Genomic DNA, 57,671 nt, shown 5'->3' with positions numbered 1-57,671 from the left:
TTTCAAATGTGTCCAGGTGCGATATTGTACGATCACCAATCAACTCCGGGAATTTGGAAGCTGCATTGCTACTGATTTACCAGGAGAGAAGTCGTGTGTTTCAGGTTCGTACGAGGCTCGGAAGACGCTCTGGGATGGCAGAAAAATCACAACAGCGACTGCTTTTTTGCGTCTGTTTTATAAGAAGACACGCAACTACATTGAACCTTTGAAGCAATGAGTATATGGCGAGTAACAATAACGATCTGCTAAATCGTGCGAATTTAGGCCTTCTTCCCGAACCACAAGGTCGTTTCGGCTCTTTCGGGGTCAGTACCGCAGTCAACGTCCTGGCCGGAGCCATCCTGATCCTGCTCACTATGGCTCAGGTGCATCAGCAAAAGGCACACCAATATCAGACGACGCAGCTGGTCTTCCCCGTTGAGCAGCCTAAGCCATATGTCCCGCCCGTTCCCAAGGTAAAGGTCATTCCGCCGCCGCCCAAGGTGCAACCGCAGCAGGCGAAAATTATCCCGCCGAAACCTCAGCCGGAACCGCCAAAGCCTCAAGTAGTAAAGCTCCCAACTCCAGAGACACCACATCTGGTCGCGGCGCCCCCAAAGGCTGTTGCGCCTCCCCCGCAGCCCAAGGTTGGGCTCTTTAAGAGCGCTGCGCCAACGCAGGTAGCCAACAACACTGCGGCCCCGACCATAAAGACTGGCGGATTTGGTGACCCGGTTGGAGTCACGCCGAATCCCAATGCATCGAAGCCCGCGAACATAGCCGCCGTAGGATCTTTCAGTGCCGCACCCGGATTAGGACAGGGCGCAGGAGCGGCCCGTCAGGGTAGCGTGCACGGTACAGCGTTTGGCTCCGGTGTCGCTAATGGCGTTCCCGGCGGAAAGGACCGTGGCACGGTTGCATCGGCTGGCTTCAGCAACGGCGTAGTAGGAGGTACTGGTACTCCGGGAAGCCACGGAACAGTCGCGGTAGGCAACTTTGGCACTCCCGCCAGCGCCGCATCCAGCGATACGCACACCGCCAAGGTCCAGGAGCCTGCAACGACTCCTCTGGTGGTCGTTGCGAAACCGCTTCCTCAGTACACTGCTGAAGCGAAACAATTGAAGATTGAAGGCGATGTGACACTTGAAGTCCGCTTTACCGCCTCCGGACAGGTCCAGGTTATACGTGTTGTAAACGGGCTTGGACACGGACTCGATCAACAGGCGATGCTGGCGGCCGAGCATATTCGCTTCAAGCCAGCCACCAAGAATGGCGCGCCCGTTGATCAGGTGAGCGTGATACACATCAGCTTCCAGCTTGCCTAAAAACATTGCCAATGGTTGTTTTTGGAGAGTATTGCTGTCATTGCTGGGTTCTATACAAATGAGAGAAGAAAAATGCATGAGTAGTGAAATGTCCTTTCGCAGGTTGTCACTGACCGGGCTCGCGGTCTTTTCGGTGGTGCTCACAGTCCAGGCCAAAACAGCCAAGGTCGCCCCTCCAACTCCTTTAACTCCAGCCCAGACCGAGCTCGTTCAAAAGGCGATCGCGCAGGAAAAGACAACAGTAAAGGCCATTCAGGAGCGCACTCCCGTAGTGCAGACTTACATCCAGAACATGCGGCCCGATCCTCAGCTTTACCTGATACCTGAATCGGACCAATACATGCTCGGCCGTGTCGATTTCGGCAAGACTTTCAACAACAAGGGCTATGAAACCAAGGCGAGTTCGCACGGATTTTTCAAGGGCTCATTCAAGTACGTCAGCGGCCTGACCAAGGCGTTCAATATCAGTTACTCATCGACCGGTTTCATGGACATGATGTTCCTCGATCCGGTCAGCTTTGATCAGCAGCACTACGACTTTGCCTTTGTTCGGCGCGAATTCCTCGGCAGCATCCGCACCTCTGTCTTCGACGTACGCCCCAAGCCGAAAACCGGGGCCGGGCGCTTCTCGGGCCGTATCTGGATTGAGGATCAGGATGGCAACATCGTCCGCTTCAACGGAACTTACACCAGCAACGCCAATGATGAAGTAACGCGCTATTACCACTTCGATAGCTGGCGGCAGAACCTCCAGCCCAACGTCTGGCTGCCTGCCGCCATCTATGCCGAAGAGTCGCAGGGCGGCACCGGCAAAAAAGGAACTGGTTTCCGCGCTCAGTCTCACTTCTGGGGCTACTCGCTCAAGCTTCCTACCCGTGAGTCAGACGCTGAATCGATGACCATCGAGAACGCTCAGGACCAGAGCGAGAACTCGCAGGACGTAAGCCCGCTCTCCGCGAGTCGCCAGTGGGTAACGACGGCAGAGAATAACGTATTGGATCGCCTGGTACAGGCTGGTCTGATCGCCCCGCCAAGCGACTTTGACAAGACCCTTGAGCAGGTCACCAACAATATCGTGATCGGCAACAAGCTCAGTCTTCCCGGAGATATTCATTGCCGCGTCATGCTCACCACTCCTCTTGAGTCGTTGGCCGTCGGTGACACCATCCTCGTCAGTAAGGGACTGCTGGACGTACTGCCGCAGGAAGAAGATCTTGCTGCGATCCTGAGCTTCCAGCTGGCGCACATCGTGCTCGGCCACCACATCGACACGCGCTACGCCTTTAACGACCGTCTGCTCTTCCCGGATGAGGCAACCTTCCAGCGCATCAACATGAACCACACCGCTGCCGACGATGCGGACGCAGCGAAGAAGGCGATGGATCTCTTCAACGGCTCGATCTATCACGACAAGAGTGGCAGCGTGAGCCTCTTCTATCAGCAACTGGTCGCGCGCTCAAAGTCGTTGCCCGCGTTGGTAACACCGCGCCTCGGTGATTCGCTCCTGAAGGCGGACGGCACACCCTGGATGTCTGGTTTCCTCAATCAGGGACCCAAGCTGAACCTTGCGGATATGAGTCAGGATCGCGCCGCGTTGCCTCTCGGCAGCCGTCTGAGAACGGATGCCTGGGATGACAAGGTATACGCCCTCAACCTCAAGGGAGATCAAATCCTGAACCCGCGCGACAAGATGCCTCTCGAACTCACGCCTGTATATTTCCGCCTGCAGCGGTACCAGACCGCCGCTCCGGCATCGGCATCTGCGCCCGCGCCCGCACAGCAGATGCAATCTCAGGCGCCCACAGCCGAGAACACCAACAACGCCCAGCCGCAACAAAATCCCCAGTAGGCCCGCTCAGCGGGCCTGCGGGTCAGGCCTGATACGCATCCAATCCTCTATCAGGCCTAATCTCGCTTTACAATTGATTGATTCTATTCCTTGGCCGATCACACTTTTGGAGATCGCTGCGTGTTTCAGAAACTCTTTGCTTTTGCACTTCTTCTACTTCCCCTGTCTACGTCAGCTCAAGTTGCACCAGCCGTAAGCGGGCATGGCTGGTCGTTATCCGCCGGCGCTGAATACTCGAACTTCCAGCCGGACTGGGGTCCCGACCGCCTGCAAGGAATTGCCGTTTTCGCGGATGTCGATCACATTTTGCTGCGAAATCTTGGCGCAGAGGGCGAGGCTCGCTGGCTGCGCTTTAGTCCACCCCAGGGCGAGACGGAAGACAACTACCTGCTCGGACCCCGCTACAGAGTTTGGCGCCATCACGCGCTTTCTTTATATGGAAAATTCCTCCTGGGTGGAGGATGGATCACGTATTATCCCTCGACCATCGGCAGCGGAAGCTACTTCGCCTATGCTCCGGGCGGAACAGCCGAATTCCGTGTCGCTCGTCGCTGGAGCGTCCGCGGAGACTATGAATACCAGTTCTGGCCCTCGGCTCCTGGCCTTGCTTTCACCTTTCCGAACCCCAGCCACGGACTGAGTCCCAACGGCTTCAGCGTGGGTGCTTCCTACAAAATCTTCTAGGACAAATTCACATCAAGCAAAAGCCCCGGAATTCTCCGGGGCTTTTGCTTCTCTTCTCAGAAAAACTAGAAGTGGTAGGCTACGCCGATCGTCGGATTGCTGATGTTGTAGTAGCGGTTCGTCCGATACTGTTCCAATCCAAAGTTCGGAGCCTTGACGACAATGCCGCGGTACTCCGCGCGAATGTCCCAGCTTGGGCTCAGCTCATACGCAATGCCGGCGCCATACAACGCACCAATGTTGGTGCTCTGCTTGGCGTCTAGATCTGTCGTCTTCTGGTCCTTGATCGGCCCAAAAATGTAACCGCCAATACCGGCTTCCACAAAAGGGTTGAAGTTCTTGAACGTGAAGTTGTAGACATATGCGCCGGAAATTTCCTGCATGCGCGTGTGCACGCGGATCGAGTTAAAGCTCGTCACAAACTTCTGGATGTCCTGGTTGTACTGGTAATTCAGTTCAAGTGCGCTGCGTGGTGTAAGCATGTACCGGTAGCTGGCCACAACGCCGTATACGCCGATCGTTCCATCCTGCTGTACCGTATTGCCAACCACGTGAGGGGGAATCAACGCTGCCCAGCTTAAGCTCGCGTCCTGCCTGCTCTCCTGTGCAAATCCAGCCGCTGCCGAAAATGACAGCAACGCCAAAGACAACAAAATTTTCTTCATCCGTTTTCGTGAACCTCTCGCCTGCTAAAAGCACCGCAGGCACAACGCCTCTCGGGCTCGTCGATTTTTAAGTGTGGTGGACCGAATAGCCCACCTCGCCATTGTACCTGCCAGAGGCCATTTGCACAGCTACCGCTGACTCTGTTTAGACGCATCCGGCTTTTTCTCGTCGCCATGCTTTTTCTCAACATAGAGAAATGGCGTGCCCCGGTCTTCGGCCAGCGTTCGCACCACGCGCAAAAAGGCCAGTGCCGCGTACGACAAAGTACCCTGCTTACGATACACAAGCCACAGCTGCCGCGAACAATCGAGCTCCGGAACCGCCACCGACACCAACTCGCCGCGCACGATCTCCGTCTGCACCGACAATGCCGGAACCAGCGCGACACCATTTCCGGTGGCGACAAAACGTTTGATCGCCTCCAGACTCGGCAATTCCACACCAATATTTAGAGGAGTCCTGTGTTTCGCAAATGATTCTTCCACCAGCTTCCGCCTTGGCGATGCGACATTGTGCGCGACAAAATTCTCCGCGCCCAGATCACGAATCTGGACCTGCTCCTCGCGCGCCAGCACATGCTTCGGCGGCACGACAAACACAAGGTCATCCGCATACACAGCGATCGCCGCCAGCTGATCTTCGTCCGGCTGAAAAGAGACAATGCCAATCTCGGCCGTGCGCCGCAGCACCTCGTCCGGAATGCGGCTCGCCAACGATCGCTGGACCATAATCGATATCTGCGGACACAGACGGCGAAACTCATCCAGCACCGGAAGCAGATACAGGCAGGTGTACTCATTAGCGGCCAGCGTCAGGCGCCCGCGCTCCAGCGCTCGTACTTCCTCAAGCGCGCTTGCAGCTTCATTGCGCAAGCGCAGCAACCGTTCCGCATAGTCGCGCAGCACCTCGCCCGCCGTCGTCAGCGTACCGTCGCGCGATGCCCGCTCAAAGAGTGGTTCACCAATTTCTTCCTCAAGTTTCCGGATTACCTGGCTCACCGCTGGCTGCGTTCTATGCAGCCGTATAGCCGCACGCGAGAAGCTGCGCTCGGCGACGACCGTAAGAAAGGTTTCCAGTTGGGATAATTCCATAAGGTTTTTACGAGTTAAGAAGCACTCACTGAGCTATCATAATCATAAGTTATGGTAATTCAAGAAATTAAAGATTTGAATTATGCTGCAGATTTTGCGAAACTTACTTTAGTCGAGGCTTCCCCGATATGATCCTAGACGCCACACCAGACAGGCTTCTTTTCTTCGATACGACCCTTCGCGATGGCGAACAATCCCCTGGCTGCAGCATGACCCAGCACGAGAAGCTGGCCATGGCCCACGCGCTTGAGGACCTCGGCGTCGATATTCTGGAAGCCGGTTTTGCCATCTCATCGGAGGGGGATTTCGCCGGCATTCAGGCAGTCGCCAAAGAGATTCGCCAGCCGCGCATCACTTCGCTCGCCCGCGCCAAGCGCGAGGACATTGAGCGCGCCGCAGCAGCCCTTGAACACGCCGAGCGCTCGCGCATTCATATCTTCCTTGCTAGCTCCGACATTCACCTTCAGTACAAGCTGAAGATGAGCCGCGAAGAAGCGCTCGAACAGGTGGCAAAATCCGTCAGACTGGCCCGCACCTACGTCGACGATGTGGAATTCTCCCCGGAGGATTCCACCCGTACCGAAATCGATTTCCTCTGCAAAATGGTTCAGGTCGCGATTGAAGCCGGAGCGACCACCATCAACATGCCCGATACTGTCGGCTACTCCGTCCCCAATGAATACGGCGCGATGTTCCGCACCGTTCGCGAGCGGGTTCCCGGCGCAGACAAGGTCATATTCTCCTCGCACTGTCACAACGATCTAGGCCTCGCCGTCGCCAACTCCCTCGCCGCCATCGATGGTGGAGCGCGCCAGGTTGAGTGCACCATTAACGGCATCGGCGAGCGCGCCGGCAACGCAGCCCTTGAAGAAATCGCCGCAGCCCTTATTGTTCGCGCCGATCAGTATCCCGTCGAGCATGGCCTCAAGGCGGACCAGCTCTTCCCCGCGAGCCAGCAACTCGCTAAGGTCATCAGCTTCGCGCCCTCCCCAAACAAAGCCGTCGTCGGCAGCAACGCCTTCGCGCACGAGGCCGGCATCCATCAGCATGGCGTGCTCTCGAATCCTCTGACTTACGAGATCATGACGCCCGCGTCGGTCGGCGTTCCGACCAACAGGATGGTCCTTGGCAAGCACTCAGGGCGCCACGCGCTGCGCTCGCGCCTCCATGATCTCGGCTACCAGCTCGCAGCTCCGGATCTCGACGCAGCCTACCGCGCCTTTACCGAACTCGCCGATAAGAAGAAAGCCATCTACGATCAGGACCTCATCAATCTCGTCGCGCATCATAAGCGCCACGAAGACCTGATCTCGACTGAACCGATCAGCGAAGCCAGCTGACCGGCAGGTGTGGGCTGCTAGGTGCGGGCTTTTAGCCCGCACAACAAGATCATGCGAAAGGGGGCGTTAGCCCCTGAGGTATTGCAGATAGTAACACCGGCTTTAGCCCGGTGAATAAGAACGAAAGAGCGAGGGGCTTTAGCCCCGGGGTTTTCGGAGAACATGCAAAGATGAAGCTGAAGGTTCTTATCGTCGCCGGAGACGGCATCGGCCCGGAAGTCACCGCAGAAGCGGCGCGCATCCTGCGCTCCGTAGCCGAGTGGGGTGGGCACGACTTCGAATTCCACGAAGCCCTCATCGGCGGCGCCGCCATCAAAGCACACGGAACTCCTCTCCCCACGTCCACGCTCGATATCGCTCTCGAAAGCGATGCCGTCCTGCTCGGAGCCGTCGGCGGCAATGAATTCAATTCCCTCCCCCCCGACCGCCGCCCCGAAGCTGGCCTTCTGCAAATCCGCCAGGCACTCGGAGGATTCGCCAATCTCCGCCCAGCGTTTGCCCATCCTGCACTCGCTGCCAACTCGCCGCTCAAACCCGAAGTCATCGACGGAGCCGACATCATCTTCGTTCGCGAGCTTCTTGGCGGCCTTTACTTCGGAGAGCCGCGCCAGTGGGATCGCGAAGCCGGCTCAGCATGGAACACGATGCGCTATACCCGCGACGAAGTCGTTCGCGTCGCCCGCGTGGCCTTCAATCTCGCTCAGAATCGGCGGAAAAAAGTCACCTCGGTCGACAAGGCAAATGTCCTTGAAGTCTCGCAGCTATGGCGCGCAACCGTATCCGAAGTCGCAAAGGATTTTCCCGACGTCACCCTTGAGCACCAATACGTCGACGCCATGTCCATGCACCTGATGAATACGCCGCGCACCTACGACGTGGTGCTTACCGAAAACCTCTTCGGCGACATCCTCTCCGACGAGTCCGCCGTTATCACCGGATCGCTCGGCATGCTGCCCTCGGCGACCATCGGCGGACAGGTTAATTTATATGAGCCCGTTCACGGCTCCGCGCCGGACATTGCAGGCAAGGGCCTCGCCAATCCGCTGGGCGCAATTCTGACCGCGGCCATGCTGCTGCGCCACTCGGCAAATCTCGAACAGGATGCGCTGGCCATTGAAACCGCAGTCCGCAAAGTTCTGGAGCAGGGCTATCGCACCGCCGACCTCGCCCGCAGCGAGAAGGACAAGAAGATGATCCTCTCCACACAAGCAATGGGCAAGCAGGTGCATGAAGCATTGAACGAAATCATCGACAAACGGCAAGCCATGCACGCCGTGTAATTGATTTTTTTTGAAGGCCGTCACTCTGAGGAGCGAAGCGACGAAGAATCTCAGCGATGTCAGTTAGAACACAATCGTCAGATTCTGCACTCCACACAGAAGGACAAGAATAAAACCGCCATCGGAGACGGCGCACAAAATTAAGGGTAAAAGCACCGGCCTTTAGGCCGGTGAATTAAGGACAGGAAGAAAGGGGCTTTAGCCCCGTGCAACAACAGAGGTCCAATTCAAGATGTCGCATCAAAAAACACTCTTCGAAAAAGTCTGGGAACAGCACCTTGTCGCCGAACCCGCAAACGAGCCCACGCTGCTCTACATCGACCTCCATCTCGTCCACGAAGTCACCTCGCCGCAGGCATTCGACGGTCTCCGCATGGCTGGACGCAAGCTCCGCCGCCCCGACCGCACTGTGGCCACCGTCGATCACAATGTTCCGACAACACCGAATCGGCTCATCATCGAAGACGCCATCGCCGCCAAGCAAATCGACACGCTGCGCAAGAACTGCAAGGAATTCGGCGTCGAGCTATACGACATTCAATCCCCGAACCAGGGCATCGTCCACGTCATCGGCCCCGAACTCGGACTCACCAAGCCGGGCATGACCATCGTCTGCGGCGACTCGCACACCTCGACCCACGGAGCCTTCGGAGCTCTGGCCTTCGGCATCGGCACATCCGAAGTCGAGCACGTCATGGCGACGCAGTGCCTGCAGCAATCAAAGCCGAAGACATTCCGCATCTCCGTTGAAGGTGAACTGTCGCAAGGCGTTACCGCAAAAGACATCGTCCTCGGCATCATCGGCCGCATCGGCACCGACGGGGCCACCGGCCACGTCGTCGAATACGCCGGCTCTGCCATCCGCGCGCTCTCGATGGAAGGCCGCATGACCATTTGCAACATGAGCATCGAAGCTGGCGCGCGCGCCGGCATGATCGCTCCCGACGATACGACCTTCGCGTATCTCAAGGGTCGCCGCTCCGCTCCGCAAGGTGCAAAGTGGGAAGAAGCCGTTGCCGAGTGGCGCGAGCTGAAATCTGATCCGGGCGCAAAGTTCGACCGCGAACTTGTCATTAAGGCTGAGGGCCTCACACCCTATGTCACATGGGGAACCAACCCCGGCATGGTTGTCCCAATCACCGGCAGCGTACCTGATCCATTGAAAGCATCTGAGTCGGATAAAAGGGCTTTCCAGCGCGCGCTCGAATACATGGACCTGAAACCCGGCACGGCCATCGAAGAGATCCCCATCGACCGTGTCTTCATCGGCTCCTGTACCAACTCGCGCATTGAAGACCTGCGTGCCGCCGCCAAAGTCGTCACCGGATATCACGTGAACTCCCATGTGCGCGCCATGGTTGTTCCCGGCTCGCATCAGGTGAAAGAGCAAGCAGAAAAAGAAGGTCTCAACAAAATCTTCCTCGAAGCAGGCTTCGAATGGCGCGAGCCCGGCTGCTCCATGTGTTTGGGAATGAACCCCGACATCCTGCAGCCCGGCGAGCGCTGCGCCTCGACCAGCAACCGCAACTTCGAAGGCCGCCAGGGGCGCGGCGGACGCACTCACCTCGTCAGCCCGGAGATGGCCGCAGCCGCAGCCGTCACCGGCCACTTCACTGATATCCGCCAATGGGAATACAAAGGCGAGGAGGTGCTGGCATAATGCAGCCATTCCGCAAACTCACATCCGTTGTTACGCCGCTCGACCGCGTGAACGTCGACACTGATCAGATCATTCCCAAGCAATTCCTTAAGCGCATCGAGCGCACCGGCTACGGCGAGTTTCTCTTCTTCGACTGGCGGCAGGACCCAAACTTCGAAATCAACCAGCCGCGCTATAAAGACTCGCAGATTCTCGTCACCGCCAAAAACTTTGGCTGCGGATCATCGCGCGAGCACGCCGCATGGGCGCTGTCCGACTACGGCTTCCGCTGTGTTATCGCGCCGTCCTTCGCTGACATCTTTCACTCAAACGCCGGTAAGAACGGCATTCTGCTGATTACGCTGCCGGAAGAACAGGTGCAGACGCTGCTCGACCGCGCCGCAAAAACTGAGAATTATAAGCTCCACGTCTCGCTGGAAGACGAAACCATCCATGACGACCACGGCTTCGAAGCAAAATTTTCCATCGATCCCTTTCGCCGCTATTGCCTGCTCGAAGGGCTCGACGACATCGGCCTGACCCTGCGCCACGCCGCCGCACTCGACGCTTTTGAAACGCAGCACAACGAAAAGTTCTGGCTCACCCCCAGAGCATAACCACACGGAGAGATGATTTGAGCCAGAACGGCAAAACTCAAGACCCGAAATGGAAGAGCGGAGCACTCACCGAAGGCCCCAGCCGCGCCGGAGCGCGCGCCATGTTTCGCAGCGTCGGCTTCACTCCTGAAGACCTGCACAAGCCCATCATCGGCATCGCCAACACCTGGACGGAAATCGGCCCCTGCAACTTCCATCTCCGGACAATAGCCGAAGCGGTAAAACAAGGCGTGCGCGACGCAGGCGGCACTCCGATGGAATTCAACACCGTTACCATCTCCGACGGCATCACCATGGGCACGGAAGGCATGAAGGCCTCGCTGATCAGCCGCGAGGTCATCGCCGACTCCATTGAGCTCGTCTCGCGCGGCAATCTCTTCGACGGCCTGATCTGCATCGCCGGATGCGACAAGAACATGCCCGGCACCGTCATGGCGCTCGCACGCCTCAACATCCCCGGCCTCATGCTCTACGGCGGCTCCATCGCCCCCGGTCATCTCGATGGCAAAGTCATCACCATTCAGGATGTCTACGAAGCCATCGGCGCGCACTCTGCCGGAAAACTCAGCGACGCCGGGCTCGAAGCTGTCGAAGCCAACGCTTGCCCCGGCGTCGGAGCCTGTGGCGGCCAGTTCACCGCCAACACCATGGCTATGGCCTGCGAATTCCTCGGCATCTCGCCTATCGGCTTGTCAGGGGTGCCCGCCTTTGTTCCGGAAAAGCACGCCGCCGCACGCAAGGCCGGAGCGATGGTCATGGAACTCGCCCGCCGCGACCTGCGCCCCAGCCAGATCATCACGCGTGAGTCGCTAGAAAACGCCATCACCGCCGTCGCCGCCTCCGGTGGATCCACCAACGCCGTGCTCCACCTGATCGCCATCGCCAATGAAGTCGGCGTCAAGCTCACCGTCGATGACTTCGACCGCATCAGCCGCAATACGCCGCTGCTCTGCGACCTCAAGCCCGGCGGCAAGTATGTCGCACCCGACTATCACAACGCAGGCGGCAGCCGTCTGCTTGCAGCGCGCCTCATCGAAGCCGCCCTGCTCCACAAGGGCTCGATCCACGTCACCGGTCGCACCATTGCCGAAGAAGCAGCCGACGCCGTCGAAGCGCCCGATCAGGATGTGATCCATCCCGTCTCGTCGCCGATCAAACCTACGGGTGGCCTCGTCATCCTCAAAGGCAATCTCGCACCCGAAGGCTGCGTCATCAAGGTCGCAGGTCACAATCGCCTTGAGCACCGCGGTCCCGCGCGCGTCTTCGACTGCGAAGAAGATGCCTTCCGCGCCGTCGATACAGAAAGCATCAAGCCGAATGAAGTCCTCGTCATCCGCTACGAAGGCCCCAAGGGAGGCCCCGGCATGCGCGAAATGCTTCAGATCACCGCCGCGCTCGTCGCCATTCCCGAATTGTCGGAAACCGTCGCCCTGCTCACCGATGGCCGCTTCTCCGGAGCCACCCGCGGCCTCATGGTCGGGCACGTTGCGCCGGAAGCCGCAGTCGGCGGCCCCATCGCAGCCATTCAAGAAGGCGACATCATCCACTTCGATATCCCCAACCGCAAGCTCGATGTCGAGATCTCCGAGAAAGAGTTACAGTCACGGTTACAGAACTGGAGGGCTCCCGAGCCGAAGTTCAAGCGCGGCGTCTTCCGCAAGTACGCCGACACCGTCTCCTCAGCATCAAGAGGCGCAGTCACTAACTAATTTCAGAGCCGTCATTCTGACGACCAAAGGGAGGAAGAATCTGAACGATGAAAGATAAATCAATATCGTCGGATTCTGTACTCAACCGGCAGGAAGAAAAATAAAGGAGTCCGCCAACAATGAGCAACAGCTCACAAAACGACTCACCATCGCCCAACACCACTCGCCTCACCGGCTCAGAAATCACCTGGGCCACGCTCGTCGGCGAGGGTGTAAGCGATGTCTTCGGCTACCCCGGCGGGGCCATTCTGCCTATCTATGACGCGATGCGCAAATTCCCCATCCGCCACATTCTCGTGCGGCATGAGCAGGGCGCAACGCACATGGCCGACGGCTACGCGCGCGCTTCAGGCCGCGTTGGCGTGGCCATCGCAACCTCCGGCCCCGGAGCCACCAACATGGTCACCGGCCTCGCCACCGCCATGATGGATTCCGTGCCCATCGTCTGCATCACCGGACAGGTTTCAAGCAAAGTGCTCGGCAGTGATGCCTTCCAGGAAGTAGACATCACCGGCATCACCCTGCCCATCACCAAGCACAATTATCTCGTCACGCGTGCGGAGGACATCGCGCCCGCTTTGCGCGAAGCCTTCCTCATCGCGCGCTCCGGACGCCCCGGCCCAGTCCTCGTCGACATCACCAAAGACGCGCAGCAGGGCTCCGCTGACTACAGTTTCGAAGCCGCCGCGCCCAAAGCATATCGCCCGCACCCGATGCGCGGCCACAACGCCGACTCCATCGCCGACGCAGCCCGCCTTATTCGCGAAGCGAAGCGCCCCGTTATCCTAGCCGGACACGGCGTCATCCAGTCCGAAGCCTACGAGCAGGTTCGCACGCTCGCCGAGCGCATGCAGATTCCCATAGCCTGCACGCTCCTCGGCCTCGGCTGCTTCCCTGCATCCCACGCACTCTCCCTTGGCATGATGGGCATGCACGGCGAAGCCTGGGTCAACGAAGCAATTCAGAAAGCCGACCTGCTCATCGCATGCGGCATGCGTTTCGACGACCGCGTTACCGGCACCCTCGTCACCTATGCGCCCAAGGCGAAGAAGATTCACATCGAGATCGACCCCGCCGAAATCAATAAGAACGTAAAGGTCGATGTCGCCCTTATCGGCGATCTCAAGCAGATTCTCGAAATTCTCCTGCCGCATCTCTCCGCGCGCACAAGCTCACCGTGGCTGCGCGAAGTCAACGCGAGCAAGGGCGAGTGCGCTGTACGCGACATCAAGAACCTGCCCGACAACGGCCATCTCTATGCCGCGCACGTAATCAACGACCTCTGGAACGCGACCGACGGCAAAGCCATCGTCGTCACCGACGTGGGCCAGCACCAGATGTGGGAAGCGCAGTACTACAAGCACGACCAGCCGCGCACGCTCATCACCTCCGGTGGCCTCGGCACCATGGGCTATGCTCTACCCGCAGCCATCGGCGCGAAAATCGCCTGCCCTGAGAAAGAAGTCTGGGTCATTGCCGGCGACGGCGGCTTTCAGATGACCTCCCCTGAACTCTCGACTATCGCGCAGGAGAACCTCGACATTAACATCGCCGTCATCAACAACGGCTTCCTCGGCATGGTGCGTCAGTGGCAGGAGTTCATCTACGAGAAGAACTATGCCTCTTCGCCTATCCTCAGCCCTGACTATGTAAAGCTGGCCGACGCGCACGGCATCCCCGGCGCTACCGTCCGTACACGTTCAGAAGTTGAGTCAGCCGTCAAAAGCGCGCGTGCATCCAACGCGCCGTTTCTCATAAACTTTCTGGTGGAAAAAGAAGATTCCGTTTACCCGATGGTGGCCGCAGGATCGGCACTGCATGAAATGATCCGCCGGCCTGACAACCCCATGATTGAAACAGCAGAAGACGCATAAGGACCAATTTGTAACCATGCTGCATACATTCGTCGCACTCGTAGAAGACAAGCCCGGCGTGCTCACGCGCGTTTCCTCGCTCTTTCGCCGTCTCAACGTCAACATCGTCTCGTTGACGGTCGGCCGATCCGAGCGACCAGGAATCTCGCGCATGACAATCGTCGCTCATTCCTCCACTTCGGCCGGTCACCGCATCATGGCCAGCCTGTACAAGCTCGAAAACGTCCTCGAAGTCGACGACATGGATCAGGTCGCGAACGTCAGTCGCGAGCTCGCGCTCATCAAGGTCGGAGCCACGCCCAAGACGCGCTCGCACATTTTCGAACTCGTCGAAGTCTTCCGCGCGCGTATCGTCGACCTCGCGCCCGAATCGCTGATGATCGAAATCACAGGCGTCGAAAGCAAGATCGAAGGGCTCATCCAGGTCCTGATTGAAAGCGGCGACCCGATCCTCGAAGTCTCGCGCACCGGACGCATGGTCATGCGCCGCGGCCATCACACCAGCCGCGTCCTTGAAGCCATGCGCGTTGCCACCGAGCCGGAGAACGAAACAAAGAACACCGCCGTCTTCGACCTGGTAGAAGAAGAGTCGAATTTTCAGAAGTAGGCTGTACGAAGCAGAATACAAACCGAACGCTGTATTCGGCTCAATCACATTTCTCATCCAGCCCGTCATTCTGACGACCAACGGGAGGAAGAATCTGAAAAGATGAGCGCTGAATCGGAATCATGGATACCTCGCAAAGCTCAGAGAAGGTAGAAGCACCGGGCTGATCGGGGTCCCCGAACGTGCGATGTTCGCGTTCTGGGGTGATTTAGCCCGGCGAATAAGAGATTTCACAAGAGAGGGGCTTCAGCCCCGGTCTATTCAAACGAAGGGAAAAAGAATGGCAAAGACGTATCACGACCACGACGCGGATCTCTCCATCATTCAGGGGAAGAAAGTCGCCATCATCGGCTACGGCTCACAAGGACACGCGCACGCCCTCAATCTCAAGGACTCCGGCGTTCAGGTGCGCGTCGGCCTGCCAACCAACAGCAAGTCCGTCGACAAGGCAAAGAAGGCCGGCCTCGAAGTCACCTCCATCGCCGACGCAGCCAAGTGGGGCGATGTCATCATGATCCTCACGCCCGACGAAACCCAGGCCGAGGTCTATGCAAAGGAAGTCGAGCCGTACCTCACACCCGGCAAGGCCCTCGTCTTCGCGCACGGATTCAACATCCGCTACGGCACCATCAAGCCTCCCGCCGGCGTCGATGTCTTCCTCGTGGCGCCCAAGGCCCCCGGCCATCGGGTGCGCGAAGTCTTCACCGAGGGCGGAGGCACACCGGGCCTCGTCGCCGTCGAGCAGAACGCCAGCGGCAACGCGCTCGCTCTCGCGCTCTCCTACGCCAAAGGCATCGGCTGCACCCGCGCCGGCGTGCTCGAAACCACTTTCAAGGAAGAGACCGAAACCGACCTCTTTGGCGAGCAGGCCGTTCTCTGCGGGGGCACAGCTGCTCTCGTCAAGGCGGGATTCGAGACCCTTGTCGAAGCTGGCTACCAGCCCGAGCTCGCTTACTTTGAGTGCCTGCATGAGCTGAAGCTCATCGTAGACCTCATGTATCGTGGCGGCCTCGCCTACATGCGCTACTCCATCTCAAACACAGCCGAATACGGCGACTACACCGCTGGCCCGCAAATTGTCACCAGCGAGACCCGCGCCGCGATGAAGAAGCTGCTCGCCGAAATTCAAGATGGAACCTTCGCGAAGAACTTCATCGAAGAAAACAAGACTGGCCGCAAGAAATTCGACGCGATCCGTAAAGAAGAAGCCAAGCACCTGATCGAAACCGTGGGCGCCGAGCTGCGCTCCGCCATGCCTTTCCTCGATCCTGTCGTCGTAAAGGATGGCGCGCCGCAGGCCGCACAACCCGAACCCGTCCAGGCGTGAAACCGGGTGCCCCATCCTGACGAAAATCAAGATGGGGTATTTTTTTTAACGATTGTCATGAGCGAAGCGGAGTCGAAAGACCTGCGGTGGACATCAAGTAGCACGAACAATGGCTCCTCCGACATTTCAGTGAGATGCGGGACTCTGCATACCGCCACCTGACAAGCTGTCATCCTGAGCAACGCGAAGGATCTGCTTTTTGCATCCATTGCCGCGTATTGCGTGTAGTTTGAACTTAGTGGATACAAAGCCACACAAATTTCATCTAATAAAATAATCAATAAGAGTTAAAGCGTATGACGAAGCATCTCTTTCCTCTCGCCATACTTCTTCTCGCTCCTGCGTTCACACAAGCACAGGCCCGTCCAGACTGCGTACTTAAGCCAACCACCCTCACGCAGATGCGTCGATGTTATCGCCCGCTGCTCGTCTTCAGCCCCAGTGCAACCGACTCGCGCCTCATCCAGCAGCAGTCCACGCTCGACGAAGCAGCCGACGATATGCTGGATCGCTTCGTACTCTTCGTCCCGGTCTTTGCGAAATCCACAGGCTACCAGCCGCCGCTCGATACCCCCTACGCGCTCCTCAGCGAAAAAGAACTCACATCCATCCGCAGCCGTTTCCAGATCGCAGAAAATCAATTTACAGTCTTGCTCCTGGGCGAAGACGGCGCGATCAAACTGCGCAGTCCAAACACTGTAACCATTAGCCGCCTCAATAGTCTTATAGATGCCATGCCCGATCGAAAGCTTGAAATGCAACGTCCGCACGCCAATTAGCGCGATTCAACGGTTTCTTGACGCCGATTCAATGAATCCTGGGCTAACATGTAGCATCGAGATAGGTAACGTCTATGAATATCGCTAGCACCGTAACTGCCCCCGAGAGTCTTGCACCCAGAAATCCGACTCCTATCAGCGAGATCGTCGCCGCGCTCAAGCGCGTCCAACAGCTGCAAGGCATGGAGGAGTTCGAATACGAGTGGCTGGCAACTCACGGCATTGAGCGTTTCGTGGAACCGGGCGAGACCATCTTCCGCGAAGGTGACCCCGCAAACGAAATGACCATCATGCTCAAAGGCGAAGTCCACGTTCGCCGCGAGCACGGCGGCCCGGCTGCGTTCTGGATCGGGCGTTCAGGCCAGATCACCGGCCTTATGCCGTACTCGCGCATGAAGACCTACGGAGGCCACGGCTACGCTGTTGCCAAGACCTGGGGTCTGCGCTATCCAAAATCCATTTTCCCCGAGATGATCGCAGCCCTCCCGTCCATGACCCAGCGCTGTGTCTCCGTGCTCCTTGATCGGGTGCGCGAAATCACCCGCATGGAGCAGCAGACGGAAAAGCTCAACGCGCTCGGCAAGCTCGCCGGGAACCTCGCGCACGAACTCAACAATCCAGCGTCAGCCGCGCAACGTGCCGCATCCGGTCTGCTCGATGAGCTCCATGTCTACGGACACGAAAAGTTTCGCCTCGGCGGTCTTTGCCTCTCTGAGTCGCATCTGCTCGTCGTACGCAAGTGGCAGGACGCCGTGCACGCGCACGCTAAGGAAGTCCGCGGCAAGACCGAAGACATCGCTACGCGCGAAGATCAACTCTCCACGTGGCTGCGCGATCACAAAGTAGAAGATTCGTGGAGAATCGCACCCGAGCTTGCCGAAGCAGGCGTCACGCCGGATGCCCTCGAGTGCCTCACCGGCTTTCTTGACGCTGATGCCATCACCGTAGTCCTCACGCAGCTCGCCTCCTCGCTGCGCGCGCGTGGCATGGCCGAAGCCATGCTCGACTCCACCAACCGCATCTTCGATCTCATCCGCGCCGTCAAAGATTACTCCTACATGGACCAGGCGCCCATCCAGGAGATCGACATCCCGACGGGTCTCGAAAATACGCTGACCATGTTGCAGTCGCGTTTGCAGCACGTCGAGATCGAACGCCGCTACGCGCCCGACCTCCCGCACATCAGCGCCTACGCCAGCGAACTCAACCAGGTCTGGATGGCGCTCCTCGAAAACGCGCTCGACGCCATCGCCGACCGCGGCAAGATCACGCTCAGCGTCCACGTCTCCGGCGACATGCTGCTCATCGAAGTGTGGGACGACGGCCCCGGCATCCCGCCCGAGTTGCAGGACCGCATCTTCGAGCCGTTCTTCACCACGAAAGCACCGGGCCTCGGCCTGGGCCTCGGGCTCGACTCCGTGCAGCGCACGATCCGCAAACACCGCGGCTACGTGCGCGTCCAATCCGAGCCCGGAGCTACCTGCTTCCAGATCCGCCTGCCCATCGAACAACTGCAGGCGTATTAAGCAATACACCGGGTGCCCCATCCTGACAAGGTCAGGGTGGGGCCTTTCGTCCGCGTCAGCACATGCCTGAAACGCCGTCATCCTGAGCGAATCGTAGTGGAGTCGAAGAGCCTGCCCTGAGCTCGCCGAAGGGACCCGCAAGAACAGTGTTCGTGCGAATCGTTGCTACGCAACGACCGCTTTTTACTCCTCCTGAACAGAGCAAGAAAGCCGGGTGCCCCATCCTTTCGCGCAATTTGCGAAAGGGTGGGAAAGCACGAACCCTCACTCAGCCCTGAGCGCCTCAGTAACGCTCTTCCTCGTCAGCACGCACTTAAAACGATGTCATCCTGTGCGCAGCGAAGGACCTGCACTTTCCTCTCCGCGGTAGCACGAATACGGGTACCCCATCCTTTCGCCCACTTTGCGAAAGGGTGGAAAAGCACGAACTTCACTCAGCCCGAAGCGCCTCCATAGGGTTCACCATAGCCGCCCGTCGCGCCGGCAAATAGGCCGCAAGTAACCCAATCGACATCAAAGTCAAAGCCACAAACCCAAGCGTCCAACCATCCCGAGCACTCACCCCATACAGATAACTCCGCACCACCCGCCCCGAAGCGAGAGCCAGCCCCAGCCCAATCACCACACCAGAAACAAGCATCACCGAAGCCTGCCGCAACACCAGCCACAGCAGATCGCCGCGCTGCGCCCCCAGCGCGAGACGCACGCCAAGCTCGCGCGTCCGCTGCGAAACAACATAAGCCAGCAACCCATACAATCCCGCCACGCACAACAGCAGCGCCGACCCGCCAAAAATCTCCAGCAGATGCGCCGCCAGCCGCTGGCTGCCAAACGAATCCTCGACCACCTGGTTCATAGTCGTAAAGTTGCTCCCAGCAAGCGCCGGATCAGCCTGCCTTAACACCTCGCGCAACTCGGGAATCATCACCTTCGGATCGCGATCCGTACGCACCGCCAGATCCATCGCAATCCCCTCCAGCGTCTTATAAACTCCGCTCTCAGGGGTGATCTGCGAAATCGAGGCCTCAATCTCCGGCGTCGATGGCTCAGCGACCGCACTTTGCCGCATGTCGTCAAGCACGCCTACAATCTCTGCATCTTTCCCCTCAGTAATGTGCCACAGCTTCATTCCGATTACCTTGCTCAAGTCCTGCTGGTCTGGTGAATACTCTCGAGCAAAGGCGCGATTGACGACGAATACCGGCTGCGACGATGGCGTATCCTGCTGATTGAAAAAACGCCCTGCCAACATCTTGAAACCAAATACCTGTTGCAAATCCGGTGTCGCAGCTTTCAGCAGACTGACTACTTTCCACGATTTTCTGTTCGGAGACTGCGAAGCGTCCATCTTCAATTCAAGATGAATATTGAATGTCCCTCCCAGCGGCACCTCCGTCATCAGCCCCGCGGATTGCACGCCCGGCAAGTGCTTCGCTCGCTCCAGCAGCGGTAGATAAAGACTATGCGTCATGTTCTGGCCCCCGAATTTGTAACCGGGGATATGCAAATTCGCCACAATGATACGGTCGGTACGAAATCCAAGCGGCACATGCCGCAGCGCATAGATCGTCCTCAGCAACAACCCGCAACCGACCAGCAACGTCAGCGACAAAGCAATCTCAACCACCACCAACACACCGCGCATACGATGTTGTCCGCGCGCGTTCCCTGCCTGCAGTCCACCCTGCTTCAACGCCGGTTCAATCGGAGCATGTGCCGCCATCCATGCTGGCCAGATCGACGAAACCAGCGCAGAAACAACCGTCAGCAACAACAGCCCGGCAATCATCCGCCAGTCCGGAGCAATTGCCACCGGAAACGGCAGATGATGCTTGATTCCGCCAGCAAACAATTTGACCGCTATCAGCGCCAGCCCAATCCCGATCAGTGCGCCGCATCCGCTCAGCAGCAATCCCTCCGCCATAAACTGCTGCATGATGCGCCACCGTCCCGCGCCCAGAGCGCCACGCACGGCAACTTCGCGCTGGCGCACCATCGCGCGCGCCAGCAGAAGATTCGTCACATTCACGCAGGCAATCAGCCAGAGCACGCCTGAAGCAGCCAGCAACATTTCCAACGCGCGCTTCGTGTCTTTCTCAACTAACGATCCGGAATAGCTTCCAATCCATACTCCGGAACGCTCTTGCCGTATCTCAGGATCTACATATCCAACCGCAATCTGCTTCTGCAGCGTCGTCAGCTCCGCTTCCCCCTGCGCGGCCCTCACGCCGGAATTCAACCGTCCAAGCACGGTGTACAGTGGCGTTCCATCCGTGCGACCATTGTCCGTATCACCCAACTGCGCCAGGCTCCACACCTCCGGAGTCTCCGGATCGAAGGGAAAAGAAAATCCGCGCGGCATGACACCCACCACCACATAAGGCTCGCCGCTGATCTTTACCGACTGACCCAGAACGTTCGGCTCGCCGCCAAACATCGACCGCCAAAGAGCATCACTGATGACCACGCTCCTTTCATCGGCGTTCTTTGCAAACCCATCCGGATCGTTGCGGAAATCACGCCCCAGCGCCGGAGCAGTTCCGAGCACGCCGAATAAATTCGCGCTCACCTTGTAGAAGGCCACGCCTTCTGTCACCGTTTTTCCTTCGAGAAAATTCCGCCCGTTCGCCTGCACAAAAAATCCGATGCTCTCGAAGCTCCTGCTCCACTTCCGCCACTCCTCCAGATCGAGATACGGCGCGCCGGCTCTGTAATCGTGCTCATTTCTCTGGCTCGCATCGTTGATATAAACAAGTCTGCCCGCATCTCTATAAGGCAGCGGCCGCAACATCACCCGGTCGACAACCGTAAACATGGCCGCGGGAGCAGCAATCCCCAGCGCCAGCGTCGCAATCACTGTCACCGCAAACGCAGGCGATTTCCGCAGCTGCCGAACCGCATAGCGCACATCCTGCAGCAGCCGCTCCAGCCACACCCATCCCCACGCCTCACGAGCCACATCCTTAACGAGAGCGACATTCCCTATCTCGCGCTCCACTGCACGGCGTGCAGCCGCTTCATCTTCCCCGCGCATCACCCGCTCCGCCACGGCCATGCGGAAATGCGCCTCAATCTCCGCATCCAGTTCGTTCCTCTTCCGCCGCCACCTCATCACTCTCTATCTCCCACTCTCACCGCTGTCATCCTGAGCGAAGCGCCGTAGGCGCCTAGCCGAAGGACCCGCACGAACAAAGTTTGTGCGAATCGTTGCGTAGCAACGACCGCTTTTGCCCTCCTAAATGGCAGCCCAGACAAGGGTGCCCCACATCTTGAAAAGATGTGGGATCACACCACACCGGGAGCAACAATGGGTGCCCCATCCTTTCGCGCATTTTGCGAAAGGGTGGGAAAGCAATCCACACAATCAGCCGCAGTCCGTGCCCAGCACTCCGCCAATCGCCGCCACCATCTGCTCCCATCGATCACGGTTCTCCGCCAGCTGCTCCTTCCCCGCCGCCGTAATCCGGTAATACTTCGCCTTCTGCTTGCTCTCCGTAACCCGCCACTCCGACTCGACCCACTTCTGCCGCTCCAGCCGATGCAGCGCCGGATACAGTGACCCCGTCTCCACCTGCAGCACCTCACCCGAGCTCGCCCGAATCGCCTGGCTGATGCCGTACCCATGCTGTGGCCCCCACTGCAGCGTCTGCAGAATCAGCATGTCCAGCGTCCCCTGCAACAGCTCGATCCTGTTCTTGTAAATTTCCTTCGCCATAAGATGTAGACACTCTACAACCGCAGCAGTAGCCTGTCTACATCCAAGTCTCGCAGTCTCAAATATGCCGTCAGTCTGGCGACCATCGGGAGGAAGAATCCCAACGATCCAATTGAAGCTGTCAAGTACTCAGCGAGTAAACAGCTCGCTCAAATCAATGAAAAATAATGCCTTACGGCGATAGCGGCTTTGGCGTGTTATTTCGTTGAAGCTGCTATTCTGGATATAGGGGCACAGAAATCCCAAAGGGATCAAGCTCATCTGGCCGCCAGCAAGCGGGAATCCGGCTGAAGTGCAGCAGGGCATAAACGCAGCTTCCGGAAAATCGAAGGCCTTGCGAAGCAAGGTGGGGTAGAAGCACTGGCCTTCAGGCCGGTGAATAAGATCAGTGGAGCTAAGGTGGCTTTAGCGCTGGGTTTTCCTGGGACCCCCAGCTAAAGCATTGAAAACACTAGAAACACCCTAATCCCATTCGAATCAAACGGATAGCGGGGGATGATCCCCCGCTAAAGTATTGAAAAATAAAGGAAGCCTGAAAATAGGAGGGGAGGGGGATACCCGGGTCAATACCCGTTCGCAATCAAGTAATCGAGCGTCAACTCGAACTCAGGAGCAGACTTCTGCCGCTGCTCGAAGAACTTTATCATCACATCCGCTTCCAGATTCACCGGATCGCCAGCCTTGAGCGTGTGCAGATTGGTATGCGCGTAAGTGTGCGGAATGACCGCAATAGTGACGCTTAAACCGTCGAATTTGGCCACAGTCAGGCTGATTCCCTCAATGGCAATCGACCCCTTTTCGACCACATAGCGCGCCACGCTCTCCGGAACCGCCACGCGCAACCACCAGTCGGTCTTTGAGGGATCGGCATCGGGCGAAACCGGCTCAAGCCCCAGCAACGTCCCGGTCGCATCCACATGCCCTTGGACGACATGCCCGCCCAGCGGCGTCCCCGCAGGTGTCGGCAACTCCAGGTTCACCACTGTTCCCGGCCTGAGCCCCGCCAGCGACGTCCGGGCCACCGTCTCCGCCGCCAGATCGGCATGAAACATCGGAGGATCGACCGAAATATCCAGAGCAGTGAGGCAAGTCCCACTCACGGCAACCGAATCGCCCGTCCGCAGCCGCTCCGCCAGGCCGGGAGCCGACACGGCAACCCGCCGCGTCCCGGCCCGTTCCACAACGCTCAAAATTTTTCCCGTCGCCTCAATCAGTCCAGTAAACATCGATTAATTCCAAGGGTTATGAAGATAGCCTTCAAAGCAGACATCATCGCCAATAGCCTTCCATGAGATGCGCTTCATCGCCGGTTCGATTCGCCCGCCATCAGCCAGCAGCGGAACAGCATCTGAGCCAAGAAACCGAGGCGCATAGAACAGACACAGCTTATCCACGATCCCCTGCGCCAGAGCCGCGCTGTTGAGGCGCGAACCAGCCTCGAGCATCGCGCTCAGCACCTGCATCTCGCCGAGCCGCTTCAAGACGTGCGGAAGCGAAACATGACCATCAACCGCCTCGAGGCGCTCCAATCGAACCCCAGCATCTTCGAGGCCCCAAACACGATCGGAAGCAGGCGATGCATGAAAGATCAGCAAGTCGCCCTGCGCCGACTTGACCAGCTTCGAGCTGACAGGCAATCGCAATGAGGAATCCAGCACCACCCGCAGCAACGGCCTGCGCCGTGGCAATCCGCTGCGATCCGTCAGCAGCGGATCGTCGGCAATCACAGTATCAACGCCGGTAATCACCGCATCGGAAGCGTGCCGCATCCGCTGCGCCGCCGCGCGCGACGCTTCGCTCGTAATGTAATGCGTCTGCCCCATCGGAACATGACCTGGAGCAATCCGACCATCCAACGACACACCCGCCTTCAACGTCACGAAAGGCAAACGATGTTGGATGTACTTCGCAAACCCATCATTCAGAGCGCGCGCCTCATCCCGCAGAACATCCGTCGTGACAAAGATACCGCCTGCCCACAGCTTCGCAACACCCTGCCCATTCACCTGAGGATTCGGATCGCCAATCGCAATCACAACCCGGCTCACCTGGGCAGCGATCAGCGCATCAGCACAAGGCCCAGTCCGCCCCTGATGCGAACAAGGCTCGAGCGTCACATACGCCGTTGCTCCGCGAGCCTTCTCTCCCGCCTGTTTGAGCGCCACAATCTCAGCATGATCGAGCTTGTCGTACTCATGATAGCCCTCGCCGACAAGGCTTCCATCGCGCTGCACGAGAACGCAGCCAACCGCGGGATTCGGCGACGACACCCCAACTGAACGCTCCGCGAGTTCCAGCGCGCGAGCCATCCATTGCAGATCGGCAGGGAAAGCAGCTTCGTTGGGCAACGCTAAGCTCCAAGCAGCGAATCGACGAATGCCGCACTGTCGAACGGCAGTAGGTCCTCGATCTTCTCGCCAACGCCAACAAAGCGCACAGGCAGCTCCAACTCCCGCGCAATCGCGACAACGATGCCACCCTTCGCCGTGCCATCCAGCTTGGTAAGCACAATGCCCGTAACGCCGGCCGACTCGGTAAACAACCGCGCCTGCTGCAGACCATTCTGACCCGTCGTCGCATCCATCACCAGCAGCACCTCATGCGGAGCGTCGGGAACGATGCGCTGCGTCGTTCGCCGCATCTTGTCGAGTTCTGCCATCAGGCTGTTCTTGGTGTGCAAGCGTCCCGCAGTATCGACAATCAGCACATCATTGCTGCGCGCCTTTGCCGCCTGCAGCGCATCGAAGAGCGCCGCCGAAGGATCACCACCCTGACGCGTCTTGATAATCTCGACTCCGCTCCGCTGTCCCCAAACCTCAAGCTGTTCAATGGCGGCGGCACGGAAAGTATCCGCGGCACACATCAGCACGCTCTTGCCCTGTGCTCGAAAATAAGCCGCGAGTTTTCCTGTAGTCGTCGTCTTGCCGGTGCCGTTCACTCCGACCATCATGATCACTTCTGGAGGCGAGTTCACAACATGCGGAGGACGCTGCTGATCATCAAGAATGCCTTTGATCTGCGCCTTCAATAGCTCTTTCAGCTCCGCACCATCGCGAATCTGCTGACGTTTCGCACGCTCGCGCAGCGCGTCGATGATCTCAGTGGTCGTCGTCACACCAAGATCGGAGGCAAGCAGACTCATCTCCAACTCTTCGAGCGCTCCTTCGTCCACTTCGCGCGTAAGCGCGATAACGCTCTCGATCCGCTCGCCAAGGCTGTCGCGCGTGCGCGTGACCGCCTCTTTCATCCGGTCGAATATGCTCTTCTTTTCTGGTTCGTTCAGGCTGCCAAACAGCGTTTGAATCATGCTGTCTTGAGTGTAACAAGCTACTCGACGCGTCCCGGACGCGACATCAGCTCGCGCATGGCCTCAAGCGGAGATTTGTCTTCCTGCAGAATCGCGGCTACCTGCTCGGTGATCGGCATCTCGACCTGATGGCGACGCGCCAACCCAAGAGCCGCCGAGGTCGTTCGCACGCCCTCAGCAACCTTGCCATGCAGCCCGGCAAGAATCGCCGCCAGCTTGCGCCCCTTGCCCAACTCGATCCCAACCGTGCGATTACGCGAAAGCGAACCTGTACACGTCAGCACCAGATCGCCAATTCCCGAGAGTCCAGACAGCGTCTCGCTATGGCCACCACATGCGATAGCAAGGCGCGTTGTCTCCGCAATACCGCGCGTAATCAGTGCAGCCGCGCTATTATGTCCAAGCCCCAGCCCAGAAACAATGCCCGCAGCAATCGCAATCACATTCTTAACCGCGCCGCCCAGCTCCACGCCAACAACATCATCATTTGTATAGAGCCGCAAAGACTGGCTCCCGAATTCCCGCTGTATGCGTACAGCTAACGCGGCATCGTACGAGGCGATCGTAACGGCAGTGGGCGAACCTCCTGCAACTTCCTGCGCGAACGATGGCCCGCTGAGCACACCTACCGGCAGACTGAGATCGAATTGGCCAAGCACCTGCGCAATCACTTCGCTCATGCGCAGCAACGTTTCATCTTCGATACCTTTCGTTGCACTTACCAGCATCTGGCCGGAACGCAGAAGGGGTGCGAACTGCTCGTAGCTAGCGCGAACATGATGCGACGGCATCGCGCTCACAACAATTTCAGCGGCGCGCAGCGCTTCCTCAATTTTCGAGGTCACGCAAATCGTCTTTGGAATCGGAAAGCCCGCAAGAAACGCCGCGTTCTCGCCACGCTCCGCAATCGTCTCGCTCACCTCAGACGAGTGCGACCACAAGGTCAGATCATGGTCGCCGCAGCGCGCAAGACTCAGCGCAATCGCGGTACCCCACGCACCGGTCCCCATCACCGCAATGCGGCTCATGCCTCGCTTGCCTTAGTCTTGCCGAAGCGATATTCCGTGCCGCGCAGGAGACGATGAATGTTCTGGTGGTGTTTGGCAATGATGATCGCCGGAACAATCAAGATCACCGCAATCATCAATCCTGAATAGGGGAAGTGCGGCGTGAGAAAGGCAAAGACAGGAAACGAAGCTGCTCCTAGAATCGAAGCTAGCGAAACATAGCGTGTGAGCGCGAAGATAATCAGAAACATCACGAGCGCGGCAACTGCAGCAAGCCATGCCACGGCCACAAATACTCCAAATGCCGTGGCCACTCCCTTACCGCCTCTAAAACTGAGCCACACTGGAAAAATGTGGCCTGTGATAGCTGCCATAGCCGCAACGGCCATAGCGTCTTGCAAAGGAACCAGTTGCAGCACATGCAGATTCAGCAACCATCCCGCGGCCATCACGGCAACATAGCCCTTCAGTGCATCAAGCAGAAATGTAAGCGCGCCTAACCCCTTCGCGCCCGAGCGAATGACATTCGTCGCTCCGATATTCCCGCTTCCAGTCTCACGAATATCTTCCTTGCGAAAAAGACGCACCAGCACATAGCCGAACGGGATCGAACCCAGCAGATATGCTACTAGCGCAATTACTAAGTAGGTGACAACGAACATTGCGAGTATGAGTGTAGCAGCCGAAGATGCCTACATGAGTTGGCGACGCACCATGTCGAGCGCCTGCTGGCTTGCATAGAAGCGGATGCGCTCTCGATCGCCGGAGAAGTTCTTCTGAACAACTTCGGTCTGCACTCCGTCACTGATCGCGATGTAGACCAGCCCCACTGGCTTTTCTTCGTTTCCACCGCCAGGGCCGGCAATTCCAGTCACTCCGACGCCATAGGTGCTCCGGCAGCGGCGGCGAATGCCTTCTGCCAGCGCGGTCGCGACTTCCCGGCTCACCGCGCCTTTCTCTTCGATCAACTCCTCCGGAACGCCGGCAAACTCCGTCTTCAATTCGTTGCTGTAGACAACGGCACCGCCAAGAAACGATCGAGAGCTGCCGGCGATGCTCGTCAGCCGCTCCGCGATTAATCCCCCCGTGCAGCTCTCCGCCACCGAAAGCGTCGCGCCGCGCATCTCCAGGTAATAAAGAACAATTTGCTCCAGCGATTCGCTCTGTTTGGCCGAAGAATAAACCAGATCATCCAACTCTTCTTCGATCAGGCTTGCCAATTCGTTCACGCGCGCTTCGGCTTCTTCCATCGTCGACTTCGTAGAGATCAGTGTCAGCTGAATATCACCGAGATGCGCTAGGATCGTCGTCTCCACATCCGTGAACTGTGAATAGATCGGCGCAATGCGCGCATCGGCGTGCGATTCGCCGATCATCGCCGCCTTCAGAGTGCGCGTAGCGATGAATCGTTGCGGCACGATCTCGCGCAGCCGCGGAATGCACTGTTCATCGAACATCGGCTTAATTTCGCTCGGAGGTCCAGGCAGTAGCATTCCCAGCTTGCGATGCGCACCGAAAACCGTATCGACCCACTGTCCCGGCGCGGTGCCATGCGGATTCTCAAGCATCTGCGCGCCATCCAGCATATCTGCCTGCTTCAGATTATTTTCTGTCAGCTGCCAGCGGCGTTGTGCCGCGCGCACATAAAGCTGTCCCACGATGTCCGCATCGCGTTTGAGTTCGGTACCGAGGGCATCCGCCCACGCTTCGCGCGTCAGGTCATCTTCCGTCGGTCCCAGACCACCCATTGTAATAATGATGTCCACTCGTCCAAGTGCCGTGCGAATCGCATTCGTCAGGTCTTTTCTGCGATCCCCAACGATGGTCTTGAACGCAACAACGACGCCCAACTCATTCAACCGCTCCGTGAGGTAGAGCGAGTTCGTGTCCTGACGAAAGGGCGTCAGTAGCTCAGACCCGATGGCGATAATTTCACATTTCATGCGTGCGGAGGGCAGAAGCGAGAGTCAGAAAGAGCGCAGTCCTTCCACTCCCAAAGTTAAATGATACATGGCGGCATTCGTCGCGAGAATCACATCGCCACCGGGAACAAAAGTCAGTCTTACGATCCCCGAACTTTATGAGACTCAGCTTATGGACGAGAAGATTCATTGAGAAGCTTGATCATCCTCGTCAGACAGCGATTGTAAGCAGCCGAACCCTCTCGAATCTTTGTACTCCTGCACGCTGATTCTATCCCGGCTCGATCATCCGCGCTGAGGGACGACATGTCAGGGGCTAACGCCCCCAACTGAGCCCGGACGCAGTCCTGATAGGCAGTAGGATCCCGCATCTCCTTTTCTCTCGGGCAGGTCGACTCCAGTTCTGCTGCCTCCGTATCCGACAGCTGACGGACTCGGAACCGCGCCGCCGTATGATTTGAGCCGTTCGCGTTCTTCAGCGGTACCTTTGGCGGCTTCTGCGGTGAAGTCTCGATATGGTTTTCCGCGCCGGTTGACCCCTGCGGCTGTGCCTGCGGGGCGACTGGAACTTGAGCCCGCGGCGAGTCATGCACGAGTGTAAGCATCGCGGCTATAACGACAACAGTGATCCCTAAGCCGCTACAAATCCAACCGACTATCCTTCTGCTTGATCTTGCACCACCCTTGTTCGAGCCCGCAGACGATCCGGTATCGCGACGACCTACTACGTCTACACGCATGGAATCCGGCTTTGGAGGAGACTGTAAAACCCGATACGCGTCGTTGATTTGCCGGAGTTTCTCCTCGGCCTTCTGGCGCAGTCGCGGATCGCTTCCTAAGCGATCCGGATGCCACACTTTCACTAGATCGCGGTAAGACTCCTTGATCTCTGTGGTTGTCGCGCCGGGACCTAACCCCAGAACATTGAGCGCTTCATCACGCAGCAAACAATACCCCGTCCGTCAATCTGCCTTCCCTCGTCTGCAACCTCCACCGACGTCGCGAATATGACCCTCTCAGAACGACCGTGTCCTGAGGAGATGGCGTCAGACCCGGTGGCGATGCTTTCACATTTCATGCAGGGGGGAGCCGAAACAAATGTCAGAAGGAGCGCAGTCCTTCCACTCCCAAAGCTAAATGATACATGGCGGTATTCGTCGCGAGAATCACATCGCCACCGGGAACAAAAGCCAGTCCTACGATGCCCGAACCAGCCACAGCCAGCGACGCTTCTCCCGAGGGCGTAATCCGTACAACCCCGCGGCGTCCATGCCATGACGCGGCAACATAAACGTTCCCGGCAATATCTAAAGCCAAACCCTGCGGCCGGCCAAGTCCGCGATAAAACACACGTGAGTTGCCGTCGCGATCAATGGCGTGGACGCAGTCATAGCTCGATGTCGTCGGACCGGTGACAAACAGCGTGCCATCACGGTCAAATGCCAGATGATACGCAGCCACGCTCGGCTCGAGCGTGGCAAAAACAAAAATCTGGCGGTCGGGAGCGATCTTAAAGATCGTGCCGCTGCGGTCACCTACGTAAAGGTTCTGATCCGCATCGAAAGCCAGCCCCGTGGCTATCCCCATGCCTTCAGCAAATTGCGTATAAATGCCATTCGGTGAGACCCGATAGACCGTACCATCGTTGCGCGAGGAAACGTAAAGAAAGCCCTCCGGATCAAGCGCGAGTCCGGTGGCGTTCATGATGCCGGTTACAAAGGGCCGCAGTTCTCCATCCGAAGCAATGCGGAATACGGAGACCGGCGTACTCTGCCCGCGTTGCCCGGATAGCGTGGCGTAGATGTTCCCCTCGCTATCCACCGCCGGATTCGCGACCACATGCACATCCGTCGCAATCATCCCCGCCACCAGCAGCCTTACCGAATTGCTCTGTGCGCCGTTCTGCAGAATTTGCAGCGTCCCGCTCTCCGCCTCGTCGGGAACTCGCAGCTTCAGGCGTTTGGGACGGCTCAATAGAACTGACGCCGCCAGTTGCCCAAGCATGGCTACCGGTTGCCGCATCGCGAGGGGGCCGAGATTCGAGCCAGCCAGTTCGACTTCCCCGCCCGGCAGTGCCGCTCCTGGCACGACTGCATCGATTTTCGGTGTATCTGACGGGTTCGGCTTTGTCGTTCGGGCCATATCTCGAAACCAGCGACTCATTTCCTATTCTCTTAGAAGCAGAACCTTACCACCAGCGGTGTATCACAAGAAAGACCAACAATGCATAGAAACCCGCAGCCACATCGTCGAGCATGATACCAGCGCCGCCATGCAGCCGTTCCAGTTGCCGGGCTGGCCACGGTTTTATGATGTCGAAGACGCGGAAAAGGAGCAATGCCAGTAGCGCATGGAGCCAGTCCGCAGGAGCGGCAGCAAGCGCAATCCATTGACCGCAAACCTCATCCAGCACAACATGGCCCGGATCTTCACGTCCACTTTCCCGCTCGACAATCGTTGCCGCAGGAATACCGATCAACAGGGCAAGCGACGCAAGGAGTCCGGATACGACTCCAGTTTGAATGGCTGAGAGGTGCGCGGAACTAACAATAAGGAGCCAGAGCAGCGCCGCCGCCACCGATCCCCAGGTTCCCGGGCCCGGCTTTCCAAACCCTGCTCCGAAAAAGGTGGCTGCAATCCAGGCCCAGAGTGTCTTACTCCTCGTCGTCATGCTCGCGGCCAGGCTTCAATCCTTTCAAGTCTTCCAAGACTTCCGGATCGAGCACCGGCGAGGAAATCCGATAGGCGCCACTCGCCCACTTTCCCAAATCGATCTGCCTGCAGCGATCGCTACAGAAAGGAAAATCCTCACCGCTCGTCATCACCAGCGTTCTGCACGTGGGACACCGCAAGATAGGATCTTTTTGGGCAGCCTTTTTGCTCATGCTTCTGATATGACGCGCGCAACCACATCATAGTCATGCGCCTCGGTGATCTCGCATTCGTAAAAACGTCCCGGCACAATCGATTCCAGTGGGCCGAAGTCATTGATGTAGACAGTACCGTCGATCTCCGGCGCGTGAAGCTGCGAGCGTCCTTCCCACAACAGCGGCGTCTCAGCAGATTCGCCTTCCACAAGCACGTGCATCGTCCGCCCTACCCACTGCTGCTTCGCCTTCTTGCTCAGGCCCTTCTGCAAACGCATCAGAGCGCGCTTGCGCTGCTCAATCGCCTTTGCCGGAAGCTTCTCGCCCAATGAAAATGCGCCGGAGCCCTCTTCATCCGAGTAGCCGAACACACCAAGCCAGTCGAATTTTGCCTCACGAACAAAATTTGAGAGCGTCTCAAAATCGGCCTCAGTCTCTCCCGGAAATCCAACGATAAACGACGTGCGCAACGCAATCCCAGGCACTGCCGCGCGAACCTTCTCAATCGTCTTCAGAAAAATATCCGCATTTGCGCCGCGCTTCATGCTCTTCAGCACTGGCCCGGAAGCATGTTGCAGGGGAACATCGAGGTACTTGCAGATGTTGCCGTGCCTCGCAATCGTCTCCAGCAACCGCCCGGTAATCTTGTTGGGATACGCGTAGAGAAAGCGCAGCCAGCGCAATCCATCAATGTTCGCGAGCTTATCGAGCAACATGGCAAGGCCATCTTTCAGCCCGAGATCTTCGCCGTAGCAGGTTGTATCCTGCCCGATGAGCGTAATTTCCTGTATGCCCTGTGCAACAAGACGCTCGGCTTCGGCCACCACCGATTCAAAGTGCCGGGAGCGAAACTTCCCGCGCAGGTTTGGAATCACGCAAAAGCTGCACGGATGATCGCAACCTTCCGCAATCTTGATATATGCCGAAGGCCCGCGCGTCGCGAGCAAGCGTGGCGTGGTGTGATCGTAGAGATACTGCGGCAGGGCAGCATTCGCGCCGTCCCATTCCTTACGCGCAAATCGCCCTTGCGATTCGCGATGATCGCCTTCGGCCCGCGCCGTAACGCCGGTGAGAATGTTGAAAGGCGATGCGGGCTGCAAAGCCGGAGCAACCGGAGCATTCAAACCCGCAGCCTCAAGAATCTTCTCAAGCTCGCCGGTCCCCACAACCGCATCCACTTCCGGAATATTCTTCCGGATCTCGTCGCGATATCGCTCAACGAGGCACCCGGCAACGATCAACTTCTGCGCTCGGCCAGAACTCTTGTGCTGCGCCATTTCGAGAATCGTATCCACTGATTCCTGCTTGGCCGTATCGATGAAAGAGCAGGTATTCACCACCAGCACATCGGCCGCTTCCGGAGACGTGGTCATCTGCGCGCCTGCCCGGTCAAGCAAGCCCATCATCACTTCGCTGTCCACAAGGTTCTTAGGACAGCCAAGACTCACAAAGCCTACCTTGAGGCGAGGAGTCTCAGTTACGGTTTTTGGGGTATCGACGACACTCACAGCGGCGTCATCGAGAAGAGATTGAGTCACCTATCCATTTTACCGGAAGATTTCCTCCGCTCCGACTTTGCACCGTCGCGTCGAGCACCTTCCGAGGTGGTATCATTAGGAATGTGCCGGGTCCTACGCGACTCAATCCCGCCAACCCCGCCAGGCCCGGAAGGGAGCAACGGTAACGGGCTAGTGTGTGCGCAGTAGGTCGCCCGGTACATTTTGCTTTCTCTCGCCAGCAACTAATTCCCTTAGACAGAACTATTACACTTCCATCCCGGACAAACTGCGCCTTTCATAGACATCGAAGCAGCGCTCAGAGAAAATGATTCTTTACTTTGCAGCAGATGGAGAGCAGCCTTGAGCCTTACAGTGCGTCCTCAAACTTCTCGACGCGCCAAAATCAGTGCCCTTGGAACCTACGTTCCTCCCCGCGTATTGACCAATGCCGATCTCGAAAAAATGGTCGACACCAACGACACATGGATCGTTGAGCGCACCGGCATCCGTGAGCGGCACATCCTCGAAAAAGGCCAGGCCACAAGCGATATGGCGGTTGAAGCGGCGAAGCAATGCCTCGCCGAGCGGGGCATTGATCCGACCGAAGTCGAAGCCATCATTGTCGCCACCGTCACGCCTGACATGCTCTTCCCCGCCACCGCGTGCCTTGTACAGGACAAACTGGGAGCAAAAGGCGCATGGGGATTCGATCTCTCCGCTGCGTGCTCCGGATTCGTCTACGCACTGCAGACGGGTGTAAAGCTTGTTGAATCCGGCGCGCATTCGAAAGTCCTCGTCATCGGCGCCGACACCATGTCTTCCATCCTCGATTACACGGATCGCGCCACCTGTATCCTCTTCGGCGACGGAGCCGGCGCAGTGCTCATCGAGCCGGCGGCGGAAGGAGAACTCGGCATGATCGACTTCCTCCATGAAATCGACGGCTCTGGCGGCTGTTCTCTGTACATGCCCGCCGGAGGCAGCCTCAATCCTCCATCTGCGGAGACGGTTGCCACGAAGATGCACTACGTCCACCAGGACGGACAAGCAGTTTACAAGTACGCTGTCCGCAAAATGGCCGAAGCCACAGAAAAAGTACTCACACGCTGTGGTATCACCGGAACCGATCTCGGTTGTTTCATTCCGCATCAGGCGAACAAACGCATCATCCTCTCGACGGCGGAACGCCTCGGCATGCCTCTTGACCGTGTCATCATTAACATTGATCGCTACGGAAACACTACAGCCGCCACTATTCCTCTCGCCATGCAAACGGCACGCGAAGAAGGCCGCTTAAAGAAGAACGATCTGGTGCTCATCGCCAGCGTAGGTGCTGGCTTCACCACCGGAGCAGCCCTGCTTCGCTGGGAAATCTAGCGCGCTCACTCACCGCATTTATCATCCTGAGCGTAGCGAAGGATCTGTTGTTTGCGAGTTTGGAGCACGAAAAACGCGTGCCCCCTCCTTTCGCTCTCTTTGCGAAAGGGTGAGAACCACGAAGGAAAAAGCCCACCACATTGTTCTCTCGATTACGAAGCGCTCACAGGCACGCGAGCATGTCTCTGATCATGCCGATACTTCCAAACCCCAAACACAATCGCCGCGATCAACAGCCCGAGAAACACCCACAGGATCACATCCGCCCACCCAGCAAGATACTGCGCCCAGAGCCGCAGCACGCGCCGTCCGTAGGTTGCGCCGACCCACGCAATCAACCCATAACGCGCAGCGCGGGCGATCGAAAACGACCAGATAAATTGCTTTCGCGAGACGCCCAGCGCACCCGCCGCGAGCAGAAACGGCAGTAAGGGAATCGGCGGCGGCAGAATCGCAGCTGTGGCAACACTCGTCACGCTGTGTCGCTTCACCCATTTGCTCAACGGATCGCGGAAACGCTTCGGGACATACCGTTCGAGCATCGCCTCGCCGCCTCTCTTCCCCGCGCTCCACGTTAGATAACCGCCCAGCACACTCCCGCTCACCGCAGCCAGCACGAGCAGCCACGACACACTTTGCCGAGCAGCCAGTAGCAGGACCAGCAGATCCGTGCTCCCCGGTAATGGGAGAGGTATGACCGAAGCATCGATGACAGACACAACGAAAACGCCTGGCACACCAAGATGAATCAGCCAGCGAGGAATGGGCAAGGTATGCCTGTGCAGATGTCTGTGCGCCGCCGCTGCAGTCTGAAAGATGCCCACGCAAGTTTGACGCCGCCTTTAAAGCCCGAGTCGCCAGGGACGCAAATTTTATAAAAACCTTAGTTCGGGAACGATGGGCAAGGCTCGACATTCGATACCGTAGCGATAGAAGAGCCGCAGACCTTCGAGGCACGCCGCATCGAGATGATAGTGAATGTTGCGCGTCAGGTACGCATGAATCGTCTGAGCAGGCACGGCGAGCCGCCTGGACCACTCCGCCACCAGATCGTCGACATGCGCAAGCCCGTTATTGCGCGATTCCTGAAAATCGCGAACCAGCGATTCTGCGCGCACGCTCGCATCCCGCAGTCCTTCCAGACGCACTGCCCAAAAGGCTGACACCCACGCCGATCCAGTCAGCGCATGCCATTCATGGCCAAGATCGAGATACATCAGCTTCTCACCCGTGCGCTGCTCGCGTGCCTCACGGTCCTCAAGCGCCAGCAATGCCGGATCGCCAATCAACAGCGCCGCATCCGCAACCTTCAGCATCGCCTCCAGATCGGGAGCATGCGGAACAAACTCTGCTGCCGCGTTCCAGTATTTGTGAAACAGGATCCTCGTATATACAGCTGACGTCCGCGATGACGTATCGAGCGCAATCCGGCGCACTCCTTTCACGCCATCAGCATGACGCACGACCAGAAGAATCGAGCGAATATCTCCAAGAGAAGCAATCGTGCATCCAGGAACAACAGCGAGTGACGGCTCTGATGCATACGTCGCCACAGGAACCAGCCCGATATCCGCAGTCCCTTGGACGAGTTCATCCGCGCATGCAGCGGGAGTAGTTTGATGAATGGAATAGCGTTCCGCCAGGCGGCTCTTGCCCGGCTCATGCTCAAAATCCCACATCAGCGGTGCGGGATTGAGAAAGTTGATAGCAGCAATTTTCAGTAGGCGCACTCGTTAGTGTAACAACGCGTCCGTAACTTGACTTTGCCTCGCGTGACGGCTAATCTCCGAGCAAATTCGCCAAGAGAAAAGCATCGCTGAGGCTGTGTCTATTGACCACAAATATCGACTCCACCTTGCCCTCCAGCGCAGAATCGCCAGCAGCAGTAGAATTCGTTGACCAGGAGCGTCTCTCCTGGCTCGCTCTCGCGCTCACGCCCGGTCTCGGCCCGCGCCGCGTCCTGCGTGCCATTCGTGAAGTAGGATCAGCCGAGGATATCCTGCATCTCCCACTTACCGGACTAGAAGCGCTTCAATTCCCGGTTCAGGCAGTGCAGTTCATTGCCGACGGCAAAGCGTTAGACGCAGCGAACACAGAGATCGAAGCTCTCATCAAGTCAGGCGCAAACTTCCTCGCATACAACGATCCCGATTACCCTGAACGTCTCCGCGAGATCTTCGACGCTCCTGCATTGCTCTGGATACGGGGCGATGCGAAGCTTCTGGCAAAGTCCTCCATCGCTGTCGTCGGCACGCGGCATCCCACTCCTTACGGATCGGGCATGTCTGAGATGCTTTCGCGCGATCTCGCCGCACGCGGCATGGTCATTCTCAGCGGCATGGCGCGCGGCGTCGACACCGCCGCTCACAAGGGAGCGCTCGCAGCAAAAGGCAAAACCGTCGCCGTCTGGGGCACAGGCATCGACGTTATTTACCCCAAAGAAAACAAGTCGCTCGCCGAGCAGATTCTCGCGAGCGGTGGCGCCATCGTTTCCGAGATGCCAACGGGAACATTCCCTGCTCCGCAAAATTTTCCCAAGCGCAATCGCATCATTAGCGGAATGAGCGTCGGCGTGCTCGTCGTCGAAGCGGGCGAGCACAGCGGCACACGCGTGACCGCACGCTGCGCGCTTGAGCAGAACCGCGATGTCTTCGCCGTCCCCGGCAATGTCACGACCAAGAATGCATGGGGACCTAACACATTGATAAAGCAGGGCGCAAAGCTCGTTGCTACGTGGGAAGACGTATGGGAAGAGTTGCCGTCACAGGTGCGCCTTGAAATTGAGGCAGAATGGGAGTTTGCATCGAAAGCCCAACCTGCTGCATCGTTATTTGAGGAAGCTCCCCTGCCGCCTGCCGAGACTCGGGTCATGAGCGCGCTTCGCCACGACGAAGCCCTGCAACTTGACGAGATCATGGAAAAGCTGGAGCCTGAGCTGAGTTCATCGGAAGTGTTCACCGCACTCTTTGAACTGGAGCTTGCAGGGCGCATCAAACAACTTCCGGGCAAGAACTACGTTAAAAGTTTTTGACATTCCCGAAAGCGTTGATGTCATGTATCGAATCGCAGAATTCTGCGTCTGTAGAGATGTGCGCGCTGGATTCATCGCGGCAAACCGTGATAGCTTCCATAAGAATTAAGTGCAGTCTGTAAGTTGGGCGAACGATGCCCGTGAATTGAAGGGAAAAATGAGCAAAGCGCTTGTGATCGTCGAATCCCCCGCGAAAGCAAAGACGATCAGCAAATATTTGGGCAAGGACTACACCGTCGAAGCATCGGTCGGACATATTAAGGACCTTCCCAAAAACAAAATCGGTGTCGATCTTGAAGACGGAACCTTCGAGCCGGAGCTGATCGTTATCCCCGGCAAAGAGAAAGTCGTCGACCGCCTCAAGAAGCTCGCTGCAAAATCCGACCAGGTCTATCTCGCGCCTGACCCTGACCGCGAAGGCGAAGCCATTGCTGCGCACCTTGCCGACGAGTTGAGCAAAGTGGTCAAGAAGAACGCGATCCATCGCGTCACTTTCAACGAGATCACGCCCAAAGCCGTGAAAGACGCCTTTCAGCACGCCCGCAATGTTGACTCGCATCTGGTCGACGCGCAGACTACGCGCCGCGTCCTTGACCGCATCGTAGGCTACCAGGTCTCGCCGCTACTATGGGACAAAGTGCGCCGCGGCCTCTCCGCCGGACGCGTGCAAACCGTTGCTGTACGCCTCATTGTCGAGCGCGAGCGCGAAATCAAGGCCTTCAACCCAGTCGAATACTGGACCATCGACGCCGAACTCGAAGCACAAGAATCAACTCCGTTTACTGCGCGATTCATCGGCATCGACGGCCAGCGCGCAAAAGTCGAAACAGTCGACGCGCCATCTCTGCCTGATCAGCAAATCACCGACGAAGTCATCGCGCAGCTAAAAAAAGCAACATGGTCCGTCCGCGGTGTCGAAAGCAAGGAGCGCAAGCGCAACTCCACCGCGCCGTTCACCACCAGCAAGCTGCAGCAGGACGCCGCGCGTCGCCTCGGCTTCAACGTCAAGCGCACCATGGGCGTCGCGCAGCGTCTCTACGAAGGCGTCGAAATCGGCAGCGAAACCGTCGGCCTCATCACCTACATGCGTACCGACTCGACGCGCGTCGCGCCCGAAGCCATCACCAACGTCCGCGAGTGGATCAAGAAGAAACTCGGCGCGCCCTATCTGCCCGCCACACCCAACACCTTCAAGTCGAAGAAGGACGCGCAAGACGCACACGAAGCAATTCGTCCGACCGATGTGAATCATCATCCCGACGAAATCCGCCGCTACCTGAGCGACGAGCAGTACAAGCTGTACAAGCTCATCTGGCAGCGCTTCGTCGCATCGCAGATGATGCCCGCAGTCTTCGACCAGACCACCGTCGATATCGCCGCCAAGGCCAATCGAAACTATGACTTTCGCGTCACCGGCTCAGTGCTCAAGTTTGACGGCTTCCTCAAGGTCTACGAAGAAGCGAAGGATAAAAAGGACGAAGACGACGAAGCCCTCGCGAACAAACTTCCTGCGCTCAATGAAGGTCAGTCGCTCAAGCTCCACGAGTTGAAGCCCGAGCAGCATTACACCGAGCCGCCTCCGCGCTATAACGAAGCCTCGCTCGTTAAGGAACTCGAAGAGCAAGGTATCGGCCGCCCGTCCACCTATGCGTCCATCATTAATACAATTCAGGACCGTGAGTACGTGCAGAAGATCGGCGGTCGTTCGGGCCGTTTCGTTCCCACAGAAATCGGCACTGTCGTCACTGATCTGCTGGTGAAGAACTTCCCCTATATCTTCGACACGAAGTACACAGCGCGCCTCGAAGAAGAACTAGACGACATCGAAGATGGCCGCGAAAAGTGGACCGACTTACTCAGTGGCTTCTACGGCCACTTCGCCGAAGAGCTCGTAGATGCCAGCAAGCATATGGAAGACATCAAGCGGATGGAGAAGGCCACGGACGAGAAGTGTCCGCTCTGCGGCTCGCCGCTGGTGCTGAAGTGGGGCAAGTTCGGCTCCTTCTATGCCTGCAGTTCCTACGACAAGAAGAAAAAAGACAGCTGCACCTACACGCGCGAAAATTTCGAGGCAAAGCCCAACCTTCAGACCGAGGGTCAGGATGCCGAGCAGGAAGAAGAATACTGCGAAAACTGCGGTCGCGTAATGGTGTTGCGCAACGGCCCCTGGGGTCCGTATATGGCCTGCCCCGGCTATAACGAAGACCCGCCTTGCAAGACCGTACGCCGCTTGCATCAGAAACAGCAGCAGAAACCGCCCGAGCCAGTCGACGAGATGTGCCCGAAGTGCGGCAGCCAGCTCGTCAAACGCATAGGCCAGTACGGTGAGTTCATCTCCTGCTCGGCGTACCCCAAGTGCAAGTACATCAAGCAGAACACCATCGGCGTCGTCTGCCCGAAGTGCAAAGATGGCCAGATTGTCGAGAAAAAAGCGCGCCGCGGCAACCTCTTCTACGGTTGCGAAAACTACCCGAAGTGCGACTTCACGGCCAACTACAAGCCGGTCGATAAGAAGTGCCCGGAATGCGGATCGCCTTATCTGATGGAGAAGACCCTCAAGTCCGGTGTCTACCTTGTCTGCCCGAATAACAAGAAACCCACGGCAGCGGACGAGGAAGAGACCACAAAGAAGCGCAAGAAGAAGGGCGAAGAAGAGTCGGGCGTGGCCTGCAGCTATTCAAAGCGTATCGCCGACGCACCGGTTGCTGAGAAACCCACCGTCGAAACCCACGGTCCGCTGGTGGAACAGGCTGTTTAACGGATTCAAGACTATCCTCTCTCAAAGGCGTCATCCCTGACGCCCGAGACAGGAAGCCAAGCCGAAAATGTGCTAAGACGCCATGTAACTCAACGCCCCGTCAAAACTTCTCGACTCAACCGCAGCGGGCCCCTTGGCGCCCGGCCTGTGCACCCGCAAATTGTCAATAGCATAATCGATAAATCGCGGTTCAAAGTGCGGCAACTGGTCCATGAAACGGCAGGTGGCCAGCACCTGATCGGTAATGAACTTCGGCTGAAAAGCTGCAAGTTCCAAGCCCTTTTCCTCCGTGATCTTCAGCACAATGAGTTCGAACATCTCGTCGGAAAGAACCAGGCCTCCGCACTCGCACTCTTTGTCGAAAATCTGCCGGTAGAGGTCCAGAGTCGGTGCGCCCACCTCAATCTTGTAGGGCAGCCGGCGCAGGAATGCCGGATCCATCAGGTCTTCGGGATCGATGTTCGTCGAGAAAATAATCAGCTCTTCAAACGGAATGGTAAAGCTCTTGCCGGTATGCAGCTTCAAATAGTCCACCCGGCTCTCCAGTGGCACAATCCAGCGGTTCAGCAGGTTTGACGGACTCACCAGCTGACGCCCGAAATCATCGATAATGAAGCACCCGCCCAGCGCCTTCACATGCAGCGGAGCTTCATAGAAATTCGCCACTGCATCGTATCGCAGATCAAGCATCTCCAGCGTCAGCTCTCCGCCCGCAATCACGAACGGCCTCTTGCACGGCACCCAGCGCGTGTCGTACTCCTCCTGCCGGACAAAGGAAAATGTATTATCTTCCCTCGCAACCGGCGGCTCCAGCACGGTGTGAACGCTGGCGTCGAAGACACGCATGATCTGCCCCTCAATCATCACCGCATAGGGCATATAGATCACATCATCAAAAACAGTGGAAAAACTTAGAGCAACCGAAGTTTTGCCATTCCCCGGTGGCCCATACAGCAGCATCGATCTGCCGGCGTTCAGCGCCGGACCTGCTTTCTCAATCATGCTGCTGTCAAAAACCAGGTCGCCCAGCGCTTTGCGAATTCGCGGATAGGTCACCGTCTCGTTCGTAAGCTTCTGCCGGCTGACCATTTCAGTGAATTCACCGAGCGTTACCGGAGCCGGCCCCGAATACCTCGATTGCTGCAGCGCATCCTGTGCGCGGCGGCGACCTTCCTCCGTGAGCGCATAGCTCATATCGACCAGATTGTCCGTGTCGCGCATGCCCAAGGCACGCAGCAACTGCCGGTCGATCGCCATCGGTATGAGCTCTAACACGATGTGGTATGGCAGTTTAATAGCTTCCACAAACTGCCGAACCGTCTCCAACCGTCCTGCGTAGATAAGCTTGATCAGCAGCGTCAGCAGGTCTGAATCATGAATTCCCGTGGCAGCAATACTTTGCGGCTCGGTCGGCATGCGATATAAGAACGCTTCAAGCTTCTCTTGTGACAAAGCGCCCGTCTCTACCAGCAACTCGCCTAGCTTACCGCCGAATTGCCCCTGATAATCGAGCGCCTTCTCCACCTGTTCGGCGGTAACGAGATTCGCCCCGATCAGAAGATCGCCCAGTCGAATGCGCCCTTTCAAGTCGCCTCCCTACAGCTCTGCCACAGACTATAATCTAGCCAGGTAAATGGACTAAACCGAGTAAGTTATAGATTTTCGGTTGGGCCATCATACCTTTTCCCAAGGCAATCTCTAGCTGGAAAATGAAGCTGCAACCAAACGAAAGTAACAACTTTTGGTCACGTTTGTGTTATTCCGAAGCTGCAGATAACACAATAGTTATTGCTAAACTTACCCCTGTTCTCGTAACCAGATCAAACAGATGTGACCAACCCGCCCCTTCAGGCGGCGTCTCTGATTTCCTCGAGAATTCCACCCTGCGCCTTTTACCTCCGCTCCAGCATCTGCTAATGTAGACGGGGTTGGATTCGCGGAAGGGTAACGAAGATCGATGGCAAAGGCAGTCTGGAACGGGAAAGTAATTGCAGAAAGTGATACTTACGAGACAGTCGAAGGGAATGTGTACTTTCCCGAGTCAGCGGTAAAGCGCGAGTACCTGCGTTCGAGCTCCACCACCTCTACGTGCCCCTGGAAGGGCTTGGCGCGCTACTATAGCCTCCTGGTCGACGGGCAGGAGAATCAGGACGCCGCCTGGTACTACCCTGATCCCAAACCAGCAGCTCGTAACATCAAGAATCATATAGCTTTCTGGCGTGGAGTCGAGATCGAGAAGTAGCGGGACCTGGAATCACAATTGAATCCGGAGGTGGGCTATGCGGAAGTTTGCGCTTGCATTTCTGGTGGCAACGCTGGCCATACCGGCGTTGGCAGACAAAAAGCTCCAGGGTACGACTACGCTCAAAGACTCCCAGCCCACCGCAAATCCCCCTGAGAAGAAAAAGCACCAGACCTACGACCTCACCTTTAACACGAGCGACAAGACATACACCTGCCGGACTGACCCGGACAAGTCAATGAACGCGATCGACTTCGTTATTGGCAGCAGCGTAAAGTACGAAATTGACGGCAAGAAAGCAAAGATCAAAACTCCCGAGGGCAAACAGGTTGAGTGCAAGATCGTGCGCGTCGAAGCTCTCCCGGCTACTCCGACAAGTCAACAATAATCTGCGAGCCAAGTCCTTCTGCGGCTTAGCTTTAACCTTCGAATCTCCTGCCAGCCGGATAAGCAGATTTAAATAGAACAGCTTAAAGCCAGGACTCCGGTAAGCGCAGGACCTCCGGCTAGCTGACATCCAGTTCAAAGTGAGAGCGTGTCCCAAACGTGGCCCGAGGTATCACAATGCCGTTTCCCACGACCGTTCCTACCGACGCTGTTTGTACCGGTTTTCCATCCCTGGGGTGGATATGAATGATGATGTCTCCCGTGAACCCTTTTGGGACGTCGAGCATAACCTTCCACTGACGGTCGGATATGGCTCGCGTCGACCAGCTCACCGGACCAAAGCGTGTAGGGCACTTCGCAACCGCGATCGTCTCTCCAGCTGCAAACCAGTGTTTGGGCGCGGCCTTCTGCAGATGGCACACATCCTTATCCGATTCTTCATAACAGAGCAGCCAGCGAAGGCCAACCGAGGGCTGAAGCGTGCTGTTGATGACGGAGGCCCAGCCATACCGATTCCCCTCACCTGCAAAGCTTCCGGGAATCAAGGCGTCCTCGGGCGCATAGCGATTCCCAGAGTCGGCAGCGTAACAAACCAGCGCGTAGAGATTCAGCAAAAATGGACGATAGTCTTCCTGTCGGATCTTCACTGCAAGGCTGCCATGGTCCATAAAGTTCGACGTACGCGCCTCGGCTCCGTCCGTGTGGAGCCCAAGAATCTGCATGCCCGCCAACTCACGATGCTTCAGATGGCCGAGGTCGAGTGCTGGATCTCCCCAGTCGGCAAGGAACCAATCCTGCATAAAGCGGTGGTTTTCGTAGCTGGCTAATTCAGTCGGACGGCGATGAATATCGTCCGGTGTGAACGGAGAAATGCCCGCGGCCTTCATCTCCGGCGTGCGGAGCGAAAGCGTTGCTTCGAGCGACGCCTGAATGTTCGCCCGCATCTCCGTCGCAATCCCCGCATATCGCGTCGCGGCTCCGATGAGACTTTCATCATGACCGGCCTGCGCGGCAAGAGCGAGGCAGCGCGCATGCTCGTTCAGCCCCCGCCAGATCCAGGCCGAATTCTGATAGTAGAGCGGATGCGACTTGGGAAAATCATTATTCGGATCACCCAAATCCGCCTCCGGCGATCCGTAGATCAGCCCATAGCGCCGGTCGCCCGGAGAAAATATCTCTTTGCTGTACTCGTAACGCCTAAGGACGAAAGCGATCATGCGATCGAGAATCGGCAGCCGCTTTTGCAAGGCATCGAGATTCCTGCTGTAGTCGTAAGAACGCGCCGAATTTGCGAGAAAAACTCCGACATTCAGCGGCGCTTCTACCTGGTCCTGCGTGTTGTACACAAAATCCCCGTTCGGCAACACGTATTTTTCGAGGTAGTACTGATAATAAGCATCAGCATCATCGGTAAGATTCCAGATTTGCTGCGCCCAGATGAACTCATATTCGGCCACAGGGAAGAGCGCATGACTACGCTCGGGAATCTTCGTGTAAGCTCCCTCGCCGATCTGATAGGTGGGTTCAAGTCCTCGATAGCTGCACCGCGATAGCGTGATGCTCGCGCGCGCAGCATTCAACAACCACTCATCGGGAATCCTGACCTGCATCGCCGTTTCATAGAGCGACGACCAACGATTCCATATCCCCGCAAGCTCGGCGTAAAAAGACTCGGGTGAACAGTTCCAATACCGATCTACATAGGATCTGCCGTCTGCATCCTTCGCAATAGCATGCATGCTCGAATACGCACCAGCCCGATCCTCCGGAATCATCACACGAACACGCCCGAGGGGCTTCGCGTCGGTGCCCGGTGGCAACAGAAGCATGGTTTCATAGCCGCATTGATACTGAGGATTCCACACGCCGATATCGGCCACGGGAAGATAGCCACCGAGCAATGCGCGCTTGCTATAGCCCGGGGTATATTCGTAAACCTTCGGGTTTTCATCCGAAAGCAATTCAGCCGGGTCGAAATACGCTCCCAATTGATCCTGTTCCCATGATCCATCTCCATCCGGCTTGCCTGCTATCTCCCGCGATTTGCCATCAGGCTCCAGATACAAACAGACCTTCGGCCCTCCCTGTTCATTCGCTACGAGCGTCCAGCCAATATACTCAGCACCCAGAGCCGCGACATTCTCATAACAGGGATCTTCGGATGAGTTCAGCAGATAGAGCCCGGTAACATCTGGGCCTGGGACGTAGCGCGCGGCCCTCTCCAGCTTTACGCCATGAGGTGTATTTGTTGGCCGTGGTCGAATCTTTGCGAGGCTGCCAACAAACTTGGGAATCCATGCAATCATGCCTTCCTGCTCGGTCACATACGCGATCGCTCCACGATGCGTAACGTGCTTTTCAAATACTGCAGTAGTCACGCCGTTTATGTCGCTGATCGTGATGAGCTGCCAGCCATCGAACATTTCTCCTGGGCGAATAGCAGCCGATCGCGTTCCAGCCTTGGCTGTCAGTTCTCCGCGCTGGATTCCGCTTACTGTTGGAACGGATCGAAGGGCATCTTCTTCACCGGGCAGGAAAAGAGAAAACTCATTGGGAATTCTCCCGGGTGAATACTCCCCTTTGCGAAGTCCCGGCGAGGTTTCAAGCGCGAAGCCGAAACCAGAGTGAACCGCAGAACCTGCCCCGATTGAGGCGAGAAGCTTGAGAAAATCACGACGTTGAATCAACTGGGAAATTCTCTCCTTGTAAGATCGGACGACGGTACTGCACTACACACATCGCTCGGAACAGTCTTATTTGTTCCACCCTTCCGGTCTATAGTCCATCTGGACCATTCCCGCGGCGATCATCCTAGTCTTCCATCGTAATGAGCCCGCGCTGAATCGCTGTGGTCGCTGCTTCGGTGCGGTCAGATACTTCGAGTTTTTCGATAATGCTGTTGACGTGATTTTTTGCCGTATTGTCGCTGATGCCAAGCGCGTGACCGATCTGTTTATTGGTCAGGCCCTTCGAAAGCATCTTTAAGATCTCAAGTTCGCGCGATGTAAGATTCGCGCGCATCATGCGTTCCGCAAGCCGCGCTGCAATATCGCGGGGAATATACCGCTTGCCCGAGTGGACAGTCTTGATCGCCTCGATCATTTCTTTCAAAGAAGTATCTTTCAGAAGATACCCTTGAGCGCCCGCCTGCACAGCGCGGTAGATGTCTTCATCCGTTTCGAAGCTGGTGAGAATGATGATGCGAGCCGCAGAGCCAGCCTTCTTCATTTTAAGAATCGTTTCGACTCCGCTCAGACCTGGCATTCGCAGATCGAGAAGCACGATGTCCGATTCGGTCTTGCCGATCATGGCAAGCGCCGCTTCACCGCTTGAGGCAGAAGCGACCACCTCCAGATCCGCCTGCGTGCCGAGCATACTGGTCAGGCCCGCGCGCACAACAGGATGGTCATCGACTATAAGGATGCGGATTGGACTTGTTGCTGGCTGCGACATTGCGAGCGCGCTCCTTTAGGAAATTCCACACGAATATTGGCCATGAAACGAATGTGACGCGCGGCGCAAGGGGTGCGGCTACACGCACTTCAGTGCCATGAGCCGTGCTGCTGCAAACCTCAAATCGTGCCGCAATGCTGGCTGCGCGCTTGCGCATGCCAAGAACCCCGAACCCCTGCATATCCTCACCCGCTCTGAAACCCGAGCCATCATCGCTGACGAGCAGATGAACGGCGTTTTTCTCGTACTTGATGTTGATCGCAATTCTGCTCGGATGCGCATGTCGTACCGCATTCGCGATTGCCTCCTGTCCGATGCGATAAAGAGTGTCAGCAGTGCGCAGCGGCAGTGGCCGCACATCTCCTGTTGCTCCGACAACAACTTGCACAGCTCCCCCTTCGACGAGGCGTTGCGCACAACGAGTCAGCGCGTTAAGCAGACCTTCCGATTCGAGTTGCTGAGGACGAAGCATATTGATACTTCTCCGCGCTTCAGCGTGACTGTGCCGCACCAGCTCACTCGCAAGATCGAGTTGCCGATGCACATTCGACAGCTCTTCCGGCGTGCCGATGCGGATCGCTTCAAGCTGAAAGCCGATCCCGGCGACACTCTGAGCCAGCGTGTCATGCATTTCATAAGCCAGATGTTCGCGCTCCTCGACCACCGCGCGCAACCGCATGCTTTCAATGCGGTGATAGACAAAGTTGATGATGAGTGCAAGCAGCAGTAGTCCGATTGCCGCCGCAACCAGGTGTCCGGCGCTCCACCATGGAGGCCCAGCGAGAACTTCTACATCATCGCTTGAGCGCACAAGCACAGCGAACGGAGTAACGAATTGCGTGTAGGCAGGGTCAACGACCGACACACCGCGCAGACGCAGCAGGCTACCCAGTTTCAACTTTCCGTACAGATAGTTCCCGCGGCCACGGTTCATGATCGCGCGAAATGATTGCGATCCTGAGTCAAAGTCAAAGATCAGCTCGTCACCCGGTCCATACCTTTTGTCGCGCAGTAGCCCAGAAACCTCGATGAAGGTCGCATCAAAGGCTCCGGTTGCCGCTTGTGACGCGGTGACCGAGACTGCAGGCATCGGCGTGGCTTCCCACAAAACACGAACTGTGGCGTTTTCCAGCATCGAGCTGAATGCATTTGTCTTCACCTGGCCACTGACTTCAACCTCATCGCCAACCTTCAACGCCTGCGACTTGATAGGCTGCACAGCTACGCCGCCCGTCGAGTCCTGAACAAAGAGCGCAGGTGAGTTGAGTATGACGATCCCTCGTACCGTCGCCTGTGTTTCCTTCGCCAGGGATACCATGCGCAAACTGCTGATCGATTGCGTGTTCGGACTGGAAGGCAGCGCACTCGGTTGATTGTCCAGCGGCGGCGCTAGTGTCACGCCACGTGAAAGCAGGTCATTGATTGAATACTGGCTCGAAGAATTCTCCTCGGATCGACCCTGGGTGAGCATCTCGTCGACGTCACGCTGTGTGGCAGCGCGAACGACAACATTCCGCCACACCCCGCCAGATGAATATGAGCGCAGGCCTCCGCGACCTGACTGGATACAGTCTTCGTCAGTAATGGAGGCGACCGTGGGATTCCCATGCGGCAAGAGCGATGCCGATGCCACCAGCTGGCAGCCGTAAGCGAGAAGCTTCATGTGATACCACCGCGAAGCCTGCACAGGAATCCCTCGAGGCTTCAGCGGAAAATTAGCTTCCATCCAGCCGTAACCAGCCCGTCCGAGTGTAAGGGAGTTATCAATCGTGCGCAGGCCGGCGTAATAGCCGTCATAAGCGTCTACGCCTTCTTCTTCATGGCTCGATCGCACGAGAAGCCCCGCATCGCCGCCAAGACCCAGCAGCATGACATCTGCCTCAATCGAGTAATTTTGCCAGTGAGTTGAACCGGTGAGAAGCTTCGCTCCGCGCTCATCAGAGTCGTTGCGCATCGCGCCACCCACAACCTCCCAGGTTCCACCCAATGCAGTCCATTCCTCCGCTTTGGCTGCTCCGAAAGAGTCGCGATAAGGAAGTCCGCGGCTTGGGCTTCTCCAATAAGCAAAAAGGCAAAGCCCTCCCACAATGAACAGTGTCGTGAGGGCAACAGGGATAACGACGCGCCGCCTCATGGATGAACACTCCACTTCCATCGCATTGGAGCCGGCCGCCAATCCATCGAGGTCAACTGATGGACCTCTTCGCTGCTGACGTTTTCTCTCGTGACCAAAACTGGTTCCAGGCGCATCGTCGTTGGCATCGACTGTCCTTGAAGATCCGCAACGATCGTACGCACAGCCTCGGCGCCCATCTTTCTCGTATCCTGCAAAATCAAGGAATCCAGATTCGGGCTATCGAAAGCCGGAGAGTCAGGATCGAATGCAATGACGCGCGTGCGAATCGACGGATTGCTCCGGATCGTCGAAAGTACTCCACGCGTTGACGTTGCATTGAGTGAGATGACTGCATCCAAATCCGGATTGTCCTTGAGTGTCTCCTCAGCTACTTGTTGTTCGTGTGGCACATTGAAGGAGCCAATTTTGTTCGCGACGATACGGATCCGTGGGTAGTGTTCGGCTAGATACTGTTCCATGCTACGCGCGCGATCCATGATTCCACTGATATCAGGATCTATGCCAACAATTGCGATCGATCCCTCGCCATGCAGTATTGAGGCCACTCGCTGAGCCGCGATACGCCCGCCTGCATCCTCGTCATTCAGGACGTACCACAATCGTCCGCCCGGCGGGATTGCAAGCGGCGATCCGATGATTACCGTGCGCAAGCCGCGTGAAATGGCGCGACGAACAGGCGTGACAAGTGCTAGCGCATGATCGGGAGCAAGAATTAATCCTTGGTAGCCTCCTTCAGCCACCCGATCCACTATTGCGATCTGGCCGTGAATATCATCTTCACGAGTCGGAGCATTCCAGTAAACGTGAGTGCCGGAAGAAAGAGCTGCCGCCAATGCCCCGCCGTGCTCCGGCTCCCACATCATCGTTCCAGTCGTCCGCGGAATCACAGCGATCCTCGGCGCGGCAGACTTCCCACAACCGGAAAGCAGAATCAGCGCGAGAAGAATAGCGCTAATGCGGCTGCGTTCAACCGGTCCTATTTGTGCGCAACCATCTCTATTGTTCGCGATTCGCATGAAGCAATTGGCTGGAGTCTATCTGCAGGCTAAACCAATCAGCAAGACTGACAATTGGCCCATAGCCCGCATAGCCCATATGGACTACGTGATGCTTACCCACCTGACTCATGCGTGTCCTTCACCTCGATCAGTAGTCTCTCCAGCGGACGCAAAGCCAGGTTTCACTGAGGCTTGAAACCGATTACAACCTTGAAGCTAACACACAATGAGCCGCTTCAAGGACACGGTTCGGGCACCGTGCGTTTTACCACTTCGAGGTCAACATGAGTAAACAAGAGACTGAATGCAGCGGCTACATCCTCCAACAGCACGCGTTGATCATCCACAAGCTAATCCGAGAAGGGCTGAGAGCGTTCGCGCTGTTCCTCATCGCAACAACATCGGTAGCGATGGCACAGTTCACTGCAGGCGTGCAAGGCAGCCTGCAGGATACCAGCGGAGCATCGGTTCCAAACGCAACCGTCACCCTCACCAACGTCGATAATCAAATCAGCCAGACAACAACCAGCGACGCTAGCGGCGTCTTTCGCTTCGCCAGCCTTGGTCCCGGAAACTACACCGTCTCGGTCTCGGCGCAGGGCTTCGCTTCGGCGAGCACACAAATCGTCCTGAACGCTGCCGAGACACGAAATGTTTCTCTTACTCTCGCAGTCGGCCAGGTCAGCACCAGCGTCACCGTAACCACGCAGGCGCCGCTGCTCGATACCGGCGACAGCCGCAATCAGCAGACTCTCGATCAAACCGCTCTCGAGAATCTCCCGTTGGCTGCGCGCAATCCAACCGCGCTACTGACTCTCACGCCCGGAGTAACAGGCCTCGGCGCCGGAACCGCCACCAACTTCAACCCGGAAAACTTTATCGACGCGAGTGCGAATGGGCGCGGACAAAACGGTAACATGTACATCGTCGACGGTCTTGACGTAACCAGCAGCATTCGTCCCGGCATTGTGAATTTGACACCGAACGTCGATTCACTCGCCGAGACCACGGTTCAGACAAATACCTACAACGTCGACTATGGTCGTGCAAGTTCGCTCCAGACAGTCATGAGCACGCGTTCCGGCAATGACCAGTTCCATGGCTTTGCCAGTGAGTACTACACCTATCAGGGATTGCAGGCCAGAGGAGAGTTTGGTGTGCCGCAACCAGAAAAACTTGCCCCCTATCACACCAACAACATGTCCTTCGGAGTAGGCGGCCCTGTGATTCCGCATCACAAATTCTTTTTCTTCGTCAGCTATGAGCCATATCTCTCGCTCACTTCGAACGGATCGTCATTGCAAACGTACGAAGATCCCGCATTCGTGAGTTTTGCCCAGACAGTGCAGCCAAACAGCCCAGAGGTACAACTGCTCGCAAAATATCCTCCGTCGAACGCAACGTTCCGAAATGTCTTTCAGACAGCGGAGCAGGCCTTCGGCCCACAAAACCTGACGGCAAACACCGGCTGCGAGACATCGAGCACCGACAATATCCCCTGCGGCACGGCTGTCTTTGATCAGGGCAATTTCAACTCGTCCAGCTATAACAACTCAAAGCAATACAACATCCGCATCGATAAGTACTTCACCAAGGATCGCGTCTATGGCCTCTTCTATCGCGATACCATCAGCACCGGCGGCCCTTCCGTTCGTCCTGCCTTCAACACCACGAACAACTACTACACGTTCTCGCTGCAGGGGAACGAGACGCACACGTTCTCTCCCTACACTCTGAATGAAGCGTTTGGCGGCTACAACCGTATCGAAGGCTTCGCGCCATCATCCGGGCTATTCACCGTGCCAGTCGTAAATGTCACTGGCTTAGGCGTGAACTTCGGCGATGGTTTCGCGCTCGGTGACTACATCCAGCACAGCTACCACTGGCGCGACGTGCTGACTCACATCCTGGGCTCTCACACCATCAAAGTCGGCTACGAGGGATGGCACGGTGACGATCTAGCCTACTTCGCAGGAGCCTACGGTCAGCCCACGATCCAGTACACCAACATGATCGACCTGATCAACAATAATCCCTACAGCGAAACAGGTCTCGCCTATAACCCTGTAACCGGGAAGCCTGCCGATCGAAACTACGGCTATCAGGAAACGACAGGCGGCGCCTTCATCGAGGACACTTGGAAGACCACGCGCAAGCTAACGCTGAACTTCGGCATTCGCTACGACAACTTTGGAAATCCTTATGTCGCCTTGAAGGGAACAGTGCTGGCGAATTTACACCTCGCCAGCGCATCCACCTTCACCGATCAAGTCGCGAACGCTGTCATGACACAGCAAAATCACGTCTTCAATCACGACCTGAACTGGAACTTCGCTCCCCGTGGCGGCTTTGCCTACGACCCGTTTGGTAACGCCGAGTGGGTGGTCCGCGGCGGCATCGGTCTCTATCACGATTACTTCACACTCGGGAACGCAGAAAACGGACTCGGTTCCAATCCTCCCGGACCAATTGTGCCGACATTCTTCAACAACGGTTCGACCGCGCCACCTGTCTTCGGTTACGGAACACAAAACAAGTACCCCTTCGGCTTCCCCTATCCGGCCTTTCAAGGCAAACCACTTGATGCCAAAGGAGGCATCGTCGGCTCGCAGATTGGTGTAGGCGCTGTCGATCCAAACCTGTCTTCACCATTCACTATGAACTGGTCGTTGACCGTCGAGCATGAAATCACGCGCGATATGGTCGCCAGCATCGGCTATGTCGGATCGCACTCGGGCAATCTCGTGACGGGCGGCGGCAACACCGGAGCAACATCGTACGGAAATGATGTGAACGCCTATTCTGGCGACTTGCTGCAACACCCAAACTTCGATTCATCCGGCGCCTACACAGGCTCCGGCACTCAAACCCGCCTGAACACCAGCTTTGGTGGAATCAACTATGCATTCAATGGAGCGATCGCCAATTATCAGGGACTCATCCTTGCGGCAAAGGGACGCTTCGCTCACCGAGGCTTCCTGACAGCCTCTTATACTCACGGAAAAGCGATGGACAACTGGGAAAACTATCCCATCGCTTACCCCTTCTATCACTTCTACGCACCATCCCCCTGGGACGTACCCAACCGATTCTCGCTTGGCGTGAGTTATCTCCTACCTGGAGAACACCTCTCAAACGTAGTTGCACGGCATATTCTCGGAGGTTGGACTTTGGCCGGTACGACCATCTTACAATCCGGCTATCCGTTTACGGTCACCACTGGTGCACCGCTCGCCATCAGCACAACCGCAGCCGATGGATCGCCACTCACATCGCAGAACTACGCAGCTGAGATGGCTGCAGGGAATCTGCAATTTGCACCCGGCAGCGGCGACTTCAATGCCGACGGAAACAATAACGACTATCCAAATGTGACCAGCTACAAGCAGAAACACAGTAGAAAAGACTATCAAGTCGGAAATGGCATCTTCCCAACCTGCCCCGGCGGCATACTCCCATGCGGTCAGTTCACTCTGCCGCAACTAGGACAGGAAGGAAATCAGACGCCCTATCAATTCCGCAATCCCGGTTACGCCGACACAGACCTTACCGTCAAGAAAGTGACAACGATCTGGGAAAACGTGAACCTTGAACTTCGCTTCGATACATTCAACCTGTTCAATCGAGTCAATCTCAACGGTGTGGACACAAATCTGCAGGACGGGAATTTTGGACAAACCTCATCCACTCTCCCGCCACGCAACATGCTTTTAGGAGCCCGAATCAACTTTTAGCGACTTTCAGATTTTCCCCGTGCCACATTGGCGAGCATTGGACCAGCATGCTCGCCAATGTGGCCTAATTCATCGCTCGGGCCTTGATCCTTCAGCCGTCTGCTTTGTATTTGTTCCACTGCCTCACTTCAGGTCGCTGACCGGAAGTATGATGAGAAGCAGCTATCGTGGTCAGCCGGGAATCCAAAATTAAGGTGCGGCAGAGCAGCATCATCAAAGCCTCTCGAACCCTCCTCCTGCTAATTTGTTCATTGCTACCCATCGCGCACGCGATTTCACAAACATCGCCAGTCGGCCCGATTGTCCATGCCTTACAGAACCATCAGTTCGATGAAGCATTAACTCTATCCGACTCCGCACTCAAACAGGCTCCCGAAGACAAGCGCCTCTGGACACTCCAAGGCATGGCCTACTCCGGCAAAAACGAGCCAGCATCGGCACTCAAAGCATTCGAGCACGCACTCACATTAGACTCTTCCTACTTGCCGGCTCTCGAAGGCGCCGCGCAAATCGAATTCCAGGCGGGAAGCCCCAAAGCAAAAGCGTTCGCTCTTCAGATTCTGGCTCAACGGCCGACCGACCCCACATCGCACGCCATGCTCGGTTTTCTTGAATACCGCGAGAAGAATTGCACCGATGCCGTTTCCGATTTCGAAAGAGGTTCACAGGCCCTGGCAAATCAACCCAACGGTCTCGGAGCCTATGCTGCCTGCCTCGCCATGCTGAGTCGATATGACGAGTCGATTCCGGTATTTCAGCAGGCGCTCAATTTGCAGCCCGACAGTCAACGCATCCGTTTGAATCTTGCGATTGCACAGTGGAAAGCGAACCGCGCCTCAGATGCGCTGGCAACGCTGCAGCCAGCACTTGATTCTTCCCCGCCCGAAGAGAATGCACTGCTCCTGGCCGCGAACATCGATGAATCCACCAATGACACATCGCACGCGGTTCAACTGCTGAGGAAGGCAATTCTCGCCAACACGAAAAACGTTGACGCTTACCTCAATTTCGCTTCCATCTCCTTCGACCACGCATCGATGCAAGTGGGCATCGACATCCTCAACGCCGGCCTCACGCAATTGCCGAAGGAAGCTCGCCTCTACGTTGCGCGCGGGGTACTCCACGCCCAGCTCGGCCAATTCAGCAACGCAGCTTCCGATTTCGAAACCGCCAATCGTCTCGATCCCAACCTTTCCTTTACCGGCGTGGCAGAAGGCCTGGTCGAATCACAGGAACATAAATCGAGCGAGGCTCTGAGCACTTTCCGCGCCGCTGCCAAAGCTCATCCCGACGACGCACTCACGCAATACCTCCTGGCGGAAGCACTTTCGCAGCAGGGCCAAACAGAAGGCACTCCCGAATATAAAGAGGCAGTAACAGCGGCCGAGCGTGCCGCCAAGCTAGATCCCCATATGGTCACCGCCCATGACCTTCTAGCGACGCTTTATCTGCAGAACGGCCAGACTCAGTTCGCCGTAAGAGAGTCTCGCGCAGCTCTCGCCATCGATCCGAAAGATCAGCAGGCGATCTATCACCTGATTCTCGCGCTCCGCAAAACCGATGAGAAAGATCAGGTCCCGGCTTTGCTCAAGCAATTGACCGATCTGCGAACTGCCGCACAAACGGAAGGTACGCAGAAGAAGCGATACCAGCTCGAAGAAATACCCGCATCGTCGCCGGCTACGAGCCAATAACCTGCAGTCGGATAACGCCTTACGCAAAAGTCATTGCCACTCCGCAAAACGACGGATGGACCATCGCAGCCAGTCACGAAACGATCGAGATGCTGGTTGATCCCTACGGCAATCGCCTGCAGTCTTCCGTCGCAATTGAAATTAAAGCGAAAAAGATCGTCGACGGCACTGGTCAGTATGGCTATCTGGTGGAAGCCTGCGACCCCTGCGAAGACGACAAGTACGGATACACGATCAATGGCGTCGTCGTATCCGACTTCATCACCCCGCACTTCTACGATCCCCTGGAGACGCCCGGAACACGTTACAGCTTCACCGGCGCGCTCAAAGCTCCGCGGCAGATCTTGCCGGGAGGCTACATTTCCTGGGTGAGCCATGCGGCGGATGAGTGGCAATAGCTGCAATACCTGAGTGCCATTCCCAAGATAGTGAATCTAGGAAAAGCCTCGGCGGACAAGAGTCTGCGGGAGTGGATTGATGGCGTAATGCAGACAACTAACGCCATCGCCGAAAAACCAAAGAACAAAGCCCTGCACAAATACGGCAAGGAACGTCGGGCCGCGCTGAATAAGCTAGCGGTTGAAAAAGCCAAGCTTTACGTCTAATTCATGACAACAGAAAAGCCCTGCGCCGTCGTGGAACGCAGGGCTTTTCTTCTGGAATCAAGGACTACTCGACAGGCCGCGCTTTTCCCTGCTGCATGGCGCTGTCAATCAGTGACTTCATCTTCTGCTCAGCCACCTTGGAAAACGTTGCTTGTTGTGCGCCGAGTACCGCCTGTCTCTCCCCCAGCTTCGCCTGCTGTTCCCCGAGCTTAGCCTGCTGGTCGCCAAATTCTGCCTGTTTCTCACCGATCTTCGCCTGCGCGTCGCCAAACTTGCCTTGCATCTCTGCAATTTTGCTTTGCAGTTCTGCCAGCTTGCCCTGCATCTCGCTAAGATCGTCTTCCTTTACTTCTGCCTGGAGCTTGTGTTGCTGCAAATCCTTGAGAGCGGCCTGTAGATCAGCCATTTCTTTCGAGAAGTCAGGAGGCGTAGCCGCCGCTTTGGCTTGCATTTCTCCGAGCCGTCCTTGCTCCTCCCCCAGGCGTCCTTGCTCTTCGCCCAACTCTCCTTGCTGCCGGCCAAGTTCCTCGATCGGCTTAAAGTATCCTCGTGCCTGCGCAACCAATGCCGGATCGTCGATCACATAGGATTTGCCATCGCGCTCAAACCAGATGTAATTCCCATGCATTTTGCTCTTAACCCGATCGAAGGAGTTCCCGGAATGCCATGAGCCCATCACATTGCCTGAGTCGCCGCTCACAATCGCATAGGAGTTTTCGTCATCATCTGCGATTTGAATCTGAGTCGAATCAGTTGCGGCTTTCGCTTGCGCCTCTACAGGCGTGACCGGATCCACTGCGGCTGCCGGAATCGCTGCGTGCACGGCGAGGGTGGGCAGCGTCGCAATCGTCTGCGCAACCGGAACAACCTGCCGCAGCGCAGCGACCGGTGTCTGCATTGCTTCCGCTGCCTCAACATGCACAAGCGCAATCGCTGCAACCAGCGCCACCGGAACCAATGTCGCAGCCGCCGCCAGGTGCCACTTGCACGTAGTAAATGCGCCACGGAATTTCTGCTCAACCAACAGGCGGTCGATGCGCCTGCGAATGTTGCTCGATCGCGCCATGGCCACTCCGGCCAGCGGCCTGCGCCGTATGGCGGCAAACTCGATCAGCACTTCAGCATAGTTGGAGCGGCTCTGCGCCTCTTCCAAAGCAGCCCGGTCGCTAATCGCCTCACCTAAGTCGGATATCTCTTTCTTCAACCACCAGCTCAAAGGACTAAACCAGAAGAACACTACATGCAGCCCCGCAATCAGCTGCAGATAAAAATCGCCCTGCCGCACATGCGAGCGCTCATGCGCGAGCACAACACGCAGCTTATGCAGATTCCAGTCCTCGTGCGCCTCCGGCAGTACGATGGTGGATCCAATCGTCACTGGTGTCTGTATGTCGCCACTGATGCAAACCGATGCGCGCGGCTCAAGCAGCGGCGACGCCTCTTCCGCACGATGCAGAATGCGGAGCGCCATCCCCAACCCAAACAAAAGCCGCAACAGCAGCACAGCACAGATGGCAAGATAAGCGGGAACGATCAATTCCTTCCACGGGATGTGATCCCAGCGGTTAACCGGGGTCACTGTGGACGAGGTACTCACCGTGATCGTCGTTGTGCTCAGCGCCGCGCTTGAAGGTGGCCCAGGATCATGTACGCTTGCCGCCCGAGGCACGAATCTTTGAACCGGCACAACCACCGCCGCCCGCGATTGCGGCAAGCGCCAACCTACAAGTCCCGGCATGGCGACGGCCGCCAACAGAACCAGCACCCAAGCCGTCTTCTGCACAGCTACGTTGCGCACACGCAGCATCTTGATACCCGACCACACAATCACTGCCATCGCCAAAGAACGAAGAGCGGATTCGAGCACCCACGCCATCATCATCATCGTTTTCCTTTCTTTGCCGCCGCAATTCTTTCTGCTAGGCGCGTCAATTCCTTCTGATCCAGCACTTCCGAGTCGACCATGCCCACCAGCAGGGCTTCCACCGATCCATCGCAGAACCAGTCGATGATGCGCTTTACAGCACGACCAGCCACCCTCTGCCTCGCCTCAGCCGGACGATAGAAATACGTGCGGCCCTCAACGGTGTGTGTCAGGTAGCCCTTTTCTTCGAGACGCCGCAGGACGGTGCGAATCGTCGAGTCCTTCAGTGGACGTCCTAGATCCTTACGTACCTGCTCCGCGCTGATCGCGCCATTTTCTGCCGCATGCTGCCAGATCAGCTGCATCACGCTCAGCTCTAGTTCCCCGAGCTCAACAGGATCATGTCCATTTGCATCGCTACTAATCATAACGTTACACACGGTAACATTAAAGTATTCGACATGGCAACAAAAAAAATTGAAGTGCCATGATTCCAAGTGATAGCGCAGGGCATCAAAGTGTCGTTGTGACTGCCGTATTGGGTCTGTCTCGATGCCCGGGGCCTAAGACGGCAGTTTTAACTCAACTCTTGCCAGAGACTCTGTTCTCTTCGCCGTGAAGCTGATGACTTTGCTTCTGATACTTCCGCGCGCGACAACTCCCTCGAATTTGACAGCCGTATTTTGCCGATGTTACAGGTTGCTGTTTGCACAATCGGTTGCGCAAGTTATAACTCAGCACAACTAAAAAAGAACGAAGCAACTCAATTTGGAGGCAAT

46 protein-coding genes and 1 other RNA gene are annotated in these 57,671 nt (G+C 57.0%); 23 read left to right on the top strand and 24 right to left on the bottom strand.

The window, feature by feature from the left end; genetic code table 11:
• Nucleotides 1-224: 224 nt before the first annotated feature.
• From H7849_RS00900 to H7849_RS00890, 3 genes are all read left to right on the top strand, one after another.
• Complete coding sequence (locus H7849_RS00900; RefSeq protein ID WP_186743568.1) at nucleotides 225-1,307, top strand: energy transducer TonB; 1,083 nt, start codon at nucleotides 225-227, stop codon at nucleotides 1,305-1,307.
• A 76-nt stretch (nucleotides 1,308-1,383) separates the two neighbouring features.
• Nucleotides 1,384-3,156, top strand: a complete 1,773-nt coding sequence (locus H7849_RS00895) for a M48 family metalloprotease (RefSeq protein ID WP_186743567.1) — start codon at nucleotides 1,384-1,386, stop codon at nucleotides 3,154-3,156.
• A 120-nt stretch (nucleotides 3,157-3,276) separates the two neighbouring features.
• Nucleotides 3,277-3,840, top strand: coding sequence for an outer membrane beta-barrel protein (locus H7849_RS00890; protein ID WP_186743566.1), 564 nt, complete (start codon nucleotides 3,277-3,279; stop codon nucleotides 3,838-3,840).
• Between the two features lie 65 nt (nucleotides 3,841-3,905).
• Here H7849_RS00890 and H7849_RS00885 read toward each other — a convergent pair whose 3' ends face one another.
• Nucleotides 3,906-4,505 carry an acyloxyacyl hydrolase gene (locus H7849_RS00885; protein ID WP_186743565.1) on the bottom strand — a complete coding sequence of 200 codons (600 nt, stop codon included), beginning with the start codon at nucleotides 4,503-4,505 and terminating at the stop codon, nucleotides 3,906-3,908.
• Between the two features lie 129 nt (nucleotides 4,506-4,634).
• Nucleotides 4,635-5,597 (bottom strand): LysR family transcriptional regulator, encoded by a 963-nt coding sequence (locus H7849_RS00880; RefSeq protein ID WP_186743564.1) that lies wholly within the window; start codon nucleotides 5,595-5,597, stop codon nucleotides 4,635-4,637.
• A 128-nt stretch (nucleotides 5,598-5,725) separates the two neighbouring features.
• Here H7849_RS00880 and H7849_RS00875 point away from each other — a divergent pair, with 128 nt between their 5' ends.
• The 10 genes from H7849_RS00875 (at nucleotide 5,726) to H7849_RS00830 (ending at nucleotide 18,295) form a co-directional block, all read left to right on the top strand.
• Complete coding sequence (locus tag H7849_RS00875; RefSeq protein ID WP_186743563.1) at nucleotides 5,726-6,937, top strand: 2-isopropylmalate synthase; 1,212 nt, start codon at nucleotides 5,726-5,728, stop codon at nucleotides 6,935-6,937.
• Between the two features lie 170 nt (nucleotides 6,938-7,107).
• Nucleotides 7,108-8,217 carry a 3-isopropylmalate dehydrogenase gene (leuB, locus tag H7849_RS00870; RefSeq protein WP_186743562.1) on the top strand — a complete coding sequence of 370 codons (1,110 nt, stop codon included), beginning with the start codon at nucleotides 7,108-7,110 and terminating at the stop codon, nucleotides 8,215-8,217.
• Nucleotides 8,218-8,449: 232 nt separating this feature from the next.
• A complete protein-coding gene (leuC, locus tag H7849_RS00865) occupies nucleotides 8,450-9,877 on the top strand; it encodes a 3-isopropylmalate dehydratase large subunit (protein ID WP_186743561.1) in 1,428 nt (475 codons plus the stop codon).
• Complete coding sequence (gene leuD / locus H7849_RS00860) at nucleotides 9,877-10,473, top strand: 3-isopropylmalate dehydratase small subunit (RefSeq protein ID WP_186743560.1); 597 nt, start codon at nucleotides 9,877-9,879, stop codon at nucleotides 10,471-10,473. The genes leuC and leuD overlap by 1 nt, the downstream gene beginning before the upstream one ends.
• 17 nt (nucleotides 10,474-10,490) lie before the next feature.
• Nucleotides 10,491-12,182 (top strand): dihydroxy-acid dehydratase, encoded by a 1,692-nt coding sequence (ilvD, locus tag H7849_RS00855; RefSeq protein ID WP_186743559.1) that lies wholly within the window; start codon nucleotides 10,491-10,493, stop codon nucleotides 12,180-12,182.
• 119 nt (nucleotides 12,183-12,301) lie between these two features.
• On the top strand, nucleotides 12,302-14,056 hold the full coding sequence (ilvB, locus tag H7849_RS00850) for a biosynthetic-type acetolactate synthase large subunit (RefSeq protein WP_186743558.1): 1,755 nt from the start codon (nucleotides 12,302-12,304) through the stop codon (nucleotides 14,054-14,056).
• A 16-nt stretch (nucleotides 14,057-14,072) separates the two neighbouring features.
• Nucleotides 14,073-14,663, top strand: a complete 591-nt coding sequence (gene ilvN, locus H7849_RS00845) for an acetolactate synthase small subunit (RefSeq protein WP_186747064.1) — start codon at nucleotides 14,073-14,075, stop codon at nucleotides 14,661-14,663.
• 280 nt (nucleotides 14,664-14,943) lie between these two features.
• Nucleotides 14,944-15,990 carry a ketol-acid reductoisomerase gene (ilvC, locus tag H7849_RS00840; RefSeq protein WP_186743557.1) on the top strand — a complete coding sequence of 349 codons (1,047 nt, stop codon included), beginning with the start codon at nucleotides 14,944-14,946 and terminating at the stop codon, nucleotides 15,988-15,990.
• Between the two features lie 296 nt (nucleotides 15,991-16,286).
• Nucleotides 16,287-16,769 carry a DUF4174 domain-containing protein gene (locus H7849_RS00835; RefSeq protein WP_186743556.1) on the top strand — a complete coding sequence of 161 codons (483 nt, stop codon included), beginning with the start codon at nucleotides 16,287-16,289 and terminating at the stop codon, nucleotides 16,767-16,769.
• Between the two features lie 74 nt (nucleotides 16,770-16,843).
• A complete protein-coding gene (locus H7849_RS00830; protein WP_251106522.1) occupies nucleotides 16,844-18,295 on the top strand; it encodes an ATP-binding protein in 1,452 nt (483 codons plus the stop codon).
• Between the two features lie 430 nt (nucleotides 18,296-18,725).
• Here H7849_RS00830 and H7849_RS00825 read toward each other — a convergent pair whose 3' ends face one another.
• From H7849_RS00825 to rimO, 13 genes are all read right to left on the bottom strand, one after another.
• Entirely contained in the window at nucleotides 18,726-21,407 is a 2,682-nt protein-coding gene (locus tag H7849_RS00825; RefSeq protein ID WP_186743555.1) for an ABC transporter permease, read from the bottom strand.
• 252 nt (nucleotides 21,408-21,659) lie between these two features.
• A complete protein-coding gene (locus tag H7849_RS00820; RefSeq protein ID WP_186743554.1) occupies nucleotides 21,660-22,010 on the bottom strand; it encodes a PadR family transcriptional regulator in 351 nt (116 codons plus the stop codon).
• Nucleotides 22,011-22,573: 563 nt separating this feature from the next.
• Nucleotides 22,574-23,236, bottom strand: coding sequence for a riboflavin synthase (locus H7849_RS00815; protein WP_186743553.1), 663 nt, complete (start codon nucleotides 23,234-23,236; stop codon nucleotides 22,574-22,576).
• A 3-nt stretch (nucleotides 23,237-23,239) separates the two neighbouring features.
• Nucleotides 23,240-24,358: a bifunctional diaminohydroxyphosphoribosylaminopyrimidine deaminase/5-amino-6-(5-phosphoribosylamino)uracil reductase RibD gene (gene ribD / locus H7849_RS00810; protein WP_251106521.1), complete on the bottom strand. Its 1,119-nt coding sequence runs from the start codon at nucleotides 24,356-24,358 to the stop codon at nucleotides 23,240-23,242.
• A 2-nt stretch (nucleotides 24,359-24,360) separates the two neighbouring features.
• A complete protein-coding gene (ftsY, locus tag H7849_RS00805) occupies nucleotides 24,361-25,317 on the bottom strand; it encodes a signal recognition particle-docking protein FtsY (RefSeq protein WP_186743552.1) in 957 nt (318 codons plus the stop codon).
• Nucleotides 25,318-25,337: 20 nt separating this feature from the next.
• On the bottom strand, nucleotides 25,338-26,345 hold the full coding sequence (locus H7849_RS00800; protein ID WP_186743551.1) for an NAD(P)H-dependent glycerol-3-phosphate dehydrogenase: 1,008 nt from the start codon (nucleotides 26,343-26,345) through the stop codon (nucleotides 25,338-25,340).
• On the bottom strand, nucleotides 26,342-26,986 hold the full coding sequence (gene plsY, locus H7849_RS00795) for a glycerol-3-phosphate 1-O-acyltransferase PlsY (RefSeq protein WP_186743550.1): 645 nt from the start codon (nucleotides 26,984-26,986) through the stop codon (nucleotides 26,342-26,344). Before plsY ends, H7849_RS00800 begins: the two co-directional genes overlap by 4 nt.
• Before the next feature lie 30 nt (nucleotides 26,987-27,016).
• Complete coding sequence (locus tag H7849_RS00790) at nucleotides 27,017-28,267, bottom strand: competence/damage-inducible protein A (RefSeq protein ID WP_186743549.1); 1,251 nt, start codon at nucleotides 28,265-28,267, stop codon at nucleotides 27,017-27,019.
• A 149-nt stretch (nucleotides 28,268-28,416) separates the two neighbouring features.
• Nucleotides 28,417-29,193 carry a J domain-containing protein gene (locus H7849_RS27225; RefSeq protein ID WP_186743548.1) on the bottom strand — a complete coding sequence of 259 codons (777 nt, stop codon included), beginning with the start codon at nucleotides 29,191-29,193 and terminating at the stop codon, nucleotides 28,417-28,419.
• Nucleotides 29,194-29,347: 154 nt separating this feature from the next.
• The gene (locus H7849_RS00780; protein ID WP_186743547.1) at nucleotides 29,348-30,388 is read right to left on the bottom strand and encodes an SMP-30/gluconolactonase/LRE family protein; all 1,041 of its coding nucleotides are present in this window, start codon (nucleotides 30,386-30,388) and stop codon (nucleotides 29,348-29,350) included.
• 46 nt (nucleotides 30,389-30,434) lie between these two features.
• A complete protein-coding gene (locus H7849_RS00775) occupies nucleotides 30,435-30,917 on the bottom strand; it encodes a phosphatidylglycerophosphatase A family protein (protein WP_186743546.1) in 483 nt (160 codons plus the stop codon).
• Entirely contained in the window at nucleotides 30,901-31,131 is a 231-nt protein-coding gene (locus tag H7849_RS00770; RefSeq protein ID WP_186743545.1) for a DNA gyrase inhibitor YacG, read from the bottom strand. Before H7849_RS00770 ends, H7849_RS00775 begins: the two co-directional genes overlap by 17 nt.
• On the bottom strand, nucleotides 31,128-32,621 hold the full coding sequence (rimO, locus tag H7849_RS00765; RefSeq protein ID WP_186747058.1) for a 30S ribosomal protein S12 methylthiotransferase RimO: 1,494 nt from the start codon (nucleotides 32,619-32,621) through the stop codon (nucleotides 31,128-31,130). The genes H7849_RS00770 and rimO overlap by 4 nt, the downstream gene beginning before the upstream one ends.
• A 114-nt stretch (nucleotides 32,622-32,735) precedes the next feature.
• Between rimO and ffs the strand changes: the two genes are divergently transcribed.
• An RNA gene (gene ffs / locus H7849_RS00760) (signal recognition particle sRNA small type) lies at nucleotides 32,736-32,833 on the top strand.
• A gap of 139 nt (nucleotides 32,834-32,972) precedes the next feature.
• A complete protein-coding gene (locus tag H7849_RS00755) occupies nucleotides 32,973-33,989 on the top strand; it encodes a beta-ketoacyl-ACP synthase III (RefSeq protein ID WP_186743544.1) in 1,017 nt (338 codons plus the stop codon).
• A 152-nt stretch (nucleotides 33,990-34,141) separates the two neighbouring features.
• Here H7849_RS00755 and H7849_RS00750 read toward each other — a convergent pair whose 3' ends face one another.
• Nucleotides 34,142-34,813: a YqaA family protein gene (locus H7849_RS00750; protein ID WP_186743543.1), complete on the bottom strand. Its 672-nt coding sequence runs from the start codon at nucleotides 34,811-34,813 to the stop codon at nucleotides 34,142-34,144.
• Between the two features lie 48 nt (nucleotides 34,814-34,861).
• Nucleotides 34,862-35,719, bottom strand: a complete 858-nt coding sequence (locus H7849_RS00745; protein WP_186743542.1) for a menaquinone biosynthetic enzyme MqnA/MqnD family protein — start codon at nucleotides 35,717-35,719, stop codon at nucleotides 34,862-34,864.
• A gap of 101 nt (nucleotides 35,720-35,820) precedes the next feature.
• On the opposite strand from H7849_RS00745, the gene dprA reads away from it, so the two are divergent.
• Entirely contained in the window at nucleotides 35,821-37,020 is a 1,200-nt protein-coding gene (dprA, locus tag H7849_RS00740) for a DNA-processing protein DprA (protein WP_349627448.1), read from the top strand.
• A gap of 157 nt (nucleotides 37,021-37,177) precedes the next feature.
• A complete protein-coding gene (topA, locus tag H7849_RS00735; RefSeq protein ID WP_186743541.1) occupies nucleotides 37,178-39,778 on the top strand; it encodes a type I DNA topoisomerase in 2,601 nt (866 codons plus the stop codon).
• A 72-nt stretch (nucleotides 39,779-39,850) separates the two neighbouring features.
• On the opposite strand, the gene H7849_RS00730 is transcribed toward topA, so the two are convergent.
• Nucleotides 39,851-41,365, bottom strand: a complete 1,515-nt coding sequence (locus tag H7849_RS00730; protein WP_186743540.1) for a DUF8689 domain-containing protein — start codon at nucleotides 41,363-41,365, stop codon at nucleotides 39,851-39,853.
• A gap of 370 nt (nucleotides 41,366-41,735) precedes the next feature.
• On the opposite strand from H7849_RS00730, the gene H7849_RS00725 reads away from it, so the two are divergent.
• A complete protein-coding gene (locus tag H7849_RS00725) occupies nucleotides 41,736-42,020 on the top strand; it encodes a DUF427 domain-containing protein (protein WP_186743539.1) in 285 nt (94 codons plus the stop codon).
• A 37-nt stretch (nucleotides 42,021-42,057) separates the two neighbouring features.
• Nucleotides 42,058-42,408 carry a hypothetical protein gene (locus H7849_RS00720; protein ID WP_186743538.1) on the top strand — a complete coding sequence of 117 codons (351 nt, stop codon included), beginning with the start codon at nucleotides 42,058-42,060 and terminating at the stop codon, nucleotides 42,406-42,408.
• Between the two features lie 118 nt (nucleotides 42,409-42,526).
• Here H7849_RS00720 and H7849_RS00715 read toward each other — a convergent pair whose 3' ends face one another.
• The 4 genes from H7849_RS00715 to H7849_RS00700 all read right to left on the bottom strand — a co-directional run bounded on the left by H7849_RS00715 (nucleotide 42,527) and on the right by H7849_RS00700 (nucleotide 49,013).
• Nucleotides 42,527-45,094: a hypothetical protein gene (locus H7849_RS00715; protein ID WP_251106520.1), complete on the bottom strand. Its 2,568-nt coding sequence runs from the start codon at nucleotides 45,092-45,094 to the stop codon at nucleotides 42,527-42,529.
• Nucleotides 45,095-45,218: 124 nt separating this feature from the next.
• A complete protein-coding gene (locus tag H7849_RS00710; RefSeq protein ID WP_186743537.1) occupies nucleotides 45,219-45,860 on the bottom strand; it encodes a response regulator in 642 nt (213 codons plus the stop codon).
• Nucleotides 45,814-47,994, bottom strand: a complete 2,181-nt coding sequence (locus H7849_RS00705; RefSeq protein WP_186743536.1) for a histidine kinase — start codon at nucleotides 47,992-47,994, stop codon at nucleotides 45,814-45,816. Before H7849_RS00705 ends, H7849_RS00710 begins: the two co-directional genes overlap by 47 nt.
• Nucleotides 47,991-49,013, bottom strand: coding sequence for a substrate-binding domain-containing protein (locus H7849_RS00700; RefSeq protein ID WP_186743535.1), 1,023 nt, complete (start codon nucleotides 49,011-49,013; stop codon nucleotides 47,991-47,993). Before H7849_RS00700 ends, H7849_RS00705 begins: the two co-directional genes overlap by 4 nt.
• Nucleotides 49,014-49,279: 266 nt before the next feature.
• On the opposite strand from H7849_RS00700, the gene H7849_RS00695 reads away from it, so the two are divergent.
• The 4 genes from H7849_RS00695 to H7849_RS00680 all read left to right on the top strand — a co-directional run bounded on the left by H7849_RS00695 (nucleotide 49,280) and on the right by H7849_RS00680 (nucleotide 55,028).
• The gene (locus H7849_RS00695; protein WP_186743534.1) at nucleotides 49,280-52,729 is read left to right on the top strand and encodes a TonB-dependent receptor; all 3,450 of its coding nucleotides are present in this window, start codon (nucleotides 49,280-49,282) and stop codon (nucleotides 52,727-52,729) included.
• 167 nt (nucleotides 52,730-52,896) lie between these two features.
• Entirely contained in the window at nucleotides 52,897-54,423 is a 1,527-nt protein-coding gene (locus H7849_RS00690) for a tetratricopeptide repeat protein (RefSeq protein WP_186743533.1), read from the top strand.
• 89 nt (nucleotides 54,424-54,512) lie between these two features.
• A complete protein-coding gene (locus tag H7849_RS00685) occupies nucleotides 54,513-54,821 on the top strand; it encodes a hypothetical protein (protein WP_186743532.1) in 309 nt (102 codons plus the stop codon).
• A gap of 30 nt (nucleotides 54,822-54,851) precedes the next feature.
• The gene (locus tag H7849_RS00680) at nucleotides 54,852-55,028 is read left to right on the top strand and encodes a hypothetical protein (RefSeq protein WP_186743531.1); all 177 of its coding nucleotides are present in this window, start codon (nucleotides 54,852-54,854) and stop codon (nucleotides 55,026-55,028) included.
• A 64-nt stretch (nucleotides 55,029-55,092) separates the two neighbouring features.
• On the opposite strand, the gene H7849_RS00675 is transcribed toward H7849_RS00680, so the two are convergent.
• Nucleotides 55,093-56,913, bottom strand: coding sequence for a M56 family metallopeptidase (locus tag H7849_RS00675; protein ID WP_186743530.1), 1,821 nt, complete (start codon nucleotides 56,911-56,913; stop codon nucleotides 55,093-55,095).
• A complete protein-coding gene (locus H7849_RS00670) occupies nucleotides 56,910-57,320 on the bottom strand; it encodes a BlaI/MecI/CopY family transcriptional regulator (protein ID WP_186743529.1) in 411 nt (136 codons plus the stop codon). The genes H7849_RS00675 and H7849_RS00670 overlap by 4 nt, the downstream gene beginning before the upstream one ends.
• Nucleotides 57,321-57,671: the final 351 nt, after the last annotated feature.

The organism is Alloacidobacterium dinghuense (assembly GCF_014274465.1).
GTDB classification, from domain to species: Bacteria; Acidobacteriota; Terriglobia; order Terriglobales; family Acidobacteriaceae; genus Alloacidobacterium; species Alloacidobacterium dinghuense.
This window is presented reverse-complemented; position numbering and strand designations above follow the sequence as displayed.

Coding starts and splice junctions, on each gene's coding strand:
- H7849_RS00900 (WP_186743568.1), top strand. CDS start 225: ATGGCGAGTAACAATAACGATCTGCTAAATCGTGCGAATTTAGGCCTT.
- H7849_RS00895 (WP_186743567.1), top strand. CDS start 1,384: ATGAGTAGTGAAATGTCCTTTCGCAGGTTGTCACTGACCGGGCTCGCG.
- H7849_RS00885 (WP_186743565.1), bottom strand. CDS start 4,505: ATGAAGAAAATTTTGTTGTCTTTGGCGTTGCTGTCATTTTCGGCAGCG.
- H7849_RS00880 (WP_186743564.1), bottom strand. CDS start 5,597: ATGGAATTATCCCAACTGGAAACCTTTCTTACGGTCGTCGCCGAGCGC.
- H7849_RS00875 (WP_186743563.1), top strand. CDS start 5,726: ATGATCCTAGACGCCACACCAGACAGGCTTCTTTTCTTCGATACGACC.
- leuB (WP_186743562.1), top strand. CDS start 7,108: ATGAAGCTGAAGGTTCTTATCGTCGCCGGAGACGGCATCGGCCCGGAA.
- leuC (WP_186743561.1), top strand. CDS start 8,450: ATGTCGCATCAAAAAACACTCTTCGAAAAAGTCTGGGAACAGCACCTT.
- leuD (WP_186743560.1), top strand. CDS start 9,877: ATGCAGCCATTCCGCAAACTCACATCCGTTGTTACGCCGCTCGACCGC.
- ilvB (WP_186743558.1), top strand. CDS start 12,302: ATGAGCAACAGCTCACAAAACGACTCACCATCGCCCAACACCACTCGC.
- ilvN (WP_186747064.1), top strand. CDS start 14,073: ATGCTGCATACATTCGTCGCACTCGTAGAAGACAAGCCCGGCGTGCTC.
- ilvC (WP_186743557.1), top strand. CDS start 14,944: ATGGCAAAGACGTATCACGACCACGACGCGGATCTCTCCATCATTCAG.
- H7849_RS00835 (WP_186743556.1), top strand. CDS start 16,287: ATGACGAAGCATCTCTTTCCTCTCGCCATACTTCTTCTCGCTCCTGCG.
- H7849_RS00830 (WP_251106522.1), top strand. CDS start 16,844: ATGAATATCGCTAGCACCGTAACTGCCCCCGAGAGTCTTGCACCCAGA.
- H7849_RS00825 (WP_186743555.1), bottom strand. CDS start 21,407: ATGAGGTGGCGGCGGAAGAGGAACGAACTGGATGCGGAGATTGAGGCG.
- H7849_RS00820 (WP_186743554.1), bottom strand. CDS start 22,010: ATGGCGAAGGAAATTTACAAGAACAGGATCGAGCTGTTGCAGGGGACG.
- H7849_RS00815 (WP_186743553.1), bottom strand. CDS start 23,236: ATGTTTACTGGACTGATTGAGGCGACGGGAAAAATTTTGAGCGTTGTG.
- ftsY (WP_186743552.1), bottom strand. CDS start 25,317: ATGATTCAAACGCTGTTTGGCAGCCTGAACGAACCAGAAAAGAAGAGC.
- H7849_RS00800 (WP_186743551.1), bottom strand. CDS start 26,345: ATGAGCCGCATTGCGGTGATGGGGACCGGTGCGTGGGGTACCGCGATT.
- plsY (WP_186743550.1), bottom strand. CDS start 26,986: ATGTTCGTTGTCACCTACTTAGTAATTGCGCTAGTAGCATATCTGCTG.
- H7849_RS00790 (WP_186743549.1), bottom strand. CDS start 28,267: ATGAAATGTGAAATTATCGCCATCGGGTCTGAGCTACTGACGCCCTTT.
- H7849_RS00780 (WP_186743547.1), bottom strand. CDS start 30,388: ATGGCCCGAACGACAAAGCCGAACCCGTCAGATACACCGAAAATCGAT.
- H7849_RS00775 (WP_186743546.1), bottom strand. CDS start 30,917: ATGACGACGAGGAGTAAGACACTCTGGGCCTGGATTGCAGCCACCTTT.
- H7849_RS00770 (WP_186743545.1), bottom strand. CDS start 31,131: ATGAGCAAAAAGGCTGCCCAAAAAGATCCTATCTTGCGGTGTCCCACG.
- topA (WP_186743541.1), top strand. CDS start 37,178: ATGAGCAAAGCGCTTGTGATCGTCGAATCCCCCGCGAAAGCAAAGACG.
- H7849_RS00725 (WP_186743539.1), top strand. CDS start 41,736: ATGGCAAAGGCAGTCTGGAACGGGAAAGTAATTGCAGAAAGTGATACT.
- H7849_RS00720 (WP_186743538.1), top strand. CDS start 42,058: ATGCGGAAGTTTGCGCTTGCATTTCTGGTGGCAACGCTGGCCATACCG.
- H7849_RS00710 (WP_186743537.1), bottom strand. CDS start 45,860: ATGTCGCAGCCAGCAACAAGTCCAATCCGCATCCTTATAGTCGATGAC.
- H7849_RS00705 (WP_186743536.1), bottom strand. CDS start 47,994: ATGAGGCGGCGCGTCGTTATCCCTGTTGCCCTCACGACACTGTTCATT.
- H7849_RS00700 (WP_186743535.1), bottom strand. CDS start 49,013: ATGCGAATCGCGAACAATAGAGATGGTTGCGCACAAATAGGACCGGTT.
- H7849_RS00695 (WP_186743534.1), top strand. CDS start 49,280: ATGAGTAAACAAGAGACTGAATGCAGCGGCTACATCCTCCAACAGCAC.
- H7849_RS00685 (WP_186743532.1), top strand. CDS start 54,513: ATGCTGGTTGATCCCTACGGCAATCGCCTGCAGTCTTCCGTCGCAATT.
- H7849_RS00675 (WP_186743530.1), bottom strand. CDS start 56,913: ATGATGATGATGGCGTGGGTGCTCGAATCCGCTCTTCGTTCTTTGGCG.
- H7849_RS00670 (WP_186743529.1), bottom strand. CDS start 57,320: ATGATTAGTAGCGATGCAAATGGACATGATCCTGTTGAGCTCGGGGAA.